This is a genomic window from Streptomyces sp. NBC_00448 (assembly GCF_036014115.1).
GTDB lineage: Bacteria > Actinomycetota > Actinomycetes > Streptomycetales > Streptomycetaceae > Actinacidiphila.
Genome location: NZ_CP107913.1, coordinates 2179133 through 2230000, shown reverse-complemented (window position 1 = coordinate 2230000; position 50868 = coordinate 2179133). Strand labels below are relative to the sequence as shown.

Here is a 50868-nt window from a genome sequence, read left to right as displayed (position 1 = left end):
AGCCTCTAGCGAGTTTCATGGCGGCCCGTACCCTAAACCGACTCAGGTGGTCAGGTAGAGAATACCGAGGCGTTCGGGTGAACTATGGTTAAGGAACTCGGCAAAATGCCCCCGTAACTTCGGGAGAAGGGGGGCCACTTCCGGTGATGGAGTTTACCTCTTGAGCTGGGGGTGGCCGCAGAGACCAGCGAGAAGCGACTGTTTACTAAAAACACAGGTCCGTGCGAAGCCGTAAGGCGATGTATACGGACTGACGCCTGCCCGGTGCTGGAACGTTAAGGGGACCGGTTAGTCATACTTCGGTGTGGCGAAGCTGAGAACTTAAGCGCCAGTAAACGGCGGTGGTAACTATAACCATCCTAAGGTAGCGAAATTCCTTGTCGGGTAAGTTCCGACCTGCACGAATGGCGTAACGACTTCTCGACTGTCTCAACCATAGGCCCGGTGAAATTGCACTACGAGTAAAGATGCTCGTTTCGCGCAGCAGGACGGAAAGACCCCGGGACCTTTACTATAGCTTGATATTGGTGTTCGGTTCGGCTTGTGTAGGATAGGTGGGAGACTTTGATATCGCGGCGCCAGCCGTGGTGGAGTCGTCGTTGAAATACCACTCTGGTCGTGCTGGATGTCTAACCTCGGTCCGTGATCCGGATCAGGGACAGTGTCTGGTGGGTAGTTTAACTGGGGCGGTTGCCTCCTAAAGGGTAACGGAGGCGCCCAAAGGTTCCCTCAGCCTGGTTGGCAATCAGGTGTTGAGTGTAAGTGCACAAGGGAGCTTGACTGTGAGACTGACGGGTCGAGCAGGTACGAAAGTAGGGACTAGTGATCCGGCGGTGGCTTGTGGAAGCGCCGTCGCTCAACGGATAAAAGGTACCCCGGGGATAACAGGCTGATCTTCCCCAAGAGTCCATATCGACGGGATGGTTTGGCACCTCGATGTCGGCTCGTCGCATCCTGGGGCTGGAGTCGGTCCCAAGGGTTGGGCTGTTCGCCCATTAAAGCGGTACGCGAGCTGGGTTTAGAACGTCGTGAGACAGTTCGGTCCCTATCCGCTGCGCGCGTAGGAGTCTTGAGAAGGGCTGTCCCTAGTACGAGAGGACCGGGACGGACGAACCTCTGGTGTGCCAGTTGTCCTGCCAAGGGCATGGCTGGTTGGCTACGTTCGGGAGGGATAACCGCTGAAAGCATCTAAGCGGGAAGCCTGCTTCGAGATGAGGGCTCCCACCCACTTGATGGGGTAAGGCTCCCAGTAGACGACTGGGTTGATAGGCCGGATGTGGAAGCCTCGTGAGGGGTGGAGCTGACCGGTACTAATAGGCCGAGGGCTTGTCCATGTGTGCTCGCGTCCACTGTTTGGTTCCCGGGTTGCGAACAGTCGCATCCGGTGAACACTCAACTGAAAAGTGTGCTTGTTCGCTCGGACTCTGTCGAAATCCCGTGTATGCGGGATGACCCGATAGTGTTTCGGTGGTCATAGCGTTAGGGAAACGCCCGGTTACATTCCGAACCCGGAAGCTAAGCCTTTCAGCGCCGATGGTACTGCAGGGGGGACCCTGTGGGAGAGTAGGACACCGCCGAACAATCTTTCTGGACCCTTGGTCCTGGCCTGAGCGCTGGGACCAGGGGTCCTTTTTGTTGTGCTCGAAGCGCGTCCTCCCGGCCGCTACGGGAGACTTGAACTACAGCAGTACGATCCGACAGGAGTCACGTCGATGTCCAACTCGCCCGAAGACAGGCCCGAGCGCGGCGATCACCGCCGCGAGGATCGGCGTGACGACCGTCCCGGTGGCCCGCGCCGCGATGACCACCGTGGTGGCGCCGGCAACCGTCGCGACGACCGTTCCGACCGGCCGCGCTATGACCGTCCCCGTGACGACCGTCAGGGCGGTGGCGGCGGTTTCCGTCGCGATGACCGCCCGGGTGGCGGTGGCGGTTTCCGCAGGGACGACCGCCCGCGTGATGACCGTCCGCGTGGTCCGCGTCGTGATGACGACCGCGGTGGCTTCCGTCGTGACGACCGCCCGGGTGGTGGTGGCGGTGGTTTCCGCCGTGACGACCGTTCGGACCGGCCGCGCTTTGACCGTCCTCGTGATGACCGTCCTCGTGACGACCGCAGGGACGACCGTCCGCGTGGTCCGCGTCGTGATGACGACCGCGGCGGCTTCCGTCGCGATGACCGCCCCGGTGGTGGTGGCGGTGGCTTCCGTCGCGATGACCGCCCGGGTGGCGGTGGCGGTTTCCGCAGGGACGACCGCCCGCGCGACGACCGTCCCCGTGACGACCGTCCTCGATACGACCGCCCGCGCGACGACCGTCCGGGCGGTGGTGGCGGCTTCCGCCGTGATGACCGTCCTCGTGACGACCGCAGGGACGACCGTCCGCGTGGTCCGCGTCGTGATGACGACCGCGGCGGCTTCCGTCGTGACGACCGCCCGGGTGGTGGTGGCGGTGGCTTCCGTCGCGACGACCGCCCGGGTGGTGGTGGCGGTGGTTTCCGTCGCGACGACCGTTCGGACCGGCCGCGCTTTGACCGTCCTCGTGATGACCGTCCTCGTGACGACCGCAGGGACGACCGTCCGCGTGGTCCGCGTCGTGATGACGACCGCGGTGGCTTCCGTCGTGACGACCGCCCGGGTGGTGGTGGCGGTGGCTTCCGTCGCGATGACCGCCCGGGTGGCGGTGGCGGTTTCCGCAGGGACGACCGCCCGCGCGACGACCGTCCCCGTGACGACCGTCCTCGATACGACCGTCCCCGTGATGACCGCAGGGACGACCGTCCCGGCGGCGGCTTCCGTCGTGACGATCGTCCGCGTGATGACCGTCCTCGTGACGACCGCAGGGACGACCGTCCGCGTGGTCCGCGTCGTGATGACGACCGCGGCGGCTTCCGCCGTGACGACCGCCCGCGTGACGACCGGCGTGATGACCGCAGGGACGACCGTCCGCGTGGTCCGCGTCGTGATGACGACCGTGGCCATGGCCGGCGTCCGGCGGTGCAGGGCCGGGGCCGGTTCGAGAGCCGCGGCGGCCGGGACGAGCGCAGGGACGACCGCGAGCCGGTGAGGCGGCTGCCGATCCCGGACGAGGTCACCGGTCAGGAGATCGACCCGAGCGTGCGGCAGGAGCTGATGAGCCTGCCGAAGACCCTCGCGGAGGACGTGGCACGCAACCTGGTGATGGTCGCGCGGCTCCTCGACGAGGAACCGGAGCAGGCGTACGCGTACTCACGTGTCGCGCTGCGGCTCGCCTCGCGCGTCGCGGCGGTCCGCGAGGCGGCCGGCTTCGCGTCGTACGCGACCGAGCGGTACTCGGAGGCGCTGGCGGAGTTCCGCACCACCCGGCGGATGACTGGCACGGTGGACCTGTGGCCGGTGATGGCCGACTGCGAGCGCGGGCTCGGGCGACCCGAGCGCGCGCTGGAGATGGCGGGTGCGCCCGAGGTGCACAAGCTGGACAAGGCCGGGCAGGTCGAGATGCGGCTGGTCGCGGCCGGCGCCCGGCAGGACCTCGGCCAGGCCGAGGCCGCGGTGGTCACCCTCCAGAGCTCGGAGCTGGCGGCGAACGCCATCCACCCGTGGACGGCCCGGCTGCGTTACGCCTACGCCGACGCGCTGCTCGCGGTCGGCCGGGAGACCGAGGCCCGTGAGTGGTTCGCGAAGGCGGTGGAGGCCGACCACAACGGGACGACCGACGCCTCCGACCGGCTCGCCCAGCTCGACGGTGTCGCGTTCGTGGACGCTTTCGAGGGTGACGAGGACGACGACGAGAGCGGCCACGCGTCGGACGCGGGCACGGACGCCGCGACGGACGCGCCCGCCGGCGCCGACGTCGTGGTCGAGGTGATCGACGACGGCCTGACCGACGAGGTCGTGGTCGACGACGAGGACGCGGACGACGTGGACGCCGCCGACTTCGACGACGAGGACGACGACGCCGACTCGGACGACGAGGACGACGAGGACCGCGGCGACGCGGATGCCTCGTCCGACGTGAAGGCCGATGCCAAGGCGGCCGGCATCTCGGAGGACACCGAGGACGCCGAGGACACGGACGACGCCGAGGACAGCACCGAGGACGTCAAGGACCCGGCGGACGACGAGGACCAGGTGACCGGCGGCGACGCCGGATCGGCCGAGCCGTCGTCCTTCCTCGACTCCCCGTTCCGCGCCCCGGCGCACCCGGAGCGCGAGGACGACTGAACGTCCTTCACCATCCGGTGAGTTGAGGGCGGCATCCGCGACCACGCGGGTGCCGCCCTCGCCGTTTCGCAGGCGGCGGAAAGGCGCCGGCCGGTCATCCCAGCTCGACGCTCCGCATCACCAGGCCGGTCGCCGGCTTCGGCCCGAAGGACGTGGACTTGCGGGGCATCATCACACCCTGGCGGGCCAGGTCGAGCACGATGTGCTCGCGCACCGGGTGCATCAGCACGGCGGTGCCGCCGAGCTGCCCGGCGAGGCGGACCGCCGCCTCGGTGTCGTGGATGTAGCGGATGTGGTCGGGGGAGTCCGGCACCTGCCAGACGCGGTCGAGCAGCAGGCTGTGCAGGACGGTGGCGTCCAGCCGCCGCCACACTTCCGGCCGGTCCTCCGGCACGGCCTCCCGCAGCAGCACGGGGTCGGGCCGGTCCAGCAGGTGGAAGGAGCCGTCGCCCGCCAGCACGAAGGCGTTGCCGCCGGCACCCGTACCCGTGCCCCCACCCGCGTTCCCGTCCGGAAGCGCCCCCTCCGCTTCCGCGCTCGCCTCTTCCAGCGCCTCCAGCGCCCCCGCCAGGTCGCTGCCGGCCAGCCGCCGTACCCGGAAGACGTGGCGCGCGGCCGCGAGGGCGGCGGCGGGCGGGAGTTCCGGCAGCACGCGGTGGATGGCGCGTACCCGCAGGGGGTAGCGGGTGGTGTCCACGAGCAGCACGAGGCCGTAGTCCCAGCCGGTGCCGGGCGGGTGGGCGGTCTGGAGCCGGCGATAGGTGGCCCAGCGGTGGTGCCCGTCGGCGATGAGGGCCTGGCGGTCGGCGAGTTCGGCGTCGATCGCGGTGAGGTCGGCGAGGTCGGTGAGCGCCCACAGCCGGTGCCGTACGCCGTCCTCGGTGGTGGTGGCGAGCAGGGGGTCCGCGGCGGTGGCGGTGCGCTCGACGACGCGGGCGGTGGCGGGGCCGTCCCGGTAGGCGAGCAGCAGGGGTTCGAGGTTGGCCGCGGTCGCGCGCATCAGGGCGGCGCGGTCGGCGACCGGCCCCGGCATGACGTCCTCGTGCGGCAGCACGGCGCCCGCCTCGGGGCCGCTCAGCCGAAGGGCGCCGATCACCCCGCGCTGGAGGTGGTCGCCGTCGCGCTGCTCGTAGACGTAGAGGGCGGGGACCGGGTCGGGGGCGAGGACGCCCCGGTCGAGCCAGGCCGCCAGGGTGCGGGCGGCCTTGCGGTGGCGGGCGTCAGGGGTGGCGGCGTCCGGGAGGATCAGCCGGACCACGTTGTACGGGTCGGCGGTCTCCAAGTGGCGCTGTCCGTCGGGGCGTACCACGACGTCGTACGGCGGCGACGTGACGGCGGCGAGGCTGCCGACGCGCTCCCGTACGAAGCGCAGCCCGCGGAAGGGCGCCAGGTGAGGGCCCCGCGGGTGGTCCTGATCGGTCTCACTCATCCGCGCATGCTACGACGCCCCCGGGCATGGGGGATGATCGACGGGTAGTCCGCACTCGAAGGAGCGAGCCCCGCCATGACGTACCGCACCAGCCCGCACGGCAGCGAAGAGTCGCTGGACACCGCGTACGACACCGCGCTCCTCGACCTCGACGGTGTCGTCTACGCGGGTGGGGAGGCGATCGCGCACGCGGTGGAGTCGCTCGGCACGGCGCGTGAGCACGGCATGCACCTCGCCTATGTCACCAACAACGCCTCGCGCACGCCGGATACGGTCGCGGAGCACCTGACGCGGCTGGGGGTGCCGGCGGGCGCGGCCGACGTGATCACCTCGGCGCAGGCGGTGGCACGGCTGATCGCGGACCAGGTGCCGGCGGGTTCGAAGGTGCTCGCGGTGGGCGGCGAGGGCCTGATGACCGCGCTGCGGGAGCGCGGGCTGGTGCCGGTGGACTCCGCGGACGACGACCCGGTGGCGGCGGTGCAGGGGTACGGACCGGATCTGCGGTGGTCGCAGCTGGCGGAGATGGCGTACGCGGTCAACCGCGGGGTGCCGTGGTTCGCGTCGAACACCGACCGGACGATCCCGAGCGGGCGGGGCATCGCGCCGGGCAACGGCGCCGCGGTGGAGGCGGTGCGCTTCGCGACCGGCGGCGACCCGCAGGCCGCGGGGAAGCCGCTGCCGCCGATGCACCGGGAGACGGTGCTGCGGACCGGCGCGAAGCGGCCGTTGGTGGTCGGGGACCGGCTGGACACGGACATCGAGGGCGCGTTCGCGGGCGGTGTCGACTCGCTGCTGGTGCTGACCGGGATCACCGACCCGGCGGCGCTGCTCGCGGCCCCGCCGAAGCACCGGCCCACGTATGTCGGCCGCGACCTGCGGGATCTGCTCGCGGCGCAGCCGGGAGTAGAGGTCTCCGGCGAGGGGGCCGCGGTGTGCGGCGGCTGGACCGCGTCGGTGTCGGGCGGCGCGCTCACGGTCGAGGGCGGGGGCGAGCCGCTCGACGGGCTGCGCGCGTTGTGCGGGGCGGCCTGGAGCAGTGCGGGCGAGGGGAGTTGCGAGCTCGACGCGGCGAAGGCGGTCGCGCGCCTGGGGTTGTAGCCCGTTGAAGGGTCGGGACGGGAACGGGAGGAGCGGAGGCCGGGGGAGCCGGGGGAACGGGGAACCGGGAGCTGTGGGGGAGCCCCGCGCATCCGGAGTATGACGCAGGTCACGTCGCGAAGTGGTGCGCGGTGTAGACCGGATCGGGCCCGACGAGCGTATGCCCGGTGAGACCGAGCAGACCGGGAGCGATCGTTGACCGTCGAGGAGTTCGAGGAGTTCTACGCGCAGACGGTCGGTCGGCTGACCGGCCAGTTGTACGTGATGCTCGGCGATCACCAAGAGGCGCAGGACGTCGTGCAGGAGGCGTTCGTCCGGGGCTGGAGCCGGCGGCGCCAACTGCGGTCCGACGCACGCCCGGAGGCATGGGTGCGTACGGTCGCGTGGCGGCTGGCGGTGAGCCGGTGGCGGGGCCGGCGGCGTACCGCCGACGCCTGGCACCGGACCGGGCCGCCCGTGCCCACGGAAGGTCCGGGCCCGGAACCGGTGGTGCTGGTGGAGGCGTTGCGCGAGCTGCCGCCGAAGCAGCGCCGCACGCTGACCCTGCACTACGTCTGCGATCTCAGCGTCGACCAGATAGCGGCCGAGACCGGGGTGTCGGTGAGCACCGTCAAGACGCACCTGGTCCGCGGTCGCTCGGCGCTCGCCCACCTCCTGCACGATCCGCGGAACGAGGAGGCTCCCGGTGCCTGAACACCACGACATGCACGGCGGCTTCGGCGACTTCGACGACGGGGGCGACTTCCCCGGTCCCGCCTTCGGCGCCGCCGGCCCCGGCCGGTCCCGGGAGCGGGGCGGGGACGATCCGCTGCGCGGCCTGTTCAAGGCGGCCGCCGCGAGCGGTCAGGCCAGGACCCGGTCCGCGCCCCCGGCCGAGGTCCGGGCGCGCGGCGCGGCCCGCCGCAGACGGCGGACGGCGATGGCCGCGGCGGCCGCGTGCGTGGCGCTCGCCGGTACGGCCGCGGGGCTCGTCGCGACGCTGCCGCGCGGCGGCGATCCGGTGTCGCCCAGCGGTGTCACCAGCAGCCGCGGCACGCCCAGTGGCGACGGCAGATCCGGCACCGCGACCAGCAGCGCGTCGTCGTCCGCGGAGGACCCGACCCGCAGTCCTGACCCGTCCGGCCTTACCGGCACCACCCCGCCGACGGGCGTCGGCCCTCCGGCGTCCACCACCTCGGCCGGTGGCCTGCCGACCTATCCGCGGACCACGGAGCCCGGAACGCAGGGCCCTGACCACCAGCCCTGACCTCATGAGCCCTGACGACACGTCCCGTGGACGGCAAGGCACGGCGGACGGCAAGCGCCGTGGACGGCAAGGGTCCTGAGCTGGACGCCCTGCCCCCCGCGCGCCGGCCACCGGCCGCCTTACGCCCGACACCCGCACCCGATCGCTGACTTCGCACCCTGATCCCGATATCCCGCACCGCCCCCGCCCGCGCGTCCCACCCGCCAGGGCGCGGTGCCGTACGTCCTGACGCAGCCCGGAAGGTCCGTTCATGACGCTCTTCTCCGCCCCGCCGGCCACCGAGGCGGCGCCGGCCGTGCCCCGCGAACCCTCCGGCGCGCGGCGCCGACGCCCGTCCCCGGTGAGGCGGTTCGCCGCCCGGCTGACGCCCGCCGACCGCGATGTGCTGTGGCTGTACGTCCTGACCCGGGCGGGGCTGTGGGTCACCGAGTACTGCGCCCGCTGGATCTTCCCGGCCGACGCGGACAGCCGCCGCCCGATGTCGGTCCTCGCGCCGTGGCAGCAGTGGGACTGGGCGTACTACCTGCACATCGCGCGGGACGGCTACTTCCCCGCGGGCGGGCCCGGCCCCGGCGAGCAGGGCTGGGACAACCGCGACGCGTTCTTCCCCGGCTTCCCGATGGTGCTGCGCGCGGTCCACACGGTGATCCGGGACTGGACCGCCGCGGGGCTGACCGTCTCGTTCGTGGCGGGCGCGGTCGCGGTGCTGGCGCTCGGCCGAATAGCCGGGCGGGACCTGCCGGGCGCCGACGCGGGGCGGAGCACCGTACAGCTGTTCCTGCTGTCGCCGTGTGCGGTGTTCCTCGCGGCCGGCTACACCGAGGCGCTTTTCCTGGCGCTGGCGCTGCCCGCGTGGCTCGCGGCGCGCCGGGCGGCCTGGGGCCAGGCGGCGGTGCTGACCTGCCTGGCCTGCGCGGTGCGGGTGAGCGGGCTCTTCCTGGCGGCGGCGCTCGCCGTCCAGTTCCTGGCCGCGGTGCGCCGCCCGCGCGACCTGCGTGCGCTGCCCTGGCTGGCGCTGCCCGTGCTGCCGCCGCTGCTGTACAGCGCCTACCTGAAGGGCCGCACCGGCGACTGGATGGCGTGGAAGGACGCGGAGGAGCGCGGCTGGGCCCGGGACTTCCACAGCCCCTGGACCGCGTGGCACCACACCTGGACCGCGGCGTTCGGGCACACCCAGGGCACCGGCTACGCGGCGATGTTCCAGGCCGAACTGCTCGCGATGCTGGCCGGCGTGGCCGTGCTGGTGTACCTGCTGTGGCGGCACCGCTGGGCCGAGGCGGTGTACATCGCGCTGAGCCTGTGGGCGCTGGGCACGTCGTACTGGTACATGTCGATCCCGCGGGCGGCGCTGCTGTGGTGGCCGCTGTGGACGTCGCTGTGCGCGGCGACCACGGTCCGGCCACGGCTGCGCACCGCCTACTTCGCGGTGGCCGGGCCGCTGGCCACCGTCGTCGCGCTGGCCTTCTTCACCGGCCGCTGGGCCGGGTGAGGCGGCGCCGGCCCGTCCCGGGGCAGTGCTCGGGACCCTGCCCTGCGCGCTATCCCGCGGCTCCCACCGCCGCCGGCTGCGCCTCGGCCGACGCCTCGCTCTTCGCCTCGGCGGTCGCTTCGTCCTCGGCCGCGGCGATCGCGGCGGTGAGCAGGTCGTCCTCGGTGCGGCCCTGGCGCCAGTAGCCGGTGAAGGAGACGGCCTTGCGGTCCAGGCCGCGCTCGGCGACCAGGTGGCGGCGCAGCGCCCGGACGCAGCCGGACTCGCCCGCCAACCAGGCGTAGCGGGCGGCCCCTTCGGGGACGCGGGTGGCGCGGACCGCGTCGAGCAGGGGCGCGGTGCGGTCGTGGCCGCCGCGGACCAGCCAGGTGATCTCGGCGTCGGCCTCGGTGGGCAGCGGGACGCGGTCGTCGGGGTGACCGACCTCCACGAACGCGCGCACCGGCAGGCCGGCGGGGAGCGCGGCGAGGATGTTCGCCAGTGCGGGCAGCGCGGTCTCGTCGGCGGTGAGCAGCACCCAGCCGGTGCCGGCCGGCGGCTGGAACTCGACGCCGCCGTTGTCCTCGGCGACGGGCGCGAGGATCGAGACGCCGTCGCCGGGGCGGGCCCGCGCGGCCCAGCGGGAGGCAGGGCCGAGGTCGCCGTGCAGCGCGAAGTCGACGTCGACCTGCGGCGGGTCCTGCCGTACGCCGCTGATGGTGTAGGTGCGCATGATGCCGCGTACCGCCGGGTCGAGCGCGCGCCAGCGGCCGTACCAGTCGCTGTCGAGGACGTCGGGCAGGACGGGCGCCGACTGGCCGGGGTGCGGCAGGAACAGCTTGAAGCGCTGGTCGTGGCCGCCGCTGACGACCCGGGCGAGGTCCGCGCCGCCGAGCACGACCCGCAGCAGGGTCGGCGAGAGCTGATGGGTGCGCACCACGCGCGGGTGGAAGAAGTCGTACGTCAGGTCGGACATGGTGTCAGATCACCTTCTTCGCGGACGTGATGGCCTTGGTCAGGGCGTCGATCCGGTCGGCGCACTTGGCGTAGGAGAAGATCGGCTCGCTCGGCCAGCCGAGCACCTGGCCGGCCTTGACCGCGGGGAGCTGGGCCCAGGTGGGCCTGCTGATGAGGTCCTTGGGCTGGAGTGTGGCCGTGCGGTTGTCGAGCATGATGACGTCCGACTTGTACTTGTCGGCGTTCTCCCAGCTCAGCGTCTCGAAGAAGCCGCCCTTGACCTTGTTCGGGACGATGAAGTTCACCCCGAGGCTCTTGTAGTAGCTCAGGTCGGCGGCGGAGGAGGGGGTGGAGACGTAGAAGGAGTCGGTGCTCGCGGAGCCGGCCAGCACCGTGACGCCCGGGTGCGCCTTGGCGGCGGCGCGCAGGTCCGCGGACGACTTCTCGAATCGGGCCTTCTGGGCGGCGTTGGCGCCGGCGGTCATGTCCGCGCCGAGGGACCGGGCGAGTTCGGCGTAGCGCTGGAGCGGTGTGGTCAGCGGGACACCGGCGACGTCGATGCCGACGCTGGGTGCCAGGGAGAGGATCTGCTTGGAGCTGTCGTCCGGGACGTACCAGAGGGTGGGGGCCTCGTACATGTGGCTGATCAGCAGGCCGGGGCTGAGGGCGGCGTACTTCTCGATGTTGAACTCGCCCCAGGTGTTGCCGAGTACGGTGACCTTCTTGACGTCGATGCCGCCGGCCATCGGGTCGGCGGAGCCGTCCTTGAGGGTGGTGGGGCCGAAGACGCCGGTGCACTCGATGCCGTAGTCGTGCAGGGCGGCCGCGGAACCGATGTAGGCCACAAGGTTGCCCGGGACGTGGGCGGCCTTTACGGTCTTCTTGCGGTCGTCGGTGAAGCTCCACGGGCCCGAGCGGGATTTGGCCCCCTTGCCGTCCGATTTCGCGGAGTCGGAGGAGCCGGAGTCCGATGACCCACCGCACGCCGCCAGCAGCGCGCCGAGCCCGACCGATCCGCCCGCGGCGAGGACACCTCGGCGCGACAGTCCGGACGTTGTTGCGAAACGGGACGAATGCATGACGGCTACCGCTCTGCTCGAAGTGACCTGGCGAGGGTAGGCTAACCTAAGTTCCGTGCTGGTCGACCGTCACTCCCCGCCTCAGGCGGACACCGGGCCCCCGTCCGCCCCGCCCCGCGGCAGCGTCTCCCGCGCCGACACGCGCCGGGCCGCCGGGCTGCTGCTGGCCCTGGGACTGCTCGCCCTCGTGGTGGTGGCGAGCGTCGCGATCGGCGCGCGGAACATCCCCGTCGACCAGGTGTGGCACGGCCTGTTCCACTACTCCGGCACCGACGACGACGTCGTGGTCCGCAAACTGCGGCTGCCGCGCACGGTTCTCGGCCTGATGGTCGGCGCGGCGCTCGGTGTGGCGGGGGCCGCGATGCAGGCGCTGACCCGCAACCCGCTCGCCGACCCCGGACTGCTCGGCGTCAACGCCGGCGCCGCCGCGGCCGTGGTCTCCGGGATCAGCTTCCTCGGCGTCACCTCGACCACCGGCTACGTCTGGTTCGCGCTGGCCGGCGCCGCCGTGGTCTCCGTGCTCGTCTACGCCATCGGCGGCAGCCGCTCCGCGACCCCGGTACGGCTCGCGCTCGCCGGTACCGCGATCACCGCGCTGCTCCAGGGCTGGACCACCGCGGTCGAACTCACCGACAAGGTCGCCCTGGACCGGATGCGCTTCTGGCAGGTCGGCTCGCTCGCCTCCGCGAACATGGCCACCGTCCGGGACATCGCGCCCTTCCTCGCGGTGGGCGCGGTGCTCGCTCTGGCCACCGCCCGCCCGCTGAACGCGGTCGCCCTCGGCGACGACACCGCGCGCGGCCTGGGCGCGAAACTCACCCGCACCCGCGTGATGGTGATGGCCGCGATCACCCTGCTGTGTGGCGCGGCCACCGCCGCGTGCGGCCCGATCGTCTTCGTCGGCCTGATGGTGCCGCACGTGGTGCGCGGCATCACCGGCCCCGACATGCGGTGGATACTCCCGTATGCCGCCGTGCTGTCGCCGGTGCTGCTGCTCGGCTCCGACGTCATCGGACGGGTCATCACCCGTCCCGCGGAACTCCAGGTCGGCATCGTCACCGCCGTCATCGGCGGGCCGGTCTTCATCGCGCTGGTCCGACGCCGAAGGATGGCCGAACTGTGAGCCAGACCGTACTGCGCCGCGGCGGCCGCTCCGTGCGTGTCGACCGGCGCTCGCTGCTGGTGTGCGCCGGCCTGACCGTCATCGCGCTGGCCGTGTCGGTGGTGCTGATCGGCACCGGCGACTACCACATCGCACCGCTCGACGTGCTGCGCAGCCTCACCGGCCACGGCAACCCGGGCCAGGACTTCATCGTCCGCCAACTGCGGCTGCCGCGGGTCGTGGTGGCGCTGCTGGTCGGCGCCAGCCTGGGCATGGCGGGCGCCGCCTTCCAGACCGTCTCCCGCAACCCGCTCGGCAGCCCCGACGTCATCGGCTTCGGCCAGGGTTCGGCGGCCGGCGCCCTCGTCGTGATCGTGCTGTTCAAGGGCCCGTCGTACCAGGTCTCGATCGGCGCGGTGGTGGGCGGCCTGCTGACCGGGATCGCGGTCTACCTGCTGGCCTGGAAGCGCGGGGTGCACGGCTACCGGCTGGTGCTGGTCGGCATCGGCGCCTCCGCGGTGCTGTCGGCCGTCAACAGCTACCTGCTGGTCAAGGCGGACATCGTGGACGCGGCGCGGGCCGTGGTGTGGATCACCGGGTCGCTCGACGGCCGCAGTTGGTCCCAGGCGTGGCCGCTGCTCGGCGCGGCCGTCGTCCTGATGCCGATCCTGCTCATCAGCGGACGCGCGCTGCGGATCACCGAGATGGGCGATGACGCGGCCAGCGCGCTGGGTGTACACGTCGAGCGGATCAGGCTCATCACCGTCTTGGTCGCCGTGCTGCTCACCGCCTCCGCGACCGCGGCGGCCGGCCCGATCGCGTTCGTCGCCCTCACCGCGCCCCAACTCGCCCGCCGCCTCACCCGTTCACCGGGTGTCGCGCTCGTCCCGTCCGCCCTCATGGGCGCGGCCCTGCTGGTCGCCGCCGACTGGGCCGCCCAGCGCGCCTTCGGTTCGGGCGAGGTGCCGGTCGGCGTGGCCACCGGGGTCCTCGGCGGCGGATACCTGCTGTGGCTGCTGATCAGCGAACGAAGGGCGGGGCGGATATGAGCGCGGACGGCGCGGCGCGGGAGGGCACGACAGGGGACGGCGCGGCGGCAGACGACACCGCGGCAGACCACACGGCTCGGGACGGCTCCGGGGCGAGGCACGGCCAGGACCAGGCGACGGCACGACCAGGAAAGGGGTTCCGCCGGATGTTCCGCGGCACCGACAAGTCGACACGTACGACGGCGGAGGCGGCGGAGGCGGCGGAGGCGGCGGAGACCGCCGAGGTGGCCGGCGCCCACGGAACGGTCGCCCCGGCCCCGGCCGGCGGCACCCGCCTCGCCGCCGAGGCCGTCACCCTCGGCTACGACCAGCGGATCATCGCCAAGGACCTCTCGGTCGCGATACCCGACCGGTCCTTCACCGTCATCGTCGGCCCGAACGCCTGCGGCAAGTCGACATTGCTGCGTGCCCTGTCGCGGCTGCTGAAGCCCGCCGAGGGGCGGGTGCTGCTCGACGGGCGGGCGATCGGCGCGCTCCCCGCGAAGGCGGTGGCCAGGACGCTCGGCCTGCTCCCGCAGAGTTCGGTCGCGCCCGACGGCATCACCGTCTCCGGGCTGGTCGCCCGCGGCCGCTACCCGCACCAGGGCCTGCTGCGGCAGTGGTCCGCCGAGGACGAGCTGATCGTCGACGAGTCGATGGCCGCCACCGGCGTCGCCGCCCTCGCCGATCGCTATGTCGACGAACTCTCCGGCGGTCAGCGGCAACGCGTCTGGATCGCGATGGCCCTCGCCCAGCAGACCCCGCTGCTGCTGCTCGACGAGCCGACCACCTTCCTCGACATCCAGCACCAGATCGACGTCCTCGACCTGTGCGCGGACCTGCACGAGCAGCGCGGCCGCACCCTCGTCGCCGTCCTGCACGACCTCAACCAGGCCGCCCGCTACGCCACCCACCTCATCGCCATGAAGGACGGCCGGATCGAGGCCCAGGGCCCGCCCGCCGAGATCATCACCACCGAACTGGTGGAACGCGTCTTCGGAGTACGGTGCCGGATCATCGACGACCCGGAGAGCGGTACGCCGCTGGTCGTGCCGGCGGCCCGGCGCGCACCGGGGAAGGCCGACGCGGAACGGGATGACGCGGAACGGGCCGACACGGAAGGGGCCGACACGGAGCAGGACGGCGCCGCTACAGCAGCGAGCGCAGCCTCAGCACATCCCGCAGGCTCGCCTGCACCCTGACCCGGCCGGAGCCCCACGCCTTCGCGAAGTTCAGCTCGCCGCCGACCAGCCGGACCAGGTCGTCGCCGGTCATCGCCAGCCGGATCTGCGCCTTCCGCTCCGGCGCGCCCGGCAGCGTGACCACGTCCTGGATGCTGCCGGCCGCCAGCCGGCCCACGAAAGTGACGCCCAGGTCGGTGATCCGGCAGCTCAGCGAGCGGTCCAGCGCGGTGGCGTCGCGGACCGCGCCATCGGCCTTCGCGAGGTTCGCCGACAAGGTGGCGAGCGCGCTGCGGCACTCCTCGATGGTGGCCATCGGCTGCGGTGTCTCCCGGTGGTGCGATACGTCCGGATGACGGTACCGCAGTGCCTGTGATCGGGGCACGGCGACGGAAAGAGGTAGCGTCGTCACCGCATGCATCAGCGTGCGGCGGCATGCGCCGACGGCGAGGCGAGGAGTGTGAGCGATGCGGGACGCGCTGCGTACCTGTCTGCAGATCGCGGGCGGCCTGACAGAGGCCACCCGGCGCCGTGCGGTCGAGGCGGCCAAGGAGATGTTCGACCAGGCGGGAATCGACCCCGCGGCCCTTCAGGAGCGGATCGGTGCGGCGATCCCCCCGGAGGTGCAGACCCTCGCGGACGAGCTGATCGCCTCCGGCCGGGCCAACCGCGACCTGCTGCTCGGCATCGTCAGGGAAGAGGTCGACAAGACGATGGGTCGGGTCAGCCGGCTCGCCGACGAGGTCACCAAGGTCGGCGTCGTGCTGGAGACGCTGGAACGCCGGATCAGGAACCTGGAGACACCGCAGTCCGACGACGGGACGGCGGCCGGGTCCCAGGCCGCCGGCGGGTCCACGGGCCGGGCGGCCACCGCCAAGGAGCGGGCGCAGCGCACCGCCCCCACCCGCCCGACCACTCCGAAGCCGCCGTCCGGCCCGGCGTCGACGCCCCCGGTCGAGCACGTGCGGGTCGAGCCCGAGCCGGTGCAGCCCGCCAAGTCCGCGGCGGCGCCCGGGAGGACGGGCGGCACCGCGCGGAAGTCGGTGGCCAACCCGCGCAGGACCGCGGCGACGGACCGGCCGGCGACCCCGCGCAGGGCCCCGGCCAAGAAGGCCGCGACCGCGACGAAGACGACAGCCGCGAAGACGACCACCGCGGCCGGGAAGACGACGGCCAAGAAGCCGGCCGGCGTGAAGAAGACCGCCTCCGCGAAGAGGGCCACCGCCAAGAAGGCCCCCGCGAAGACGACTTCCACGCCTTCCACTGCTTCGACGTCTTCGACCCCTTCGACGGCCGCGCCGAACCCGCCCGCCGGGACGGCACCGGCGACGACGGCCGCGAAGAAGACCACGACGGCGAAGAAGACCACGACGGCGAAGAAGACCCCCGCCAAGAAGGCGGCCCCGGCCTCCGCGAAGAAAACGACGGCCGCGAAGAAGACCACCCCCGCGAAGAAGTCGGCCACCGCGACCAAGGCCGCCGGCACCAAGAAGTCGGCCACCAAGAAGACCACCACCGCGAAGAAGGCGCCGGCCAAGAAGACCACCCCGGCCGCGAAGCCCACCCCGGCGCCCGCTCCGACGCAGGTGCCCGAGTCCACCCGGCCCGGCGGCGGCGATGAGTGAGAGCTACGATCTGCCCGGCGTGACCCCCGAGCGGCGACCCGCGACGGACCCGAACCCAACGCCCCCCGACGCACCCGGAACCGCCGCCGAGCAGCCGCCCCACGTGGCCGAAGCCGAGCGGCGCCCCGAGCCGTTGGGGGTGACGGTCGAAGCGACGGGGAATGCTGAGGTGGACGCCGCGGTTGAGCGGCTGCGGGACGCGGACGCGCTCCCCACGGACGCGCACATCGAGGTCTACGAAGATGTGCACGCCGGACTGCGGAACGCGCTGACCGCGCTGGACGAGAACAGGGGCTGAACCGTACGTGGCACGACGCCGACTCGACGCCGAGCTGGTGCGCCGGAATCTCGCGCGCTCCCGTGAGCACGCAAGCCAGTTGATCGCCGCCGGCCGGGTGACCGTGGCCGGGGCGACCGCGACCAAGTCGGCCACGCAGGTGGAGACCAGCGTGGCCCTGGTCGTGGCCAAGAACGACGACGAACCCGACTACGTCTCGCGCGGCGGCCACAAACTGGCCGGCGCGCTCGCCGCGTTCACCCCGCGCGGCCTGGTCGTGGCCGGCCGCCGCGCCCTGGACGCGGGTGCCTCCACCGGCGGGTTCACCGACGTCCTGCTGCGCGCGGGCGCCGCCGAGGTGGTCGCCGTGGACGTCGGCTACGGCCAACTCGCCTGGTCGCTGCAGAGCGACGACCGCGTCATCGTCAAGGACCGCACCAACGTGCGGGAGCTGACGCTGGAGGCGATCGACGGCCGGCCGGCCGAACTGGTCGTCGGCGACCTGTCGTTCATCCCGCTCGGCCTGGTGCTGCCCGCGCTGGTGCGCTGCGCCGCGCCGGACGCGGACCTGGTGCTGATGGTGAAGCCGCAGTTCGAGGTGGGCCGGGAACGGCTGGGCAGCGGCGGAGTGGTCCGCAGCACCGGACTGCGGGCCGAGAGCGTACGGAAGGTGGCCGAGCAGGCCGCCGCCCTCGGGCTGGGCGCGCTCGGCGTCACCGCCAGCCCGCTTCCCGGCCCGTCCGGGAACGTGGAGTACTTTCTGTGGCTGCGCTCCGGCGCCCCCGCGCTGGACCCGGCCGAAGTCGACCGTGCTGTGGCGGAGGGGCCCCGATGACCGAGCTGTCCAAGCTGTCCACGTCACCTGATGAGGCGGGGTCACCTGACGAGGCGGGCGGGACCGCGATCCGTACCGTGTTCCTGCTCACCCACACCGGCCGCGAGTCGGCGATCCGCAGCGCCGAGCGGGTGGTGCACGGGCTGATGCGCTGCGGCATCGGGGTGCGGCTGCTGGAGGACGAGGCCGCGGACCTGCCGCTGCCGGCCGCCGTCGAGCTGGTCGGCGAGATCGGGCCGGGGTCCGTACAGGGCTGCGAGCTGATCATCGTGCTGGGCGGCGACGGCACCCTGCTGCGCGGCGCGGAGTTCGCCCGCGCCTCCGGGGTGCCGATGCTCGGCGTCAACCTCGGCCGGGTCGGCTTCCTCGCCGAGGCCGAGCGGGACGACCTCGACAAGGTGGTGGACCGGGTCGTCACCAAGGAGTACGAGGTCGAGGAGCGGATGACCCTCGACGTGCTGGTCCGCAACGACGGCCGGGTCGTGCACACCGACTGGGCGCTCAACGAGGCGTCCGTGGAGAAGGCGTCGCGCGAACGCGTGCTGGAGGTCGTCACCGAGGTCGACGGCCGTCCCGTCTCCGGGTTCGGCGGCGACGGCGTGGTCTGCGCCACCCCGACCGGCTCCACCGCCTACGCGTTCTCCGCCGGCGGGCCCGTGGTCTGGCCGGAGGTCGAGGCGCTGCTCATGGTGCCGATCAGCGCGCACGCGCTCTTCGCCCGGCCGCTGGTGACCTCGCCGCGGTCCGTGCTCGCGGTCGAGGTGCAGCCGCAGTCCCAGCAGGGTGTGCTGTGGTGCGACGGGCGTCGGACCGTCCGACTCCTGCCGGGCGCCCGGGTGGAAGTGCGGCGCGGCGCCGTCCCGGTACGGCTGGCGAGGCTGCACCACGCGTCCTTCACGGACCGTCTGGTCGCCAAGTTCGCGCTCCCCGTCTCCGGCTGGCGCGGGGTCGCGGCGCCCTGACCCCCAGGGGCCCGGGGGAGCGGGGGAAAGCCGGCGGGAGCACTTCCGCCCGTCGCTCGCCCGCCACTCGCCCGCCGCCAGGTCCGGGGAACTCACGCGAACGGGTACCCCGGGCGGTCCCACGGCCAGCCGAAACCTCGTATGGTCGTATCCGTGTTGGAGGAAATGCGGATTCGGTCGCTCGGAGTCATCGAGGATGCCGTGGTGGAGCTGTCCCCCGGCTTCACCGCGGTGACCGGTGAGACCGGCGCGGGCAAGACCATGGTCGTCACCAGTCTGGGGCTGCTGCTCGGCGGCCGCGCCGACCCCGCGCTGGTGCGGATCGGCGCCAAGCACGCGGTGGTCGAGGGCCGGATCGGCCTCGACCCGGGGGCGCCGGCCGCGGTGCGCGCCGTGGAGGCGGGCGCGGAGCTGGACGACGGCGCCCTGCTGATCAGCCGTACCGTTTCGGCCGAGGGGCGCTCCCGCGCGCACGTCGGCGGCCGGGGCGTGCCGGTCGGGCTGCTCGGCGAACTCGCCGACGAGCTCGTCGCGGTGCACGGCCAGACCGACCAGCAGGGCCTGCTGCGCCCGGCGCGGCAGCGCGAGGCCCTGGACCGGTACGCGGGCGACGCCGTCGCCGGGCCGCTGGTGAAGTACGGCTCCGCGTACCGCCGGCTGCGGGACGTGGCCGAGCAGCTCGACGAACTGACCACCCGCGCCCGGGAACGCGCCCAGGAGGCGGACCTGCTCCGCTTCGGCGTCGAGGAGATCTCCGCGGCCGAGCCGCTGCCGGGCGAGGACGTCGAACTCGCCGCCGAGGCCGAACGCCTCGGCCACGCCGAAGCGCTCGCCTCCGCGGCCACCCTCGCGCACGCGGGCCTCGCCGGGAACCCGGAGGACCCCGAGGGCGTCGACGCGGGCACCGTGATCGCGGCCGCCCAGCGCGCTCTGGACGCGGTCAGCGCCTATGACCCGGTCCTGGCCGACCTCGCGGTGCGGCTCGGCGAGATCGGCATCCTCGCCGGCGACGTCGCGGGCGAACTCGCCGGATACGCCGACAACCTCGACGCCGACCCGCTGCGGCTGGCCGCCGTCGAGGAGCGCCGCTCCGTCCTCGCGCACCTCGTCCGCAAGTACGGCACCGACGCCGCCGACGCGGGGGAGGGCGGCGGCATCGACGCGGTGCTCGCCTGGGGCGAGCGCAGCGCCACCCGGCTCACCGAACTCGAAGGCGACGACGAGCGGATCGCGGAGCTGACCGCGGAACGCGACGGGCTGCGCACCGAACTCGGCGACCTCGCCCAGCACCTCACCGACGCCCGTACCGAGGCGGCCGAACGGTTCGCCGTCGCCGTCACCGCGGAACTCGCCGAACTCGCCATGCCGCACGCCCGCGTGACCGTCGCGATCCGGCAGACCGAGGCGGCCGACCCGGCGACCGGGATCGAGGTCGGCGGCCGCGCGGTCGTGCACGGCCCCACCGGCGCCGACGAGGTCGAGCTCCAACTCGCCCCGCACCCCGGCTCGCCGGCGCGGCCCATCGCCAAGGGCGCCTCCGGCGGTGAGCTGTCCCGGGTGATGCTCGCGGTGGAAGTGGTCTTCGCCGGGTCCGACCCGGTGCCCACGTACCTGTTCGACGAGGTCGACGCCGGGGTCGGCGGCAAGGCGGCGGTCGAGGTCGGCCGGCGGCTCGCCCGGCTGGCGCGCACCGCCCAGGTCGTCGTGGTCACCCACCTTCCGCAGGTCGCGGCCTTCGCCGACCGGCAGTTGCTGGTCGAGAAGACCAACGACGGGTCCGTCACCCGCAGCGGTGTCTCCGTGCTCGAAGGGGAGGACCGCGTGCGCGAGCTGTCCCGCATGCTCGCGGGGCTGGAGGACTCGGAGCTGGGCCGCGCCCACGCCGAGGAACTCCTCGCCGCGGCCAAGGCGTCCCGCTGAACCCGTCCTCCGGGCCACCCCTTCCGGTCGCGTCCGGGGCCACCTGACGATGGCCGGCTGCCCGGGGACGCGACCCGGCCCGGGGACGCGACCGCAACCAACTACGGCGAGGAGCCGGACACGGTGAACCCGAGAAGCGGACACCTCTCGGTGGGGGCCGCGGCTGCCGCGGCGACCCGCGCGGCCTACCGCCAACTGCGCCGCAGGCCACCCGTCGAGGCACGCATGTGGCAGCGCACGAACCACGCCGGCCGCGGTGTGGAGCTGTACGGCGGCCTCGCGGCGGCCGCGGGAGCCGCGACCGCGATGGCCGCGGCCCGCGGGGTGAGCGCGCGGGCCCGGATCGCCGCGGTCGGCGCCGCGCTCGCGGCCGGCGCCTGCGGGGCGTACGACGACCAGAAGGGCGTGCCGGGCGAGCGCGGCTTCGCGGCGCACCTCGGCGCCCTGCGGGAACGGCGGCTGACCTCCGGCGGCGTGAAGCTGCTCGGCATCGGCGCGGCGGGCCTGGCGGCGGGCGTGCTGCTCAAGGCCAGGCCGCTCGACCAGATGCTGGCCGGCGTCGTCATCGCGGGCAGCGCCCACGCGGTGAACCTCGCGGACGTGGCGCCCGGCCGCGCCGCCAAGGCCGTGATCACCGCCGGGCTGCCGAACCTGCTGCGGCGCGGCCCGGGCGCGGTGCTCGCCTCCGCACCGCTCGGCGCGGCCGCCGCGGTGCTCGGCGACGACCTGCACGAGCGGACGATGCTCGGTGACGCGGGCGCGCACGCGCTGGGCGCGGCACTCGGCGCGGCACTCGCCCTCGCCGACGGCCGTACCGCGCTGGTCACCCACGCGGCGGTGGTGGTCGCGCTGGCCGCGGTGGGCGACCGGGTCGGCGCGGGCGAACGGTTCTGGAAGGCCCCCGTGGTGCGGCGGTTCGACGCCTGGGGCCGTACGGCACACCCGTATGGGTGATCCCGGGCGGGGGCGGGCGGCAGGGATGCCCTCCGCGGCGGTCAGGCCAGGGCCACGGCCTGGCATCCTGGACCGGGCGCCCGTATCCGCGTCCGCCGCAGCAGCGTCCGCCGAGTCAGGAGCCCCGCCCGCGTGAGCAGCAGCCCGCACCCCGTTCAGGGGCAGCTCAACGCCGTGCACGTGCTGAGCACGGCGGTGGGCGCGCACGTCCGCTCGCTGGCGGCCGGACTCGTCGCGCGCGGGGTGGGCGTCACCGTCTGCGGTCCGGCCGGCCTCGACGCCGAGTACGGCTTCACGGCGGCCGGTGCGCGGTTCTCCCCGATCGAACTCGGCCGTTCCGCGGCCGCCGACGCCCCCGCGGTCGCGGCGCTGCGGTCCGCCTGCGCCGGCGCGAGCGTGGTCCACGCGCACGGCCTGCGGGCCGGGTTGCTCGCCGCCCTCGCGCTCGGCGGCCGCCGGGTGCCGCTGGTCGTGACCTGGCACGGCGGGGAGACACCCGCCCAGGGCAGGGCCGGGATGATGGCGCGCTGGCTGGAACGCCGGGCGGTACGCGCGGCCACCGTGGTGCTCGGGGTCTCCTCCGACCTGGTCGACCGGGCCCGCGGCCACGGCGCCCACGACGTGCGGCTGGCGCCCGCGGCCGTACCGAGACCGCAGGCCCGTCCGCCGATGCCGCCCGCCGACGGGGAGCGCAGAAAGCAGCGGGTCCGGGCCGAGTTCGGTGCCGAGGAACGGCCGCTGCTGCTGGCGGTGGGCCGCCTCGAACCCTCCAAGGGGTACGACTTCCTGCTGACGGCGGCCGCGCACTGGGCCGACTCCGAACTGCGGCCGCTACTGGTGATCGCGGGGGAGGGGCAGGAGCGGGCGGCGCTGGAACACCGCATCGACGCCGAGAAGTTGCCGGCGGTGCTGCTCGGTCGGCGCGACGACGTCCCCGAACTGCTCTCCGCCGCCGACCTCGTGGTGCTGCCCAGCCGCTGGGAGGGCCGCCCCCTGATCGCGCAGGAGGCGTTGTACGCCGGCGTCCCCCTGGTCGCCACCGCGGTCGGTGGCACCCCCGAACTCGTCGGCGACGCGGCCCTGCTCGTCCCTTATGGCGACCCGTACGTCTTCGCCCGCGCGGTCACCGATCTCCTCGCCGACCAGGACCGGCGCACCGCCCTCGCGATCGCCGGCCGCGCCCAGGCGGCCACCTGGCCCACCGAGGACGACACCGTGGCCCAAGTCCTCAGCGTCTACGACGAGCTGACGGGCCCCTGACCCCCGGGTGCCCCTGCGCTCTGTTCGCGGAAGGAGCCGCGCAGAACCAGGGCCCACCACCGGCAGGTGGTCACTGAACCGACGGCACCACCCACCCCGGAGGGGCGGGGGCACCCCCTACGCCTGGAAGGCGCCGCAGGCGGTGAGGCGGAGGGCGGTGTCGATGAGGGGCACGTGGCTGAACGCCTGCGGGAAGTTCCCGACCTGGCGTTGGCGGCGCGGGTCCCACTCCTCCGCGAGCAACCCGAGGTCGTTGCGGAGCGCGAGCAGCTTCTCGAAGAGGCGGCGGGCCTCCTGCACGCGGCCGATCATCGCGAGGTCGTCGGCGAGCCAGAACGAGCAGGCGAGGAAGGCCCCTTCGTCGCCGGGCAGCCCGTCGAGGTTCTCGTCGCCGCTGGCGTCACTGCGCGAGGTCGGGTAGCGCAGCACGAACCCGTCCTCCGTGGACAGCTCCCGCTGGATCGCCTCGATGGTGCCGATCACCCGCTTGTCGTCCGGGGGAAGGAAGCCCATCTGCGGGATGAGCAGCAGCGAGGCGTCGAGCTCGCGCGAGCCGTAGGACTGGGTGAAGGTGTTGCGCTCCCGGTCGTAGCCCTTCTCGCACACGTCGTAGTGGATCTCGTCGCGCAGTTCCTTCAGCTCTTCCAGCGGGCCGTCGATCTCGCCGGACTCGATGAGCTTGACGGTGCGGTCGACGGCCACCCAGGCCATCACCTTGGAGTGCACGAAGTGGCGGCGCGGGCCGCGCACCTCCCAGATGCCCTCGTCGGGCTCCATCCAGTGCTTCTCCAGGTAGCGGATCAGCCTGAGCTGGAGCACGCTCGCGTAGTCGTTGCGGGCCAGGCCGGTCATGTGGCCCAGGTGCAGCGCCTCGGTGACCTCGCCGTAGACGTCGAGCTGGAGCTGGTGGGCGGCGCCGTTGCCGACCCGGACCGGCGAGGAGCCCTCGTATCCGGGCAGCCAGTGCAGCATGTTCTCGCCCAGCTCACGCTCGCCGGCGATGCCGTACATGATCTGGAGGTTCTCCGGGTCGCCGGCCACCGCGCGCAGCAGCCACTCGCGCCAGGCGCGGGCCTCTTCGCGGTAGCCGGTGCGCAGCAGCGAGGACAGCGTGATCGCGGCGTCCCGCAGCCAGGTGAAGCGGTAGTCCCAGTTGCGCACCCCGCCGATGTCCTCCGGCAGGGAGGTGGTGGGCGCGGCGACGATCCCGCCGGTCGGCCCGTAGGTGAGGGCCTTGAGCGTGATCAGGGAGCGGATCACGGCCTCCCGGTAGGGGCCGGTGTAGGTGCACTGCTCGACCCACTCCCGCCAGAAGTCCTCGGTCGCGGCGAGCGAGGCGAGCGGGTCGGGCAACGGGGGCTGCGGCTTGTGCGACGGCTCCCAGCTGATGGTGAAGCAGACCCGGTCGCCGGGCGAGACGGTGAAGTCGCTGTACGTGGTCAGGTCTTCACCGTAGGTCTCGACATCGGTGTCCAGCCACACTGAGTCGGGGCCGGCCACCGCGACCGTGCGGTCCCCGACCTGCTGCACCCACGGCACGATCTGGCCGTAGGAGAAGCGCATCCGCAGGGAGGAGCGCATCGGCACCCGGCCGCTGACGCCCTCCACTATCCGGATCACCTGCGGCGCGCCGTCGCGCGGCGGCATGAAGTCGGTCACCCGGACCGTGCCGGTGCGGGTGTCCCACTCCGACTCCAGGACCAGCGACTCGCCGCGGTAATGGCGGCGTGTCGCGTCCGGCGTCTTCGCGCCCTCGGCGACGGCCGGGCCGATCCGCCAGAAGCCGTGCTGGTCGGTGCCGAGCAGGCCGGCGAAGACCGCCGGCGAGTCGAACCGCGGCAGGCACAGCCAATCGACGGTGCCGTCCCTGCAGACCAGTGCGGCGGTCTGCATGTCACCGATGAGTGCGTAGTCCTCGATACGCCCGGCCACGTGAAACTCCAGTCGAACACGGCGCCGCCCCCGCTGGGACGGTCTTGCGGTATGGGGGCAATTCCTACGGCAAATCAGCTCTGGAACTGTGGACGAGCTAGTGATCCGGAGAGGGGCGGGGATGGTGCCGTGCCGGTCGCTCGCGCAATGCGTTCGAGCAGAATACGTCCTCACAGCGAGCGGTGCGCGCCTCTCCCTGATCTTCACTGAGCCGGTCGGGTGGCCACGCGCCCCGGTACGCGTGGATCGGACGTCACCGCAGGCAGACACGGTACGTGCCCGCCGTCCAGCCTCGCACGCCGACCGCCGTGCACGCGATCGGCACCCGGTGTCCGCGCGGTCACCACGGATTCCTCACATCATCGCCATGCCGTCGTCGTGCGGTGACTACTCCCCGGCGGTCCGCGCCTGCCGCCATTCGCGCCCGGAGGCGCTGATACCCTGGTAGCCCGTGGGCCGGTGGGCTGTGAACCACTGAACCGCCGCGACGGCGCGAACGAACCGAGCGCCGTCCCGACCCTCACCTCGCGACCACGGGAGCCCCCTCTTGGCACCTTTCTCGAACAGTGCGCCGAAGGCGACGACGACCAAGCACATCTTCGTCACCGGTGGGGTGGCCTCCTCGCTGGGCAAGGGGCTCACCGCCTCCAGCCTCGGCGCCTTGCTCAAGGCCCGCGGCCTGCGCGTCACCATGCAGAAGCTCGACCCGTACCTCAACGTGGACCCGGGCACGATGAACCCGTTCCAGCACGGTGAGGTCTTCGTCACCGACGACGGCGCCGAGACCGACCTCGACATCGGCCACTACGAGCGCTTCCTCGACGTGAACCTGGCCGGCTCCGCGAACGTCACCACCGGCCAGGTGTACTCCACGGTGATCGCCAAGGAGCGGCGCGGCGAGTACCTCGGCGACACCGTCCAGGTCATCCCGCACATCACCAACGAGATCAAGTCCCGTATCCGGCGGATGGCCGGCGGCGACGTCGACGTGGTCATCACCGAGGTCGGCGGCACCGTCGGCGACATCGAGTCGCTGCCGTTCCTGGAGTCGGTCCGCCAGGTCCGCCACGAGGTCGGCCGCGACAACGTGTTCGTGGTGCACATCTCCCTGCTGCCCTACATCGGCCCGTCCGGGGAGCTGAAGACCAAGCCGACCCAGCACTCGGTCGCGGCCCTGCGCAACATCGGCATCCAGCCCGACGCGATCGTGCTGCGCGCCGACCGCGAGGTGCCCACCGCGATCAAGCGGAAGATCTCGCTGATGTGCGACGTCGACGAGGACGCGGTGGTCGCCGCGATCGACGCCCCCTCGATCTACGACATCCCCAAGGTGCTGCACACCGAGGGCCTGGACGCCTACGTGGTCCGGCGGCTCGACCTGCCCTTCCGCGACGTGGACTGGGCCCAGTGGGACGACCTGCTCAAGCGGGTGCACGAACCCGCCCACGAGGTCACCGTCGCCCTGGTCGGCAAGTACATCGACCTGCCCGACGCCTACCTGTCGGTCACCGAGGCGATCCGGGCCGGCGGCTTCGCGAACAACGCCCGCGTCACCGTGAAGTGGGTCGCCTCCGACGACTGCAAGACCCCCGCCGGCGCCGCGGCACAGCTCGCCGGCGTCGACGCGGTGTGCGTGCCCGGCGGCTTCGGTGACCGCGGCGTGGAGGGCAAGGTCGGCGCCATCACCTACGCGCGCGAGCAGCGCCTCCCGCTGCTCGGCCTGTGCCTGGGCCTGCAGTGCATCGTGATCGAGGCCGCCCGCAACCTCGCCGGGATCGCCGACGCGAACTCCACCGAGTTCGACCCCGCCACCGCCCACCCGGTGATCTCCACCATGGCCGAGCAGCTCGACATCGTGGATGGCAAGGGCGACCTCGGCGGCACCATGCGGCTGGGCACCTATCCGGCCAAGCTCGCCGAGGGCTCCATCGTCCGCGAGGTCTACGGCGACCAGCCCTACGTCGAGGAGCGGCACCGCCACCGCTACGAGGTCAACAACGCCTACCGCGCCGAGCTGGAGCAGAAGACCGGCCTGGTCTTCTCCGGCACCTCGCCCGACAACCAGCTGGTGGAGTACGTCGAGTACCCGCGCGACGTGCACCCCTACCTGGTGGCGACGCAGGCCCACCCCGAGCTGAAGTCCCGGCCGACCAGGCCGCACCCGCTCTTCGCCGGCCTGGTGAAGGCAGCGGTCGCGGCCCAGGCGAACCGCTGACCGCCGGCTGCTCTCCCGTCGATCCGACCCCCTGACACCCCGGAAGGCGCAGCATGCTCCAGGACACTCCGCAGGAGTGGCAGGTCACGGCCACCTCCACGCCCTTCACCGGCAAGAAGACCGGTGTGCGCACCGACCAGGTGGTGATGCCCGACGGCTCCACCGTCAGCCGTGACTACCAGGTCCACCCCGGTTCCGTGGCGGTCCTCGCCCTCGACGACGCCGACCGCGTCCTGGTGCTCAAGCAGTACCGGCACCCGGTCCGGCAGAAGCTGTGGGAGATCCCCGCCGGACTGCTCGACATCCCCGGCGAGAATCCGCTGCACGCCGCCCAGCGCGAGCTGTACGAGGAGGCGCACGTCAAGGCCGAGGAGTGGAGCGTGCTCGCCGACGTCTACACCACCCCCGGCGGCTCCGACGAGGCGGTCCGGGTCTTCCTGGCCCGCGGTGTCTCCGAGGCCGAGGGCGAGCGCTTCGAGGTCAGTGAGGAAGAAGCCGACCTGGAGTACGCCCGGGTGCCGCTGGCCGAGCTGGTCCAGGGGGTGCTGGCCGGCGAACTCCACAACAGCTGCCTGGTGGTCGGGGTGCTCGCGCTCAACGCCGCGCTCGCCTCGGGCGGGGTGGACGCGCTGCGCCCGGCGGAGTCGCCGTGGCCGGCGCGGCCGTTCACCGCGTGAGGGCGGTCAGGCGGGCGCGCGGAGAGCTGAAAGGGTGATCATTGGCGCCCCTGTCGGCCACGGACCCGGGGGCGCGGTGCCGGGCGTGAACTAGGCTCGACGCGCCCCCTTCCCGGGGCACCACCTCACCTCCGGGAGTGCGCCAGTGCCGGACCAGGCCCTCGACCCGCGACGGTCCCCTGCGGGGAGCACCGACGAGACGGGGAGCCCTGCGCCCGAGCGGTCCCCGGGGGCCCCGGCGGACCCGGAACCGGTGCAGGAACCGGAGCGGGCGGCGACGGAGGGCGCCCCGGCCGCGGCGGAGCCCGAGCGGTCGGCGCAGGAACCCGAGCCGGCTGAGGGAGCCCAGCGGGTGGAGGCACCCGAGCCGGTGGAGGCACCCGAGCCGGTGGGGACACCTGAGCCGGTGGGGGCGCCCGTACCGGCGGCCGTACCTGTACGTACGGCTGTCCCCGTACCGGCGGCCGTCCCCGTACCGGCCTCTTCGGTGCCGCCCCGGCCGCCGCACCCGCCGGCCGCCGCGCCGGCCCCGCCGGTCTCCCCGCCCGCAGGCGGCCCGCCCCCTCCTCCCGCCGTTGAACCCGTCGGCACCGTGGCCGCGCGCGAACTGCCCGAGCCGGCCGCGTACTTCGTGGGACGCGAGCGGGAACTCGCCCAGTTGCGGGCCGACATCGTGCGGCCCGGGCTCGCCGTGACCGGCGGGAAGCAGCCGGACCGCGGCCGGGTGCTGCTGGTGGTCGGCCGCCCCGGCACCGGGCGCACCGAGCTGGCGGTCAAGCTGGCCCGGGAGGTCGCGGCGGCGTACCCGGACGGGCAGTACTTCCTCCGGCTCACCGACACCGACGGCGCCCCCGTGCCCGCCGAGGACACCGCCCGCGCGCTCCTGCGGGCCCTCACCGCGCGGCGGCCCGCCGCCGGCCGTCCCGCGGTGCCCGGGCAGGCGGCTCCCGGCCGCGCCGACACCGCGTCCCGGCCGGAGACCGCCGCCGACCCGGTGGCCGTCCTGCGCTCCGCCACCACCGGGCGCCGGCTGCTGCTCGTCCTCGACGACGTGGCGCGCGCCGACCAACTCTCCGGGCTGCTGCCCGAGTCGCCCGGCAGCCTGGTGGTGGCGACCGCCGACGGCCCGCTGTCCGGCATCCCCGACGTTCGCCCGTGCACCCTCGGCGGCCTGGACACCCCCGCCGCGCTCGCGCTGCTCGCCCACACCATCGGCGACACCCGGGTCACCAACGACCCACGCGCCGCCGAGACGCTCGTGCAGGAGCTGACCGGCCACCCCACCGCGCTGCGGCTCGCCGCCGCCTGGCTCGCGGCCCAGCCCCGTATGCCCCTGTCGGAGGCGGCCGTCCAGCTGCGGGCCACCCCCGACACCCCGCTCGTGCCGGCCGCCCCCGCGCCTCCCGCTTCCGCTCCCGCCACGGGTGACGCCCCGGACGGTGGCGCGGCCCCCGAGCAGCCCGCCGCCGTACGCCGCCCCGCAGCGCCGGCCGAACTGCTGCGCGCCTTCCGGGCGGCCTACGGCACCCTTCCGCCCGCCGTCGCCCGCCTCCTGCGCAGCCTCGTGCTCGCCCCGGCCGGCAGCATCGACGCCCATGTCGCCTCCGCGCTGGCCGGCTGCGCGGTGGACGCCGCCGACCGCGCCTTGGCCGGCCTCGCCGACTCCGCGCTGCTGGTCCGCGGCGCCGCCGACGGCCTGTACCGGGTGCCGGGCTGCCTCGAACCGCTGCTGCGCGCGCTGCTGGCCGGCACCGACCGCCCGCAGGACATCACCCTGGCCCGGGCCCGGATGCTGGAGCGGACCGTACGGCTGCTGGAGTCGTGCCGGGTCGCGCTGGCCCGCGAGGGCGGCACCGACGCGCTGCCGGGCACCGTACGGTTCGCCTCACCCGCCGCCGCGGCCGACTGGCTGCTGGCCCGCCGCCCGGCGCTGATGGCCGCGGCCCGCGCCGCCGTGGCCGACGGCGAACTCGACACCCTCGCCCGCCGGCTGATCGCCGCCCTGGTCCGCGCCCTGCTCGCCATGCCCCCGGGCGGGCCGGGCCCCGGAGCGACGGGCCTGCCCGGCCGCCCCGGTGCGGGTGCCGGGCCGCGCCGCCCCTCGGCGCGCGCGGACCGCTACGAACTGCACACCCTGGCCCTCACCGTCGCCGAGCGCCGCCGCCTGCCGCGCGAGAAGGCCGCCGCGCTGATCAACCTCGCCGACCTGGACGCGGAAGCGGGCCGGACCGACCACGCCGTCACCGCGTACCGCAAGGCGCTCGAAGCCGCCCGCGCCGCCGACGACACCGGGGCCGAGGGCCGCGTGCTGGAGGCGATCGGCGGTTGCTACCTCGAACTGGGTGACCTGTCGCGGGCCGGGGACTGGTTCGGCCGCGCGCTCGCGCTGCGCCAGGGCCGCGGCGAACTCGTCGACCAGGCACGGCTGCACGCCCGGATCGGCGCCGTCCTGACGTACCTCGGCAGCCACGCCCAGGCACTGCGGGAGTGGCGCGCGGCGGCCGGGACGCACCGCAGGCTCGGTGACCTCGCCTCGCAGGCCCGGGCGCTGGTCGAGGCGGCCCGGGTCCAGGAGTACGCCGGGCTGCCCGAGGACGCCCTGCGCACGTGCCGGGACGCGCTGTACTACGCCCGCCAGGTCGGCGAGCGCCGGTTGGAGGCCGCGGTGCTGCTGCGGCTGGCCGACGCGCTCCAGCACCTCGGCGACTCCGGGGGCGCCGACCTCCAGCGCGCCGCCGCCCGCCGCCTGCTCCGGGCCGGCGAGCTCCCGGCTTTCTGACCGGCCGTTCTCGTTCCCAGGGGCTGTCAGCCTACGAAACTGCCAATGGTCTCCGCCAAACCCACCACTTTGTAAGGCTGGACACCGGCTCCTCCTTCACTAAACTGAGTTTCGCCGTATACAAGCCGGGCTCGTCCGGTGTGTCGTGCGATGCTGTGCCATGTCCGTATAGCGGATACATGGCCGCACCCTCCCGAACCTCCTCAGTGCAAGGACCGTGATCGACGTGAAGGTGGGCATCCCCCGCGAGGTCAAGAACAACGAGTTCCGTGTGGCCATCACCCCGGCCGGTGTGCACGAACTGGTCCGGCACGGCCATGAGGTCGTCGTCGAGCAGGGCGCAGGAGGCGGCTCGTCCATCCCCGACGAGGAGTACCTCGCCGCCGGCGCGGCCGTCCTCGGCACCGCCGACGAGGTGTGGGGCGCCGCCGACCTGCTGTTGAAGGTCAAGGAGCCGGTCGCCGAGGAGTACCACCGGCTGCGCAAGGACCAGATCCTCTTCACCTACCTGCACCTGGCCGCCTCCCGCGCCTGCACCGACGCGCTGCTGGAGTCCGGCACCACCGCGATCGCGTACGAGACGGTCGAGACCCCCGGCCGCCGGCTGCCGCTGCTCGCCCCGATGTCCGAGGTCGCCGGGCGGCTCGCCCCGCAGGTCGGCGCCTACCACCTGATGCGCTCGGCCGGCGGCCGCGGTGTGCTGCCCGGCGGCGTGCCCGGGGTGAAGTCCGGCCGCGCCGTGGTGATCGGCGCGGGCGTCTCCGGCTGGCACGCCACCACCATCGCGCTCGGTCTCGGCTTCCACGTCACCCTGCTCGACAAGGATGTCGACAAACTGCGCGAGGCCGACAAGGTGTTCGGCAACCGCGTGCAGACCATCACCTCCAACGCGCTCGCGCTGGAGCAGGCCGTCCTCGACGCCGACCTCGTCGTCGGCGCGGTGCTGGTGCCCGGCGCCAAGGCGCCCAAGCTGGTCACCAACGAGCTGGTCTCGCGGATGAAGCAGGGATCTGTACTTGTCGACATCGCGATCGACCAGGGCGGCTGCTTCGAGGATTCGCGTCCCACCACGCACGCCGAACCGACCTTCACCGTGCACGACTCGGTCTTCTACTGCGTGGCCAACATGCCCGGCGCGGTGCCCAACACCTCGACCTACGCGCTCACCAACGTGACGCTGCCGTACATCGTCGAACTCGCCGACCGCGGCTGGCGCGAGGCGCTGCGGCGCGACGCGGCACTCGCCCTCGGCCTCAACACCCATGAGGGGCAGGTCGTTTACGGCCCGGTCGCCGAGGCGCACGACCTCGACGCCACTGACCTGCACACCGTGCTGGGCTGAGCGCCGGCAGCAGAAAAAACGTCACGCATCGGCACGTTGCGCCAACTGCGCCTGCACGGCGGGGTCTTGTCCATCGAGACCCCGCCGTTCGCGTGGTTACGCCCTTGACAGCGGGGTGTTCGGTTCCCGACACATCATGCCGTGTCCGGCGGATTGTGTTGCTGCGGACCACCGACACGCCATAGAGTCGCGAAACGTCGGCTGTAGTCACGCTGACCTATCTAGATGTTTCCTGGTCACCAAGGAGGTAAGACGACTTGTGAACGAGTCGACATTTGCTCCCGGAGGTGGTCAACCAGGAACGACCGTCGGTTCCGTTGCGGTCCGTACCTTTGAGTCCCGCCGGCCCGAGACGACGACCACGGAGACAATCCCCGGTTACGCCATGGCTCCTTACGACGACGACCACGACCTGCAAGACGGTCAGTTCTACGACCCGGACGCCGAATACGAGCCGGACCCGGAGTACGCCGCCACGCTCGCGCCCGACGCCGCCCGTCAGCGCCGCGAACGCGTCGGCCCCACCGGCCGCCCGCTGCCGTACTTCCCGATCCCGAACCCGCTCACGGACCACGGCCCGGCGAAGATCATCGCGATGTGCAACCAGAAGGGCGGGGTCGGCAAGACCACCTCGACCATCAACCTGGGTGCCGCGCTCGCCGAGTACGGCCGTCGCGTGCTGCTCGTCGACTTCGACCCGCAGGGCGCCCTGTCGGTCGGCCTCGGGGTCAACCCGATGGAACTCGACATCACCGTCTACAACCTGTTGATGGAACGCGGCCTCGCCGCCGACGAGGTGCTGCTGAAGACCGCGGTGCCCGGCATGGACCTGCTGCCGAGCAACATCGACCTGTCCGCCGCCGAGGTGCAGCTGGTCAGCGAGGTGGCCCGCGAGTCCGCGCTCCAGCGCGCCCTCAAGCCGCTGATGTCCGACTACGACTACATCGTCATCGACTGCCAGCCCTCGCTCGGCCTGCTCACCGTCAACGCGCTGACCGCGGCGCACTCGGTGATCGTGCCGCTGGAGTGCGAGTTCTTCGCGCTGCGCGGGGTCGCGCTGCTCACCGAGACGATCGAGAAGGTCCGCGAGCGGCTCAACCCCGAACTCGAACTCGACGGCATCCTCGCCACGATGTACGACTCCCGCACCGTGCACAGTCGCGAGGTGCTGGCCCGGGTGGTCGAGGCGTTCGACGACCACGTCTTCCACACCGTCATCGGCCGTACCGTGCGCTTCCCGGAGACCACCGTGGCCGGCGAGCCGATCACCACCTACGCGTCCAACTCCGTCGGTGCCGCCGCCTATCGCCAACTCGCCAGGGAGGTGCTCGCCCGGTGCCACGCCGAGTGAGTCTGCCGGGCGCCGACGAACTGTTCCGGACCACCGGTGGTGCGGCGCTCCAGGCGCCCCCGCCGTCCCATGGCGCCGAGGCGGACGCCGACGCGCGGTCCGGCGGACCGGGCTCGCAGGGCAACGGCGGCGCGCCCGGCGCCTCCACCGTCCCCACGGCGAACGGGTCCGCGCCCGCGCGGAGCGACGAGCACACCGGTCGCGACGGCACGCACCCGGTCCCGCCCGGCCAGCGCCGCCCGGGCGCCGGAGAGCGCGTCGGTGACCGCAACGCCGAACGCAACGGCACGGTGCAGGCCGCCGCCACGGCCACCCCCGTGGCCACCGCGACCGTCACCTCGCAGAAGCCCACGCCGCCGCCGATCACCGCGACGCCCCAGCCGCCCGCGCCCGCCCGGCGCAAGGCGGCCCGGCAGAACCGCAGGCCCAGCGGCCGCGAGCGCCACGACGAGAAGATCACGGTCTACGTCTCCGCGGAGGAGCTGATGGACCTGGAGCACGCCCGCCTGGTGCTGCGCGGCGAGCACGGACTGGCGATCGACCGCGGGCGGATCGTCCGGGAGGCGGTCGCCGTCGTGCTGGCCGACCTCGAGTCCCGTGGGGACGCGAGCATCCTGGTCCGCCGGCTGCGGGGACGCTAGTCCCTGCGGGCCGCGGTGCCCAGACCCGCCGGGGCGCCCCTGGGACTGTGCGGCTCTCCGCGCGGAGGCGGTCACGCCGAAGGGGCGCGGAACCGCGCGGCAAGACACGATGGCGCGGCGCTCGGGCACGGGGCGCAACCTGCTGTGGCGAGTAGCCTGCTTACACCACGTCGCCGATCAGGACCTCGATGCCCACCTCACCCGCCAACCCCCGTCGCAGCCTCGGCCGCGGCGCCGCCGCCGAGCCGGAACCGGCTGCTGCCCCCGAACAGGCGGCGGACGAAGCCGAACCGGTGGTGGCGGAGGTGCCCGGGGGGACGGGTGGAGCCGAACCGGTGGTGGCGGAGGTGCCCGGGGGGACGGGTGGAGCCGAACCTCCAACCGCCGGCGACCGTTTCACCGTTCGGCTCTCCAACTTCGAGGGGCCGTTCGACCTGCTGCTCCAGCTCATCTCGAAGCACCGGCTCGACGTGACGGAGATCGCGCTGTCGAGGGTCACCAACGAGTTCATGGCGCACATCCACGCGATGGGCCCGGACTGGGACCTCGACCAGACCACGGAGTTCCTGGTGGTCGCGGCCACCCTGCTGGACCTGAAGGCGGCCCGGCTGCTGCCCGCCGCGGAGGTGGAGGACGAGGCGGACCTCGCGCTGCTGGAAGCGCGGGACCTGCTGTTCGCTCGGCTGCTCCAGTACCGCGCGTACAAGCAGATCGCGGCGATCTTCGCGGAGCGGCTGGAACAGGAGGCGCTGCGCCACCCCCGTACCGTCGGACTGGAGCCGCAGCACGCGGAGTTGCTGCCGGAGGTGGTGCTGAGCATCGGCCCCGAGCGGTTCGCGCGCCTCGCGGTGAAGGCGATGCAGCCCAAGCCGAAGCCGCAGGTGTACGTGGACCACATCCACGCGCCGCTGGTGAGCGTGCGGGAGCAGGCCGAGCATGTGATCGCGATACTGCGCGAGCGGGGCGCGGCGAGCTTCGGCGAGCTGACCGCCGACGCGGCGGACACGCTCACGGTCGTGGCCCGCTTCCTGGCGCTGCTGGAGCTGTACCGGGAGAAGGCGGTCGCGCTGGACCAGGAGGAGGCGCTGGGCGCGCTCCAGGTGCGCTGGACGGGCACGGCCGAGGACGCGGCGCCCCTGGTGACCGACGAGTTCGACCAGGAGGCCGCCACGGCGGGCAGCCGTACGGAGGCCGGTCGTACGGAGGCCGGTCGTCCCGGGGGCGGCCGTACCGCGGGCGGCCCTGCCGCGGGCGCTCAGGCCGCCGCCGCTGCCGACGACACCACCGAGCCCGGCGCCGCCGGGAAGGGAGAGCAGTGATGACCGACGTGACCGACCTCACGCGAGCCGCCGCCGGAGCCGCTGCCGCCGCCGGTGAGGCCGCCCCGGCCGGGCTGCTCGCCGCCGCGACGGCCGAGCTGGAGCTGAAGCCGGCGCTGGAGGCGGTGCTGATGGTGGTGGACGAGCCCGCGACCGAGGAGCACCTGGCGAAGGTGCTGGGGCGGCCGCGGCGGGCGGTCGGCAAGGCGCTGCGCGAGCTGTCCGACGACTACACCCGCGAGGGCCGGGGCTTTGACCTGCGGCTGGTCGCGGGCGGCTGGCGCTTCTACACCCGGCCGGCCTTCTCGCCGGCGGTGGAGAGCTTCGTGCTGGACGGCCAGCAGGCCCGGCTGACCCAGGCCGCGCTGGAGACGCTGGCCGTGGTGGCGTACCGGCAGCCGGTGAGCCGGTCCCGGGTCTCGGCGGTGCGCGGAGTGAACTGCGACGGCGTGATGCGCACCCTGCTCCAGCGCGGGCTGGTGGAGGAAGGTGGGACGGAACCCGAGACAGGTGCGATCCTGTACAGGACGACGAACTACTTCCTGGAACGTATGGGCCTGCGCAGCCTTGACGAGCTGCCCGAGCTCGCCCCGTTCCTGCCGGAGGCGGAAGCGGTCGAGGCGGAGTCCGCGGAAGGACTCCCGTCCTTCGACCCGGACGCCCCGGACGATCCACCGACGAACTCGAACTCGATCACCTCGATTACGGAACCTTGATGCGAAGCAGCGACAGGAACAGCGGCGGCAACCGGAAACCCCGCGGCGGCAGCGGCGGCGGCTCCGCCGACCGGCGCGGCGAGGAGCCGGGGCGTCCCCGCAAGCCGCGTCCGGAGGAGCGCCGCTACGACGTCGGCGGCACCGGCCAGTCCGGTGCGAACAAGCCCGGCGGCATGCCCCGCACCAAGGACGCGGGCGGTGCCAAGCCCGGTGCCCGGCCGACCGGCAACCGCGGCCGTAAGCCGGTCCCGGCCCGGCCGCGCGAACTCGATGCCCAGATCGAGCAGCGCAACCGCGAGCGGCACAACAAGCCGCAGGTCAAGACGCCCAAGACCTTCCCCGGCGCCGAGCAGGAGGGCGAGCGGCTGCAGAAGGTGCTGGCCAGGGCCGGCATGGGCTCGCGGCGGGCCTGCGAGGAACTGATCGAGCAGCACCGCGTCGAGGTGAACGGCGAGATCGTCACCGAGCAGGGCATGCGGGTCGACCCCGACCACGACGAGGTGAAGGTCGACGGGCTCACCGTCGCCACGCAGTCGTACCTGTTCTTCGCGCTCAACAAGCCGGCCGGTGTGGTCTCCACCATGGAGGACCCCGACGGGCGGCAGTGCCTCGGCGACTACGTCACCAACCGCGACACCCGGCTCTTCCACGTCGGCCGGCTCGACACCGAGACCGAGGGCCTGATCCTGCTCACCAACCACGGCGAGCTGGCCCACCGGCTGACACACCCGCGCTACGGCGTGAAGAAGACCTATCTCGCCGCCATCCAGGGCCCGTTGCCCCGCGACCTGGGCAAGCAGCTCAAGAGCGGCATCGAGCTGGAGGACGGCTGGGCGCGCGCCGACCACTTCCGGATCGTGCAGAACACCGGCAAGAACTACCTGGTCGAGGTCACCCTCCACGAGGGCCGCAAGCACATCGTCCGCCGCATGCTCTCCGAGGCCGGCTTTCCCGTCGACAAGCTGGTGCGTACCAGCTTCGGGCCGATCCCCCTCGGCGACCAGAAGTCCGGCTGGCTGCGCCGCCTCACCAACACCGAGGTCGGCATGCTCATGCGCGAGGTCGACCTGTAGAACGCGACGGGAACGCGACGGCAGGCGCCCCCCGGTAAGGGGCGCCCTCCAGGCGGCGGCCACTTACCCGTGTCCGCCGCCTCGCCACGCGTCCGCGTCTGGCGGTTGGATGGGCGCATGACCGCGCCCGCCTCCTCCTCCGCCGCCCCCGTCGCCGCCCTGGCCACACTCTCCGCCGCACAGGTGCCCGACCTCGCCCCCGCCGTCAGCGATCTGCTGGGCAGCGGCCCCGAGCCGCTGTTCGTCACCGTCTCCGGCGCGCACCTGTACGGGTTCCCCTCCCAGGACTCCGACGTCGACCTGCGCGGGGTGCACCTGCTGCCGCTGCGCGAGGTGATCGGCCTGCACGAGGGCGAGCCGACCCGGACCCGGATGTGGCAGCGCGGGAGTCTCGACCTGGACCTGGTCACCCACGACCTGCTGAAGTTCGTCCGGCTGATGCTGCGCCGCAACGGCTACGTGCTGGAGCAGCTGCTCTCCCCGCTGGTCGTCCACACCACCGACGTCCACGCCGAGCTCGCCGCGCTGGCGCCCGGCGTGATCACCGCCGGCCACGCCCACCACTACCGCGGCTTCGCCGCCACCCAGTGGCGTCTGCACCTCAAGAACGGCGAACTCAAGCCGCTCCTCTACACGTTCCGGGTGCTGCTCACCGGCATCCACCTGATGCGCACCGGGCACGTGCTGGCCCACCTCCCCACCCTCCTGGCGGAAGTACCCGAGGCGCCCGCCTACCTCCCGGACCTGGTCACGGCCAAGGCCGAGGCCGAGCACGCGCCCACCCCCGAACTGCCCGCGGGTCGGCTCGGCGCCGACGTCGAAGCCCTGCACGGCACCCTGACCGCTGCCCAGGACGCCTCCCGACTCCCGGACCGCCCCACCGCCCAGGACGCTCTCCACGACCTGGTGGTCCGCACCCGTGAGGCCGCCGTTTGAGCGCGAGCGGCTGGAAGGAGCGGCTACGAGGAGCGGCTGACGTCGGGCACCAGCGGCGGCAGGGCGGGGGAGGCGGAGGTGCCGCGGACGCGGATCAGGAAGTCCTCGACGCGGGTGCGGTCCGGCTCGGGCGGGAGAGGGGTGCGGCTGGAGGCGGCGTCGATCTCCTCGTGGAGGGTGCGGGTCCAGGCGCGGATCTCGTCCCAGCCGAGTTCGCCGCGCTTGACCGCGAGGAGGCGGTCGCGGTGCTCGCTCGCGTCGATGCCGAGCCGGCCGGTGCGCAGCAGGTCGCGGCAGCTCAGCAGCAGCCGCAGCAGGTGCATCGCGTGCTTCGAGCGGGGCCGGCCGTGGGTGCGCAGGTCCGCTTCGAGCTTGCCGAGCTGCTGGGCGGCGTACCCGCGGAAGGAGGCCTCGGCGCGGCGGGAGAGGAACGCGCCACGCAGGTCGAGCAGTTCGCGGCCGGTCGCGTCGACGTGCTCGACGATGGAGGAGTGCAGGCACTCCAGCACGTTCGGGTTGCCGCGCAGCGCGAGCACGCAGAAGCGCTCCAGCTCCCAGGAGAACTGCTCGTCCCGCGGTCCGGTGACATGGGTGGGCGGCTTGTCCAGCCGCCAGAACAGCGGGGTCGGCGCCACGAACACCCCGCGCCGGTCCGTGTCGCTGGCGTCCGTGGCCAGTCCGAAGGCGCGCGAGCCCATCACGCACGCGTAGACCGTGTGGTCCCTGACCAGTTGGTGCCCCACGTCGTCCCCCAGCGAATCGCGCATGAGGGCGATTATGGTCATCTCATCGGACCGGGCGCGCGATTTTCACGTTCCCCGCGGTGACCACGGGCGACCCGCAACGGGCGGGGCTGGTGGGACGCCAGGGAAGACCGGGGCCCCGCCGTGCGGCTCCGCCCCGTCTCGGTCCGCGGTCCGCCCCGCGCCGGCGCCGCGCCGTGGCTACGCTGGTCGCGGACCGTACCGCCGGCCCGTACTCCCGCCGCCGCACCCCGCAAGGACACCTTCGTGAGGACCGCCCTCGTCATCGGAACCGGCCTGATGGGCACGTCGGCCGCGCTCGCCCTCAGCGACCGCGGTGTCGACGTGTACCTGAGGGACCACGACGAATCCGCAGCGCGTACCGCGGAGGCGCTCGGCGCGGGCTCCTCGGGGCAGCCGCCGCACCCCGTGGACCTGGTGATCGTGGCGGTGCCGCCCGCCCATGTGGCCACCACCCTCGCCGAGGTGATCGCTGAGGGCCTGGGCCGCGGGTACCTGGACGTGGCCAGCGTCAAGGGCGGCCCGCGCCGCGAGCTGGACGCCGCGGGCTGCGACCTGACCCGCTACATCGGCACCCACCCCATGGCCGGCCGGGAGCGCTCCGGCCCGCTGGCGGCGAGCGCCGACCTCTTCGAGGGCCGCCCCTGGGTGCTCACCCCCACCGCGGGCACCGACACCGAGGTGCTCAACCTCGCCCTGGAACTGGTCGCCCTGTGCCGCGCGGTCCCCGTCGTGATGGACGCCGACGCGCACGACCGCGCCGTCGCGCTCGTCTCGCACACCCCGCAGCTCGTCTCCAGCATGGTCGCCGCCCGCCTGGAACACGCCGAGGACGCCGCCGTACGCCTGTGCGGGCAGGGCATCCTCGACGTCACCCGCGTCGCCGGGTCGGAGCCGGGCATGTGGATGGACATCCTGGCCGCCAACCCCGGTCCGGTCGCCGATGTGCTCGACGCCCTGGCCACCGACCTCACCGAGACCGTCACCGCGCTGCGCTCCCTGCAGTCCGCCGACGACGACAAGCGGCGCGGCGGCGCGGCCGGCATCGAGGACATCCTGCGCCGGGGCAACGCCGGCCGTGCCAAGGTCCCCGGCAAGCACGGCGCCGCCCCCAAGCCGTACGAGATCGTCGCCGTGCTCATCGGCGACCAGCCCGGCGAGCTGGCCCGGCTCTTCGCGGACGCGGGCGCCGCGGGCGTCAACATCGAGGACGTGCGGATCGAGCACTCCACCGGGCAGCAGGCGGGCCTGGTGAACCTGACGGTCGAGCCGCGCAGCGCCACCGTCCTGTCGGCGGCGCTGCGGGAGCGCGGCTGGGCGCTGCGGCAGTAGCCGCGGTCGGGGCCCGCCCGGCCCGGCCGACCGGTTCCGCTACGCCCTGCGCCCGGCGCGGCCCGGCCCTTCGCCCGGCGCGGCAGCCCGGCGCGGCCCGGCCCCGCCCGGCCGGGGTGGCGCTGGGCCACCCGGGGGGCCGGTAACCTTGAGGGATGGCATCCGGCGCCCGCCGGCCCGCCCGCACCCGCATCCGTGCACGAGGAAGGCCACCCGCTGTGTCAAATCCGGTGATCGTCGCGATCGACGGCCCCTCCGGCACGGGCAAGTCCAGCACGTCCAGGGCGGTCGCGTCCCGGCTGGGCCTCAGCTACCTGGACACGGGCGCGCAGTACCGCGCGATCACCTGGTGGATGCTGACCAACGGCGTGGACGTCGGCGACCCGCTGGCCATCGCCGACCAGGCGGGCAAGCCGGCGATCGTGGCCGGCACCGACCCGGCCGCCCCCGCGATCACCGTGGACGGCCTGGACGCCTCCGGCCCGATCCGCACCCAGGAGGTCACCGCCGCGGTCAGCGCGGTGAGCGCCGTCCCCGAGGTGCGCACCCGGATGGTGGAGATCCAGCGTGCCGCGGCCGCCGCCGCGCCCGCCGGCATCGTGGTCGAGGGCCGTGACATCGGCACCACCGTGCTGCCCGACGCCACCGTCAAGATCTTCCTCACCGCCTCCGCCGAGGTCCGCGCCGCCCGCCGCAGCGGCGAGCTGAAGGGCGCGCAGTCCGTCGCCGACACCCAGGCCGCCCTGGTCCGGCGCGACGCCGCCGACTCCGGCCGCAAGACCTCGCCGCTGGCCAAGGCCGACGACGCCATAGAGGTCGACACCAGCGAGCTCACCCTCGAGCAGGTCGTCGAGCAGGTCGTCGCACTGGTCGGGGAGAAGCGAGCGGCTCGGTGAGTACGCAGCGCGAGACCCTGGCGGCGCCCGCGGCACCGGCGGGCGCGCCGGCCGCGCCGCCGCTGCCCAGCGCGCGCGGCGCCGCGGTGGCCCGCGGCATCGGCATCGGGCTGATGAACGGCCTGTGGCGTCCCCGGGTGCTCGGCGACTGGCGGCTGCCGGCGCACGGCCCGGTCATCCTCGCGGGCAACCACAGCCACAACGTCGACGGGCCGATGCTGATCGGCACCTGCCCGCGCCCCCTGCACTTCCTGGTGAAGAAGGAGGCGTTCGTCGGCCCGCTCGACCTGTTCCTGCGCTCCATCGGCCAGGTCAAGGTCGACCGCTCCGGCGCCGACCGCGGTGCGATCACCGCGGCGCTCGGCGTGCTGGAGCAGGGCGGCGTGCTGGGCATCTTCCCCGAGGGCACCCGCGGCGACGGCGACTTCGCCCAGCTGCGGGCCGGGCTGGCGTACTTCGCGGTGCGCTCGGGCGCCCCGGTCGTCCCGGTCGCCGTCCTCGGCAGCGCCCGCCGCGGCCGGCTGGTCGGCGGGCTGCCGCCGCTGCGCGCCCGGATCGACGTCGTCTACGGCGAGCCCTTCGAGGCCGGCGACGGCAGCGGGCGGCGGACCCGTACCGCGCTCGACGAAGCCACCACCCGCATCCAGGCGCACCTGTCCGCGCACCTCGCCGAGGCCAGGCGGGCCACCGGCCGGGCGTGACCCGGGCCCGGCCGGCCGACCCGGCCCGCGGGCCGCGCGCCGCCCGGCCGCACCGGGAACGGCGCCCACGTACTTCTTGCTGATCGACGGAGAGACCTCATGGACCAGGGATACGAACACGGCGACGCCGACGCGCTCGGCGACGCCGAATACGCCGAGTTCATGCAGCTCGCCGAGGAGGAGGGCTTCGACCCGGAGGAGGTCGCCGACGACCTCGCGGAGGCCGGCCACGGCCCGCTTCCGGTGCTCGCGGTCGTCGGCCGACCCAATGTCGGCAAGTCGACACTGGTGAACCGGATCATCGGCCGCCGCGAGGCCGTCGTGGAGGACCGCCCCGGCGTCACCCGCGACCGCGTCAGCTACGAGGCGAACTGGAACGGCCGGCGCTTCAAGCTGGTCGACACCGGCGGCTGGGAGCAGGACGTGCTCGGCATCGACGCGTCCGTTGCCGCGCAGGCCGAGTTCGCGATCGAGGCGGCCGACGCGGTGGTCTTCGTGGTCGACGCGACCGTGGGCGCCACCGACACCGACGAGGCGGTCGTGAAGCTGCTGCGCCGGGCCGGCAAGCCCGTGGTGCTGGCCGCCAACAAGGTGGACGGCCCCTCCGGCGAGGCCGACGCGTACGCGCTGTGGAGCCTCGGCCTGGGCGAGCCCCACCCGATCTCGTCGCTGCACGGCCGCGGCACCGGCGACCTGCTGGACGCGATCATGGAGGCGCTGCCCGAGGCGCCCGCGATGACCTTCGGCGAGGCCCTCGGCGGCCCGCGCCGGGTCGCGCTGATCGGCCGCCCCAACGTCGGCAAGTCGTCGCTGCTGAACAAGGTGGCCGGCAGCGACCGGGTGGTCGTCAACGAGGTCGCGGGCACCACCCGCGACCCGGTCGACGAGCTGATCCAGCTCGGCGGCGTGACCTGGAAGTTCATCGACACCGCGGGCATCCGGCGGCGGGTGCACCTCACCGAGGGCGCCGACTACTACGCCTCCCTGCGCACCGCGGCTGCGCTGGAGAAGGCCGAGGTCGCGGTGATCCTGGTCGACGCGAGCGAGACGCTCACCGAGCAGGACACCCGGATCATCTCGATGGCGGTCGAGGCCGGCCGGGCCGTCGTCATCGCGTACAACAAGTGGGACCTGATGGAGGAGGAGCGCCGCTACTACCTGGAACGCGAGATCGAGCGCGACCTCGTCCAGGTGCAGTGGGCGCCCCGGGTCAACGTCTCGGCACGGACCGGGCGGCACATGGAGAAGCTGGTCCCGGCGATCGAGACCGCGCTGGCCGGCTGGGAGACCCGGGTGCCGACCGGACGGCTGAACGTGTTCCTCGGCGAGCTGGTCTCCGGCCACCCGCACCCGATCCGCGGGGGCAAGCAGCCGCGCATCCTGTTCGGCACCCAGGCGGGCACCCGGCCGCCGCGCTTCGTGCTCTTCGCGTCCGGCTTCCTGGAGGCGGGCTACCGCCGGTTCGTCGAGCGCCGACTGCGCGAGGAGTTCGGCTTCGAGGGCACGCCGATCCAGGTGTCGGTGCGGGTGCGGGAGAAGCGGGGCCGGAAGAAGTAACGGCGCCGCGGGCCGCGGTGGTACGAGCCGCGGCCCACGGTCCTCCCGGCGCGTATCGGCGGTCGCGGCGGTCGCGCTGGTTCTCGGCGGTCGCCGCGCCGGGCCGTTGCCGGATGTGCCCGTGCCGCCCGCCGGCTCCCGCTACCGCATCCGGTTGTCGCCGCGGCCCGGGGGCAGTGCCGCCGGGCCGTCGCCGTTCGCACCGCCACGCCGCCCGGTCCGGCCGCCGGGCCCGTTCGCGGCGCCGCCTGAGCCGTTCGCCCCGCCGCCCGGGCCGCCGTTCGCCCCGCTCACCCCGCCGTTTCCGGTCCCGGCCGCGCCGCCCGGGTCACCGCGGTGGCGGCCGCCCGGCGCGAAGGGCGGGTACTCCGCGTGCCAGGCCGCGAACCCCTTGAACTGCAGCGATTCCTCGCCGCTGCGATCACCGGGGAGGGTCCGGAACAGCCTGCGGTATTCCGAGTACAGCGCATCGTAGATCGGCGTGTTCGACGCACCGCCTCCGGTCGCGTCCTGCGCCGTGCGCATGGACGGGATGTAGCGCTGGTAAGGGGCTCGGGAGGAGGCGTCGAAGCTGTACACGTAACTGCCAACGACCCGGCGCCGGGCGGGATGCGGGCCGCGCGGTTGAATTGCCGATCTTTGACCAGGTCAACAGGGTGTTGGCGGTATTGGCGGCGGGCGGACGCGCGAGGGGCGCGCACAGCGTGCTGTGCGCGCCCCTCGATCGGTGGAATGCTCTGACGATCCGCTGATCAGGTTGCGCTGATCAGGTTCCGGACAGTGGCATGGCGGCCGCGACGAGCTGGCCGCGCGAGCAGGCCCGGGCCAGCGCGTCCCGCATCAGGTCCTCGCGCGGCTGGCGACCGATCGAGCCGGCCGGGCCCGCGTACACGTACACCTCGTTCCCGCGCTGCACCGCGGCCCGCCAGCCGTCGCTGACCTGGAGCGGCTGGTGCGCCTGCCACCAGGCCGCGGCGGGGCCGCCGTTGGCGCCCGGCTGGAGCACGGCGTGCAGCTTGCCCATGGCCAGCAGCACCGACCAGCCCGGCAGCGGCGACGGCCGTGCCTCCAGGTCGAGTTGGGGCACGAAGCCCTGCTCGATGAGGAGCGGCAGGAAGTCGTCGCCGCCGCCGGTGGAGCCGACCCGGGCGACCGGACCGGTCGGCTCGACGACCAGTGCCGGGCGGAGCTGGTCCTCCACGATGATCAGACCGCAGGTGATGCCCAGCACCGCCTGCCGGGGCGCGAGGTCGAGGTCGGGCACGGCGGGGGTGTCGGCGGTCCGGCCACCCGCGCCCTGGCCACCTGCCGCGCCACCGCCCGCGGGCCCGCCGTACGGCTCGGTGCGCGGCTCGGCGTGCGGCGGCGGCCCGCCGGGGAGGCCCGCGCCGGGGCTCTCCGCGAGCGTGCCGCCGGAGATGCTGGCCACCGCACCCTGCAACTGGGCCTCGGACACCGGCACGACCTGCGAGGGGATGCACGCGGCGTGCGCGAAGGCCAGCACGGCGGTCTCGTCGCCCACGAACAGCACGGTGCTGGTCCGCTCCTGCCCGCTGTCACCGGGCGTGCGGCAGGACGTGCAGTCGTACGTGCCCGGCGAGCTCTCGCCGGTGAGGAGCCGCTGGGTCTCCTCGTCGCCGATCTCGGCTCGTACCTCATCACTCACGTCGAGCATGGGCGCCACGGAGTCTCCTTGGAAGTGCGGTGCTGCGGTCACGAATGCGGGCCGAAGGCTCGGCCGCCGGGCGGGTCCCGGCGCACTGTGACAACGGACGGCCCGCGCGGGGGGTCACGGTTTGCGGGGTACGGGTTGCCTCGCGCGTGTGCGCCATACGGGTGAGGTGCGGGGCCTGGCGGGCCGTGCCAGCCGAGTTCCGGGGTGGGGCCGTGCTTAGCGTGGCCCGATGATCGAACTGTCGAACTTGTCGGACTCATCTGATTTGTCAGCCCCGCCAGCTCAGCCGGTTCAGTCACCTCAGCCAGCGCTGCCGGACGGGTCGGCCCAGACTACGGCCCGGAGCGCCGGGACCGCCCAGCCACCCCAAGTCGCGCAGGCGGCCCGGACGGCGCCTCCGAGCCGGTCCCGCACGGAGGAGTCCGGGGCGGTGGAGCCCGGGGCGCAGGGGGCGTGGCCGGAGCGCCCGGCCTGGCCCGCCCAGGACGTCCCGCGGGGCGAGGCGTGGGGCGCCGCGGGCCGCTCGCGCCACCTCGGCGGCGTCCGCCGTATCACCCTCGCGCGCATCCGCGGCCCGCGTGCCGCCGCCGCGGTCGCCGTGCTCGGCGCGTGCGCCCTGCTCCCGCTGGTGACCCAGCCCGCCGCCGCGGCACCCGCCGCCCAGAAGTCCGCGGTGGCCCCCGGCCGTTCGCGGCCCGCCGACCCCGCGGCCCCTGCGGCCTCTACGGTCCCGCTCGCCACTGCGATGTCCGCCGCTGCCGCTCCGGCTGCTGCTCATGCCGCTGCCGCGCCTGCCGTCGCCGCTGCCGCTACCACCCACGCCTCGCCGACGACCGCCGCGGCCCCGCGCGTGGTCACGTTCACCCGGCAGCGCTCGGTCTGGGACGACCTGGCGATGTGCGAGAGCAGCGGCAACTGGCAGATCAACAGCGGCAACAGCTTCTACGGCGGCCTCCAGTTCTGGCAGCCCACCTGGGAGTTGTTCGGCGGCCTGAAGTACGCGCGTCGCGCGGACCTGGCCACGCCCCAGCACCAGATCGACATCGCCGAGGCGGTGCTGCGGGTGCAGGGCTGGAGCGCCTGGCCGGCGTGCTCGCGGCGCATCGGGATGAGCGGCTTCAAGCACATCGTGCACACCGTGCAGCCCGATGAGACCCTGGCGGGCATCGCCCGCTCCTACGACGTGGACGGCGGCTGGCAGCGGCTGTACGAGCTCAACAAGAGCCTGATCGGTTCCGATCCGAACCGGCTGCTGCCGGGAGCGGTCCTCACCGTCAACTGACCGCCGGCCATCCGGCGAACCCCTCGACGTGTACGGGGCCGGCGGGATTCCGCCGACCCCGCACGCGTGGCCGGGACACCGATCGCATCCGGCCGCGGTTAACTTGTCGGTGTCCGGTAAACCACCGGAATTGACGGTTTTTTTGTGCGGGGACTGTGCGGAACATGTGTGCGCCCGTCGCCGTACGCCGTGCGGCTATTGCACCGAATACCGTTGCGGCCATGGGACCGCTACCGAACCCGCCTGACCGGAATCCGGACGACGACCTCGACGCCTATGTCGGCCTCACCGCGGCGGAAGCGGAAGCCCGGGCCCGGGAGCGCGGCTGGACCACGCTCCGCAGCCTGCCGCCCGGGACGGTGGTGACGATGGAGTACGTCCTCGGGCGGCTGAACTTCATCGTGGCCGAGGGCCGTGTGCAGCGCTGCTGGCTTGGCTGAGTGGCGGCACCGGGCGGGCCGACTGCCGGTCCACCGGCCGCCGGCGGGAGCCGACCGCGCCGGGAGGAGTGCGCTCGCCGCGCACCGTGGGCGGACGGCTCGGGGTGTGCCCGCCGCCGGGCGCCGTGGACGTTGCCGAGACGGCCGCCGACGACGGCGGCTGAACTTCATCGTGGCCGAGGGCCGTGTGCAGCGCTGCTGGCTTGGCTGAGTGGCGGCACCGGGCGGGCCGACTGCCGGTCCACCGGCCGCCGGCGGGAGCCGACCGCGCCGGGAGGAGTGCGCTCGCCGCGCACCGTGGGCGGACGGCTCGGGGTGTGCCCGCCGCCGGGCGCCGTGGACGTTGCCGAGACGGCCGCCGACGACACGGACGCCGAGGGAGCCGAGGACGCGGCGACACCCGCGGGCGCGGTGACGGCGGAGGGCCCCACGGGCGCGGCCGAGGCGCCGGACGGCGCGGTGACCTGCGCGGTCGAGCCCACCGTCTCGCGGTCCGGCTCGCCGCCCCCGCTGGGGCGGCCGGGCAGGGCGGGAGCGGCCGGCAGCGCCGTCCCCGGAGCCGTACGCCGTGTGCGCCGGCCTCGGACGCGGTGCCAGCCGCCGGTGATCCAGTCCTCGGCCTTGGCCATGAACGGCTCGAACCACGGCAGCGCCAGCAGGATCAGCAGCCCCGCCGCCCACCCGAGCAGCACATCGCTCACCCAGTGGGTTCCCAGGTAGACGGTGGTCGCGCCGACGCCGAGCGCCAGCAGCGCACTGGCGATCGAACCCCAGCGCCGGGCTCGCGGAGTTGTGGCGAGATAGGCCAGTACGCCCCAGGTCACCACCGCATTGGCGGTATGCCCGGAAGGAAATATATCGCCGCCGGCGAACATCTCCGCGGAGCCGACGGTCGTCGCGTAATGCGGACCGAGCCGGCCGAGGCCGTATTTCACGGCCCCCACGGTGATGTTGAGCAGCAGCAGCGAGGTGCCGAGCACCAGCAGGGGGTGCAGGGTGCGGTGGCGCCAGGCGCGCCAGCCGAGCCAGGCGAGCACCATCACGGCGGTGGGGCCGCGCTGGCCGAGGACGACGAAGTAGTCCAGGAACGCGTGAATCTGCGGCCACTGCTTGTAGGGGCGCCACAGCATGACCTGCCAGTCGAGCGTCACCAGCTTCGAGGTGGTGACCACGCCGACCACGATCGCGACGTAGGAGGCGACGGTGAGGCCGAACAGCCACACACGTGTTCGACTCATCCGCGGCAGGCCACGGCTCGCCGGTCGCTCCGCCGCGCGGTCGGGCCCGTTATCGGTACGCACTGAAACGACGTTACAGCGTGTGATGGCATGCAACCGCCTCACGACCGGATTTGTAATGACGATGTGATGTGGAGTGCGTCTCACCACCCCTTTGGCGGACGGTGATTGAGGTGAATGCGAGGGGCCGTGGAGTTTATGTTCGGGTGTTGATACTCACATGCCCATGTTCTTATTCGATACTTATTTCCCTCGAATTTATTCAGGGTTTCCCGCGTGATGGCCGGGCCGGCGCGGGGTGAACGGGCGGGCGGACCGCAGGGCCGGTGCGGGCCCGGCGCCCGGGGTACGGCCGGAACGCGGCGGCTCCGAGGCCGCGCCGCGCCGGCCGGAGGGTGGCGACGACGACTCCGTTGACGGCGCCGATGACAGCGGTCCGGTGCCGCGGCTGCACCGGGCGGGTGGCAGGACACGGGCCAGGCGCGGGCCGGGCGGACGCGGGCGTCCGGCCGGGAGCCGTACCGGTTGTGGTTCTTTCGCGGCCGCTGCTCCGTCCGGGGCGGCCATCACCCTACCGGCGGACACCGCCGCAGGTCGGGCCGGGCACATCCCGGTCACGTACGCTGGCGTTTCACCCGCCCGGGAGTCACGGAGTCAGCCGTGGAGGTACGCCTATGACGCGGCCGGTCAGCCGCTGGACCATCCTCGTCGTGCTGTGCGCGAGCCTGCTGATCGTCGCGCTGGACGCCACCGTGTTGCATGTGGCGGTCCCCGCGCTCACCGAGGATCTGCGGCCCGGCTCACAGGACCTGCTGTGGATCGTCGACGCGTACCCGCTGATCGCCGCGTCGCTGCTGATCCTCTTCGGCACGCTCGGGGACCGGATCGGCCGCCGCCGGGTGCTGCTGATCGGCTACGCGCTCTTCGGCGCCGCCTCGGCGATGGCCGCCTTCGCGCCCACTCCGGACATCCTGATCGCCGCTCGTGCGCTGCTCGGCGCCGGCGGTGCGATGATCATGCCCGCCACGCTGTCGATCCTGCGGCAGGTCTTCCCCGACCGGCGCGAGCGGGCGACGGCGATCGGCGTGTGGAGCGCGGTCGCCGCGGTCGGGGCCGCGGTCGGGCCGGTGCTCGGCGGCTTCCTGGTGGAGCACTTCTGGTGGGGCTCGGTCTTCCTGGTCAACATCCCGCTGATGGCCGTGATGCTGCCGCTCGGCCGGGTGCTGCTGCCCGAGTCGCGCGGCTGCGGCGACGGCCCCTGGGACGTGGTGGGCGCGGCGGCGGCCGCCCTGGGCATCCTGGGCGCGGTCTTCGGGGTCAAGCGGTTCGGCGCCGGCGCGGCCCCCGTGGACCCCACGGTCTGGGTGCCGCTGCTGCTCGGCCTAGCCCTGCTGGTGTTCTTCGTCCGGCGCCAGCGCCGCCTCGCACACCCGCTGATCGACGTGCGGATGTTCGCCCAGGCGGCCTTCTCCACCTCGGTGGGCTGCATCGTGCTGGCCATGCTGGCGCTGGTCGGGCTGGAACTGATCGCGGTGCAGTACCTCCAGCTCGTGCTCGGCCTGAGCCCGCTGGACACCGGGCTGCGCCTGCTGCCGCTCACCTTCGCCGCGATGGCCGGCGGGCTGGCGGGCTCGCGGGCGCTGACCCGCTTCGGGCCGCGCCGGATGGTCGGCGGCGGCTTCCTGCTCACGGCGCTGGCCGTGCTCTCGCTGACCGCGATGGGTCAGCAGGACCGCCCCATGCTGCTCACCGTCGTCTTCGTCGCGCTGGGCTTCGGCCTGGAGGCCACCTTGTTCGGGGCGTACGAGTCGATGCTCAGCCAGGCGCCCGCGCACCGGGCGGGCGGCGCGGCCGCGGTCGGCGAGACCGCGTACCAACTCGGCGCCGGACTGGGCATCGCGCTGCTCGGCAGTGTGATGAACGCCGTCTACGCGCCGCGCGCCCCCGGGATCAGCGCCGCCGACACCACTGCGGCCGACCAGTCCCTGGGCGGTGCGTACGACGTGGCCGACCGGGTCGGCGGCGCCCCGGGCGCGGCGCTGCGACACGCCGCACGGCACTCCTTCGTGCACGGCCTGCATGTGACGCTCGTGGTCAGCGTGGTGCTGCTGCTGTCGGGCGCGTGGGCGGCGAGGCGGCTGCCGCCGGTGATGGAGTGCAGGGTGGGCGAGGAGCGCCTGCCGGGTGCCGAGTCCGCGGCGGAGAACGTCCTCCCTGGTCGCCCTGGCCGTCCCGGCACGGAACCTGCCGCCGATCCAGTGGCGCCTCCCGCCGGGGAACGGCCGTGGCCGGTGCACGCCGAGCGCTCCGCCGTACGCTCCTCCTCCGCGCCCCCGGGCGCCGTACGCTCTGGACGGGCGAGGGACTGAGCCGTAACGTCGGCGCCGAGCCGCGATTACCAGTGCTAGTTTTACGGGCCGGAGGTCCACCCATGTCCCCAGCGTCCAGGGCGCCCTTCGACCCGTACGACCCGCTGGGTCTGGACGATCTGCTCACCGCCGAGGACCGCGCGGTGCGCGACAGCGTGCGCGGGTGGGCCGCCGACCGGGTGCTGCCCCACGTGGCCGGCTGGTACGAGCGCGGCGAACTGCCCGAGATCCGCGAACTCGCGCGTGAACTCGGTTCCCTCGGCGCTCTCGGCATGCAGCTGACCGGTTACGGCTGCGCGGGCGCGAGCGCGGTGCAGTACGGCCTGGCCTGCCTGGAACTGGAGGCCGCCGACTCCGGCATCCGCTCGCTGGTGTCGGTGCAGGGCTCGCTCGCGATGTACGCCATCCACCGCTACGGCTCGGCCGGGCAGAAGGAGCGCTGGCTGCCGTCGATGGCCGCGGGCGAGGTGATCGGCTGCTTCGGGCTGACCGAGCCGGACCACGGCTCCGACCCGGCGGGCATGCGCACCCGGGCGGTCCGGGACGGCTCGGACTGGGTGCTCGACGGCCGCAAGATGTGGATCACCAACGGGTCGGTCGCGGGGGTGGCCGTGGTCTGGGCGGCGACCGAGGAGGGGGTGCGCGGCTTCGTCGTCCCCACCGACACCCCCGGGTTCTCCGCCCCGGAGATCCGTCACAAGTGGAGCCTGCGGGCCTCGGTGACCAGCGAGCTGGTGCTGGACGGCCTACGGCTGCCCGCGGACGCGGTACTCCCCGAGGTCACCGGCCTGCGCGGCCCGCTGAGCTGCCTCAACCACGCGCGCTACGGCATCGTGTGGGGGGCGATGGGTGCGGCCCGGGCGAGCTTCGAGGCGGCGCTGGAGTACGCGCGCGGGCGGGAGCAGTTCGGCCGGCCGATCGGCGCCTTCCAGCTCACCCAGGCGAAGCTCGCCGACATGGCGGTCGAACTGCACAAGGGCATCCTGCTCGCCCACCACCTCGGGCGGCGGATG

General features: G+C 73.4%; 42 protein-coding genes, 2 rRNA genes and 1 pseudogene (2 of these 45 only partly in view). 35 read left to right on the top strand and 10 right to left on the bottom strand.

The genetic code is table 11. From position 1 onward, the window contains the following. Both OG370_RS09495 and rrf read left to right on the top strand, forming a co-directional pair. Window positions 1–1334 (top strand): 23S ribosomal RNA (locus OG370_RS09495) (it extends 1791 nt beyond the left edge of the window). A 129-nt stretch (window positions 1335–1463) separates the two neighbouring features. After that, window positions 1464–1580, top strand: a 5S ribosomal RNA gene (rrf, locus tag OG370_RS09490). Between the two features lie 99 nt (window positions 1581–1679). Here the strand turns inward: rrf and OG370_RS09485 are convergent. Next, on the bottom strand, window positions 1680–2978 hold the full coding sequence (locus tag OG370_RS09485; RefSeq protein ID WP_328462534.1) for a hypothetical protein: 1299 nt from the start codon (window positions 2976–2978) through the stop codon (window positions 1680–1682). A 135-nt stretch (window positions 2979–3113) separates the two neighbouring features. Between OG370_RS09485 and OG370_RS09480 the strand changes: the two are divergent. After that, window positions 3114–3798 (top strand): annotated as a pseudogene (locus OG370_RS09480) (hypothetical protein); the annotation flags it as partial. A gap of 495 nt (window positions 3799–4293) precedes the next feature. Here the strand turns inward: OG370_RS09480 and OG370_RS09475 are convergent. After that, window positions 4294–5628, bottom strand: coding sequence for a DUF1015 domain-containing protein (locus tag OG370_RS09475; protein ID WP_328462532.1), 1335 nt, complete (start codon window positions 5626–5628; stop codon window positions 4294–4296). Between the two features lie 75 nt (window positions 5629–5703). Here OG370_RS09475 and OG370_RS09470 point away from each other — a divergent pair, with 75 nt between their 5' ends. The 4 genes from OG370_RS09470 (at window position 5704) to OG370_RS09455 (ending at window position 9461) form a co-directional block, all read left to right on the top strand. Continuing rightward, a complete protein-coding gene (locus tag OG370_RS09470; RefSeq protein WP_328462530.1) occupies window positions 5704–6726 on the top strand; it encodes an HAD-IIA family hydrolase in 1023 nt (340 codons plus the stop codon). Between the two features lie 195 nt (window positions 6727–6921). After that, window positions 6922–7419 (top strand): SigE family RNA polymerase sigma factor, encoded by a 498-nt coding sequence (locus tag OG370_RS09465; RefSeq protein WP_328462527.1) that lies wholly within the window; start codon window positions 6922–6924, stop codon window positions 7417–7419. Beyond that, window positions 7412–7972, top strand: coding sequence for a hypothetical protein (locus OG370_RS09460; RefSeq protein ID WP_328462525.1), 561 nt, complete (start codon window positions 7412–7414; stop codon window positions 7970–7972). Before OG370_RS09465 ends, OG370_RS09460 begins: the two co-directional genes overlap by 8 nt. 250 nt (window positions 7973–8222) lie before the next feature. Further along, window positions 8223–9461 (top strand): mannosyltransferase family protein, encoded by a 1239-nt coding sequence (locus OG370_RS09455; protein WP_328462523.1) that lies wholly within the window; start codon window positions 8223–8225, stop codon window positions 9459–9461. A 49-nt stretch (window positions 9462–9510) separates the two neighbouring features. Here OG370_RS09455 and OG370_RS09450 read toward each other — a convergent pair whose 3' ends face one another. After that, window positions 9511–10416, bottom strand: coding sequence for a siderophore-interacting protein (locus tag OG370_RS09450; protein ID WP_328462521.1), 906 nt, complete (start codon window positions 10414–10416; stop codon window positions 9511–9513). Window positions 10417–10420: 4 nt separating this feature from the next. Further along, window positions 10421–11476: an ABC transporter substrate-binding protein gene (locus tag OG370_RS09445; RefSeq protein ID WP_328462519.1), complete on the bottom strand. Its 1056-nt coding sequence runs from the start codon at window positions 11474–11476 to the stop codon at window positions 10421–10423. A 55-nt stretch (window positions 11477–11531) separates the two neighbouring features. Between OG370_RS09445 and OG370_RS09440 the strand changes: the two genes are divergently transcribed. The 3 genes from OG370_RS09440 (at window position 11532) to OG370_RS09430 (ending at window position 14808) form a co-directional block, all read left to right on the top strand. Further along, on the top strand, window positions 11532–12599 hold the full coding sequence (locus tag OG370_RS09440; protein WP_443060639.1) for a FecCD family ABC transporter permease: 1068 nt from the start codon (window positions 11532–11534) through the stop codon (window positions 12597–12599). Further along, window positions 12596–13627: a FecCD family ABC transporter permease gene (locus tag OG370_RS09435; protein ID WP_328462517.1), complete on the top strand. Its 1032-nt coding sequence runs from the start codon at window positions 12596–12598 to the stop codon at window positions 13625–13627. The genes OG370_RS09440 and OG370_RS09435 overlap by 4 nt, the downstream gene beginning before the upstream one ends. Before the next feature lie 146 nt (window positions 13628–13773). After that, a complete protein-coding gene (locus OG370_RS09430) occupies window positions 13774–14808 on the top strand; it encodes an ABC transporter ATP-binding protein (protein ID WP_443060854.1) in 1035 nt (344 codons plus the stop codon). Here OG370_RS09430 and OG370_RS09425 read toward each other — a convergent pair. Beyond that, entirely contained in the window at window positions 14756–15103 is a 348-nt protein-coding gene (locus tag OG370_RS09425; RefSeq protein WP_328462515.1) for an SCP2 sterol-binding domain-containing protein, read from the bottom strand. The genes OG370_RS09430 and OG370_RS09425 overlap by 53 nt on opposite strands. 151 nt (window positions 15104–15254) lie before the next feature. Between OG370_RS09425 and OG370_RS09420 the strand changes: the two genes are divergently transcribed. From OG370_RS09420 to OG370_RS09390, 7 genes are all read left to right on the top strand, one after another. Then, window positions 15255–16412, top strand: coding sequence for a histone (locus OG370_RS09420; protein ID WP_328462513.1), 1158 nt, complete (start codon window positions 15255–15257; stop codon window positions 16410–16412). Next, complete coding sequence (locus OG370_RS09415) at window positions 16405–16710, top strand: hypothetical protein (protein ID WP_328462511.1); 306 nt, start codon at window positions 16405–16407, stop codon at window positions 16708–16710. The genes OG370_RS09420 and OG370_RS09415 overlap by 8 nt, the downstream gene beginning before the upstream one ends. Window positions 16711–16717: 7 nt before the next feature. Continuing rightward, window positions 16718–17524 carry a TlyA family RNA methyltransferase gene (locus OG370_RS09410; RefSeq protein WP_328462509.1) on the top strand — a complete coding sequence of 269 codons (807 nt, stop codon included), beginning with the start codon at window positions 16718–16720 and terminating at the stop codon, window positions 17522–17524. A 77-nt stretch (window positions 17525–17601) separates the two neighbouring features. Further along, entirely contained in the window at window positions 17602–18486 is an 885-nt protein-coding gene (locus tag OG370_RS09405; RefSeq protein WP_328473936.1) for an NAD kinase, read from the top strand. A gap of 141 nt (window positions 18487–18627) precedes the next feature. Further along, on the top strand, window positions 18628–20406 hold the full coding sequence (gene recN / locus OG370_RS09400) for a DNA repair protein RecN (protein ID WP_328462507.1): 1779 nt from the start codon (window positions 18628–18630) through the stop codon (window positions 20404–20406). A gap of 123 nt (window positions 20407–20529) precedes the next feature. Then, on the top strand, window positions 20530–21360 hold the full coding sequence (locus OG370_RS09395; protein ID WP_328462505.1) for a hypothetical protein: 831 nt from the start codon (window positions 20530–20532) through the stop codon (window positions 21358–21360). 132 nt (window positions 21361–21492) lie between these two features. Further along, entirely contained in the window at window positions 21493–22620 is a 1128-nt protein-coding gene (locus OG370_RS09390) for a glycosyltransferase family 4 protein (RefSeq protein ID WP_443060638.1), read from the top strand. Between the two features lie 117 nt (window positions 22621–22737). Here OG370_RS09390 and OG370_RS09385 read toward each other — a convergent pair whose 3' ends face one another. Next, window positions 22738–24564 (bottom strand): glycoside hydrolase family 15 protein, encoded by a 1827-nt coding sequence (locus tag OG370_RS09385; protein ID WP_328473932.1) that lies wholly within the window; start codon window positions 24562–24564, stop codon window positions 22738–22740. Window positions 24565–25099: 535 nt separating this feature from the next. Here OG370_RS09385 and OG370_RS09380 point away from each other — a divergent pair. From OG370_RS09380 to OG370_RS09335, 10 genes are all read left to right on the top strand, one after another. Next, the gene (locus tag OG370_RS09380) at window positions 25100–26767 is read left to right on the top strand and encodes a CTP synthase (protein WP_328462503.1); all 1668 of its coding nucleotides are present in this window, start codon (window positions 25100–25102) and stop codon (window positions 26765–26767) included. A 53-nt stretch (window positions 26768–26820) separates the two neighbouring features. Next, window positions 26821–27444, top strand: coding sequence for an NUDIX hydrolase (locus OG370_RS09375; RefSeq protein ID WP_328462501.1), 624 nt, complete (start codon window positions 26821–26823; stop codon window positions 27442–27444). Window positions 27445–28036: 592 nt separating this feature from the next. After that, a complete protein-coding gene (locus OG370_RS09370; RefSeq protein WP_328462499.1) occupies window positions 28037–30223 on the top strand; it encodes a tetratricopeptide repeat protein in 2187 nt (728 codons plus the stop codon). Between the two features lie 226 nt (window positions 30224–30449). After that, on the top strand, window positions 30450–31565 hold the full coding sequence (gene ald, locus OG370_RS09365) for an alanine dehydrogenase (RefSeq protein ID WP_328473930.1): 1116 nt from the start codon (window positions 30450–30452) through the stop codon (window positions 31563–31565). 259 nt (window positions 31566–31824) lie between these two features. Next, window positions 31825–32916: a ParA family protein gene (locus OG370_RS09360; protein WP_328462497.1), complete on the top strand. Its 1092-nt coding sequence runs from the start codon at window positions 31825–31827 to the stop codon at window positions 32914–32916. Then, window positions 32901–33557, top strand: a complete 657-nt coding sequence (locus tag OG370_RS09355; RefSeq protein WP_328462495.1) for a hypothetical protein — start codon at window positions 32901–32903, stop codon at window positions 33555–33557. The genes OG370_RS09360 and OG370_RS09355 overlap by 16 nt, the downstream gene beginning before the upstream one ends. A 188-nt stretch (window positions 33558–33745) precedes the next feature. Further along, complete coding sequence (locus tag OG370_RS09350) at window positions 33746–34876, top strand: segregation and condensation protein A (RefSeq protein WP_328462493.1); 1131 nt, start codon at window positions 33746–33748, stop codon at window positions 34874–34876. Beyond that, complete coding sequence (gene scpB / locus OG370_RS09345; protein WP_328462491.1) at window positions 34876–35592, top strand: SMC-Scp complex subunit ScpB; 717 nt, start codon at window positions 34876–34878, stop codon at window positions 35590–35592. The genes OG370_RS09350 and scpB overlap by 1 nt, the downstream gene beginning before the upstream one ends. Beyond that, entirely contained in the window at window positions 35592–36665 is a 1074-nt protein-coding gene (locus tag OG370_RS09340) for a pseudouridine synthase (RefSeq protein WP_328462489.1), read from the top strand. Before scpB ends, OG370_RS09340 begins: the two co-directional genes overlap by 1 nt. 117 nt (window positions 36666–36782) lie before the next feature. Then, window positions 36783–37601 carry a nucleotidyltransferase domain-containing protein gene (locus tag OG370_RS09335; RefSeq protein WP_328462487.1) on the top strand — a complete coding sequence of 273 codons (819 nt, stop codon included), beginning with the start codon at window positions 36783–36785 and terminating at the stop codon, window positions 37599–37601. 23 nt (window positions 37602–37624) lie between these two features. On the opposite strand, the gene OG370_RS09330 is transcribed toward OG370_RS09335, so the two are convergent. Continuing rightward, window positions 37625–38368, bottom strand: a complete 744-nt coding sequence (locus OG370_RS09330) for a nucleotidyltransferase domain-containing protein (protein WP_328462485.1) — start codon at window positions 38366–38368, stop codon at window positions 37625–37627. 243 nt (window positions 38369–38611) lie between these two features. Between OG370_RS09330 and OG370_RS09325 the strand changes: the two genes are divergently transcribed. From OG370_RS09325 to der, 4 genes are all read left to right on the top strand, one after another. After that, on the top strand, window positions 38612–39697 hold the full coding sequence (locus tag OG370_RS09325; protein WP_328462483.1) for a prephenate dehydrogenase: 1086 nt from the start codon (window positions 38612–38614) through the stop codon (window positions 39695–39697). A gap of 218 nt (window positions 39698–39915) precedes the next feature. Beyond that, on the top strand, window positions 39916–40593 hold the full coding sequence (gene cmk / locus OG370_RS09320) for a (d)CMP kinase (RefSeq protein ID WP_328462481.1): 678 nt from the start codon (window positions 39916–39918) through the stop codon (window positions 40591–40593). A 113-nt stretch (window positions 40594–40706) separates the two neighbouring features. Continuing rightward, window positions 40707–41294 (top strand): lysophospholipid acyltransferase family protein, encoded by a 588-nt coding sequence (locus OG370_RS09315; RefSeq protein ID WP_328473928.1) that lies wholly within the window; start codon window positions 40707–40709, stop codon window positions 41292–41294. A 99-nt stretch (window positions 41295–41393) separates the two neighbouring features. After that, window positions 41394–42851: a ribosome biogenesis GTPase Der gene (gene der / locus OG370_RS09310; RefSeq protein ID WP_328462479.1), complete on the top strand. Its 1458-nt coding sequence runs from the start codon at window positions 41394–41396 to the stop codon at window positions 42849–42851. A 141-nt stretch (window positions 42852–42992) separates the two neighbouring features. On the opposite strand, the gene OG370_RS09305 is transcribed toward der, so the two are convergent. Next, window positions 42993–43376 (bottom strand): hypothetical protein, encoded by a 384-nt coding sequence (locus OG370_RS09305; RefSeq protein WP_328462477.1) that lies wholly within the window; start codon window positions 43374–43376, stop codon window positions 42993–42995. 241 nt (window positions 43377–43617) lie between these two features. Then, a complete protein-coding gene (locus OG370_RS09300) occupies window positions 43618–44535 on the bottom strand; it encodes a hypothetical protein (protein ID WP_328462475.1) in 918 nt (305 codons plus the stop codon). Between the two features lie 421 nt (window positions 44536–44956). On the opposite strand from OG370_RS09300, the gene OG370_RS09295 reads away from it, so the two are divergent. Both OG370_RS09295 and OG370_RS09290 read left to right on the top strand, forming a co-directional pair. After that, window positions 44957–45808, top strand: coding sequence for a LysM peptidoglycan-binding domain-containing protein (locus OG370_RS09295; RefSeq protein WP_328462473.1), 852 nt, complete (start codon window positions 44957–44959; stop codon window positions 45806–45808). Between the two features lie 221 nt (window positions 45809–46029). Next, entirely contained in the window at window positions 46030–46248 is a 219-nt protein-coding gene (locus OG370_RS09290) for an I78 family peptidase inhibitor (RefSeq protein ID WP_328462471.1), read from the top strand. A 167-nt stretch (window positions 46249–46415) separates the two neighbouring features. Here OG370_RS09290 and OG370_RS09285 read toward each other — a convergent pair whose 3' ends face one another. Next, window positions 46416–47486 (bottom strand): phosphatase PAP2 family protein, encoded by a 1071-nt coding sequence (locus OG370_RS09285; RefSeq protein WP_443060637.1) that lies wholly within the window; start codon window positions 47484–47486, stop codon window positions 46416–46418. 674 nt (window positions 47487–48160) lie between these two features. On the opposite strand from OG370_RS09285, the gene OG370_RS09280 reads away from it, so the two are divergent. Together OG370_RS09280 and OG370_RS09275 are read left to right on the top strand one after the other, a co-directional pair. Continuing rightward, window positions 48161–49855, top strand: coding sequence for an MFS transporter (locus OG370_RS09280; RefSeq protein ID WP_328462467.1), 1695 nt, complete (start codon window positions 48161–48163; stop codon window positions 49853–49855). A 62-nt stretch (window positions 49856–49917) separates the two neighbouring features. Beyond that, window positions 49918–50868, top strand: the 5' portion of a protein-coding gene (locus OG370_RS09275; RefSeq protein WP_328462465.1) for an acyl-CoA dehydrogenase family protein. Its footprint extends 240 nt past the window's final position; the window shows 951 of its 1191 coding nt (coding positions 1–951); its start codon is at window positions 49918–49920; its stop codon lies off the right edge, out of view.

Bases quoted from the DNA above. Each gene is read 5' to 3' on its own strand.
- OG370_RS09485 (WP_328462534.1), bottom strand. From the start codon at position 2,978: ATGGCCACGGTCGTCATCACGACGCGGACCACGCGGACGGTCGTCCCT.
- der (WP_328462479.1), top strand. From the start codon at position 41,394: ATGGACCAGGGATACGAACACGGCGACGCCGACGCGCTCGGCGACGCC.
- OG370_RS09315 (WP_328473928.1), top strand. From the start codon at position 40,707: ATGAACGGCCTGTGGCGTCCCCGGGTGCTCGGCGACTGGCGGCTGCCG.
- OG370_RS09445 (WP_328462519.1), bottom strand. From the start codon at position 11,476: ATGCATTCGTCCCGTTTCGCAACAACGTCCGGACTGTCGCGCCGAGGT.
- recN (WP_328462507.1), top strand. From the start codon at position 18,628: ATGGTCGTATCCGTGTTGGAGGAAATGCGGATTCGGTCGCTCGGAGTC.
- OG370_RS09340 (WP_328462489.1), top strand. From the start codon at position 35,592: ATGCGAAGCAGCGACAGGAACAGCGGCGGCAACCGGAAACCCCGCGGC.
- OG370_RS09290 (WP_328462471.1), top strand. From the start codon at position 46,030: ATGGGACCGCTACCGAACCCGCCTGACCGGAATCCGGACGACGACCTC.
- OG370_RS09470 (WP_328462530.1), top strand. From the start codon at position 5,704: ATGACGTACCGCACCAGCCCGCACGGCAGCGAAGAGTCGCTGGACACC.
- OG370_RS09415 (WP_328462511.1), top strand. From the start codon at position 16,405: ATGAGTGAGAGCTACGATCTGCCCGGCGTGACCCCCGAGCGGCGACCC.
- OG370_RS09330 (WP_328462485.1), bottom strand. From the start codon at position 38,368: ATGCGCGATTCGCTGGGGGACGACGTGGGGCACCAACTGGTCAGGGAC.
- OG370_RS09420 (WP_328462513.1), top strand. From the start codon at position 15,255: ATGCGGGACGCGCTGCGTACCTGTCTGCAGATCGCGGGCGGCCTGACA.
- OG370_RS09305 (WP_328462477.1), bottom strand. From the start codon at position 43,376: ATGCGCACGGCGCAGGACGCGACCGGAGGCGGTGCGTCGAACACGCCG.
- OG370_RS09450 (WP_328462521.1), bottom strand. From the start codon at position 10,416: ATGTCCGACCTGACGTACGACTTCTTCCACCCGCGCGTGGTGCGCACC.
- OG370_RS09425 (WP_328462515.1), bottom strand. From the start codon at position 15,103: ATGGCCACCATCGAGGAGTGCCGCAGCGCGCTCGCCACCTTGTCGGCG.
- OG370_RS09455 (WP_328462523.1), top strand. From the start codon at position 8,223: ATGACGCTCTTCTCCGCCCCGCCGGCCACCGAGGCGGCGCCGGCCGTG.
- OG370_RS09430 (WP_443060854.1), top strand. From the start codon at position 13,774: ATGTTCCGCGGCACCGACAAGTCGACACGTACGACGGCGGAGGCGGCG.
- OG370_RS09285 (WP_443060637.1), bottom strand. From the start codon at position 47,486: ATGAGTCGAACACGTGTGTGGCTGTTCGGCCTCACCGTCGCCTCCTAC.
- OG370_RS09375 (WP_328462501.1), top strand. From the start codon at position 26,821: ATGCTCCAGGACACTCCGCAGGAGTGGCAGGTCACGGCCACCTCCACG.
- OG370_RS09475 (WP_328462532.1), bottom strand. From the start codon at position 5,628: ATGAGTGAGACCGATCAGGACCACCCGCGGGGCCCTCACCTGGCGCCC.
- OG370_RS09335 (WP_328462487.1), top strand. From the start codon at position 36,783: ATGACCGCGCCCGCCTCCTCCTCCGCCGCCCCCGTCGCCGCCCTGGCC.
- scpB (WP_328462491.1), top strand. From the start codon at position 34,876: ATGACCGACGTGACCGACCTCACGCGAGCCGCCGCCGGAGCCGCTGCC.
- OG370_RS09350 (WP_328462493.1), top strand. From the start codon at position 33,746: ATGCCCACCTCACCCGCCAACCCCCGTCGCAGCCTCGGCCGCGGCGCC.
- OG370_RS09280 (WP_328462467.1), top strand. From the start codon at position 48,161: ATGACGCGGCCGGTCAGCCGCTGGACCATCCTCGTCGTGCTGTGCGCG.